General features: G+C 38.6%; 39 protein-coding genes (1 of these 39 running past the window's edge). 12 read left to right on the top strand and 27 right to left on the bottom strand.

Features of this window, described 5'->3' with window-relative positions:
* Positions 1-2547, bottom strand: the 5' portion of a protein-coding gene (locus OQX63_RS09840) for a SusC/RagA family TonB-linked outer membrane protein (protein WP_265850700.1). 684 nt of this gene lie to the left of the window's left edge; 2547 of the gene's 3231 nt are visible here — the first part of the coding sequence; its start codon is at positions 2545-2547; its stop codon lies beyond the left edge, outside the window.
* A gap of 576 nt (positions 2548-3123) precedes the next feature.
* Here OQX63_RS09840 and OQX63_RS09835 point away from each other — a divergent pair.
* Positions 3124-4425 (top strand): DEAD/DEAH box helicase, encoded by a 1302-nt coding sequence (locus tag OQX63_RS09835; RefSeq protein WP_265850699.1) that lies wholly within the window; start codon positions 3124-3126, stop codon positions 4423-4425.
* Positions 4426-4750: 325 nt separating this feature from the next.
* Here the strand turns inward: OQX63_RS09835 and leuS are convergent, their stop codons facing one another.
* Both leuS and OQX63_RS09825 read right to left on the bottom strand, forming a co-directional pair.
* A complete protein-coding gene (leuS, locus tag OQX63_RS09830) occupies positions 4751-7579 on the bottom strand; it encodes a leucine--tRNA ligase (protein WP_265850698.1) in 2829 nt (942 codons plus the stop codon).
* A gap of 292 nt (positions 7580-7871) precedes the next feature.
* A complete protein-coding gene (locus OQX63_RS09825; protein WP_265850697.1) occupies positions 7872-8300 on the bottom strand; it encodes a hypothetical protein in 429 nt (142 codons plus the stop codon).
* Positions 8301-8500: 200 nt separating this feature from the next.
* Here OQX63_RS09825 and OQX63_RS09820 point away from each other — a divergent pair, with 200 nt between their 5' ends.
* The 9 genes from OQX63_RS09820 to OQX63_RS09780 all read left to right on the top strand — a co-directional run bounded on the left by OQX63_RS09820 (position 8501) and on the right by OQX63_RS09780 (position 17931).
* Positions 8501-9379: a cell division protein FtsX gene (locus OQX63_RS09820; RefSeq protein ID WP_090499014.1), complete on the top strand. Its 879-nt coding sequence runs from the start codon at positions 8501-8503 to the stop codon at positions 9377-9379.
* Complete coding sequence (locus OQX63_RS09815; RefSeq protein ID WP_205056188.1) at positions 9379-9606, top strand: DUF3098 domain-containing protein; 228 nt, start codon at positions 9379-9381, stop codon at positions 9604-9606. Before OQX63_RS09820 ends, OQX63_RS09815 begins: the two co-directional genes overlap by 1 nt.
* 80 nt (positions 9607-9686) lie before the next feature.
* Positions 9687-10481: an undecaprenyl-diphosphate phosphatase gene (locus OQX63_RS09810; protein ID WP_265850696.1), complete on the top strand. Its 795-nt coding sequence runs from the start codon at positions 9687-9689 to the stop codon at positions 10479-10481.
* Between the two features lie 131 nt (positions 10482-10612).
* Positions 10613-11344: a tRNA pseudouridine(55) synthase TruB gene (gene truB / locus OQX63_RS09805; protein WP_265850695.1), complete on the top strand. Its 732-nt coding sequence runs from the start codon at positions 10613-10615 to the stop codon at positions 11342-11344.
* The gene (locus tag OQX63_RS09800) at positions 11341-12201 is read left to right on the top strand and encodes a YitT family protein (RefSeq protein WP_265850694.1); all 861 of its coding nucleotides are present in this window, start codon (positions 11341-11343) and stop codon (positions 12199-12201) included. The genes truB and OQX63_RS09800 overlap by 4 nt, the downstream gene beginning before the upstream one ends.
* Positions 12202-12298: 97 nt before the next feature.
* A complete protein-coding gene (locus OQX63_RS09795) occupies positions 12299-13309 on the top strand; it encodes a bifunctional riboflavin kinase/FAD synthetase (protein WP_265850693.1) in 1011 nt (336 codons plus the stop codon).
* Positions 13310-14019: 710 nt separating this feature from the next.
* Positions 14020-16233 carry a cation:proton antiporter gene (locus OQX63_RS09790; RefSeq protein WP_265850692.1) on the top strand — a complete coding sequence of 738 codons (2214 nt, stop codon included), beginning with the start codon at positions 14020-14022 and terminating at the stop codon, positions 16231-16233.
* Positions 16234-16328: 95 nt separating this feature from the next.
* Positions 16329-17363: a DUF2157 domain-containing protein gene (locus OQX63_RS09785; protein ID WP_265850691.1), complete on the top strand. Its 1035-nt coding sequence runs from the start codon at positions 16329-16331 to the stop codon at positions 17361-17363.
* 145 nt (positions 17364-17508) lie between these two features.
* Positions 17509-17931, top strand: a complete 423-nt coding sequence (locus OQX63_RS09780) for a secondary thiamine-phosphate synthase enzyme YjbQ (RefSeq protein ID WP_265850690.1) — start codon at positions 17509-17511, stop codon at positions 17929-17931.
* A 2-nt stretch (positions 17932-17933) separates the two neighbouring features.
* On the opposite strand, the gene OQX63_RS09775 is transcribed toward OQX63_RS09780, so the two are convergent.
* From OQX63_RS09775 to OQX63_RS09760, 4 genes are all read right to left on the bottom strand, one after another.
* Complete coding sequence (locus OQX63_RS09775; RefSeq protein ID WP_265850689.1) at positions 17934-18902, bottom strand: YihY/virulence factor BrkB family protein; 969 nt, start codon at positions 18900-18902, stop codon at positions 17934-17936.
* Between the two features lie 158 nt (positions 18903-19060).
* Entirely contained in the window at positions 19061-20380 is a 1320-nt protein-coding gene (locus OQX63_RS09770) for a DUF3887 domain-containing protein (protein WP_265850688.1), read from the bottom strand.
* Positions 20381-20532: 152 nt separating this feature from the next.
* Positions 20533-20910: a DoxX family protein gene (locus OQX63_RS09765; protein WP_265850687.1), complete on the bottom strand. Its 378-nt coding sequence runs from the start codon at positions 20908-20910 to the stop codon at positions 20533-20535.
* Positions 20911-20912: 2 nt separating this feature from the next.
* Positions 20913-21326, bottom strand: coding sequence for a VOC family protein (locus OQX63_RS09760; RefSeq protein WP_265850686.1), 414 nt, complete (start codon positions 21324-21326; stop codon positions 20913-20915).
* A 164-nt stretch (positions 21327-21490) separates the two neighbouring features.
* Here OQX63_RS09760 and OQX63_RS09755 point away from each other — a divergent pair, with 164 nt between their 5' ends.
* Entirely contained in the window at positions 21491-22477 is a 987-nt protein-coding gene (locus tag OQX63_RS09755) for a GlxA family transcriptional regulator (RefSeq protein WP_265850685.1), read from the top strand.
* Between the two features lie 269 nt (positions 22478-22746).
* On the opposite strand, the gene OQX63_RS09750 is transcribed toward OQX63_RS09755, so the two are convergent.
* The 20 genes from OQX63_RS09750 to surE form a co-directional block, all read right to left on the bottom strand.
* Positions 22747-23136 (bottom strand): LiaF transmembrane domain-containing protein, encoded by a 390-nt coding sequence (locus tag OQX63_RS09750; protein ID WP_265850684.1) that lies wholly within the window; start codon positions 23134-23136, stop codon positions 22747-22749.
* A 319-nt stretch (positions 23137-23455) separates the two neighbouring features.
* The gene (rpiA, locus tag OQX63_RS09745) at positions 23456-24145 is read right to left on the bottom strand and encodes a ribose-5-phosphate isomerase RpiA (RefSeq protein ID WP_265850683.1); all 690 of its coding nucleotides are present in this window, start codon (positions 24143-24145) and stop codon (positions 23456-23458) included.
* Between the two features lie 1093 nt (positions 24146-25238).
* The gene (locus OQX63_RS09740) at positions 25239-27200 is read right to left on the bottom strand and encodes a c-type cytochrome (RefSeq protein WP_265850682.1); all 1962 of its coding nucleotides are present in this window, start codon (positions 27198-27200) and stop codon (positions 25239-25241) included.
* A gap of 11 nt (positions 27201-27211) precedes the next feature.
* Entirely contained in the window at positions 27212-28615 is a 1404-nt protein-coding gene (locus OQX63_RS09735) for a 3-keto-disaccharide hydrolase (RefSeq protein WP_265850681.1), read from the bottom strand.
* Positions 28616-28698: 83 nt separating this feature from the next.
* Positions 28699-30987 (bottom strand): GH92 family glycosyl hydrolase, encoded by a 2289-nt coding sequence (locus tag OQX63_RS09730; protein WP_265850680.1) that lies wholly within the window; start codon positions 30985-30987, stop codon positions 28699-28701.
* Between the two features lie 38 nt (positions 30988-31025).
* Positions 31026-31697, bottom strand: coding sequence for a basic secretory protein-like protein (locus OQX63_RS09725; RefSeq protein WP_265850679.1), 672 nt, complete (start codon positions 31695-31697; stop codon positions 31026-31028).
* 177 nt (positions 31698-31874) lie between these two features.
* Positions 31875-32855 carry a basic secretory protein-like protein gene (locus OQX63_RS09720; RefSeq protein WP_265850678.1) on the bottom strand — a complete coding sequence of 327 codons (981 nt, stop codon included), beginning with the start codon at positions 32853-32855 and terminating at the stop codon, positions 31875-31877.
* Between the two features lie 74 nt (positions 32856-32929).
* On the bottom strand, positions 32930-33901 hold the full coding sequence (locus OQX63_RS09715) for a hypothetical protein (protein ID WP_265850677.1): 972 nt from the start codon (positions 33899-33901) through the stop codon (positions 32930-32932).
* Between the two features lie 60 nt (positions 33902-33961).
* The gene (locus tag OQX63_RS09710; RefSeq protein ID WP_265850676.1) at positions 33962-35794 is read right to left on the bottom strand and encodes a RagB/SusD family nutrient uptake outer membrane protein; all 1833 of its coding nucleotides are present in this window, start codon (positions 35792-35794) and stop codon (positions 33962-33964) included.
* A gap of 10 nt (positions 35795-35804) precedes the next feature.
* Positions 35805-39008, bottom strand: coding sequence for a SusC/RagA family TonB-linked outer membrane protein (locus OQX63_RS09705; RefSeq protein WP_265850675.1), 3204 nt, complete (start codon positions 39006-39008; stop codon positions 35805-35807).
* Positions 39009-39139: 131 nt separating this feature from the next.
* Positions 39140-39700, bottom strand: a complete 561-nt coding sequence (locus tag OQX63_RS09700; RefSeq protein ID WP_265850674.1) for a discoidin domain-containing protein — start codon at positions 39698-39700, stop codon at positions 39140-39142.
* Between the two features lie 777 nt (positions 39701-40477).
* A complete protein-coding gene (locus OQX63_RS09695; protein WP_265850673.1) occupies positions 40478-41353 on the bottom strand; it encodes an ROK family protein in 876 nt (291 codons plus the stop codon).
* 66 nt (positions 41354-41419) lie between these two features.
* Positions 41420-43687, bottom strand: a complete 2268-nt coding sequence (locus OQX63_RS09690) for a GH92 family glycosyl hydrolase (RefSeq protein WP_265850672.1) — start codon at positions 43685-43687, stop codon at positions 41420-41422.
* Between the two features lie 411 nt (positions 43688-44098).
* A complete protein-coding gene (locus OQX63_RS09685; RefSeq protein ID WP_265850671.1) occupies positions 44099-45103 on the bottom strand; it encodes a LacI family DNA-binding transcriptional regulator in 1005 nt (334 codons plus the stop codon).
* A gap of 195 nt (positions 45104-45298) precedes the next feature.
* Positions 45299-46951, bottom strand: coding sequence for a RagB/SusD family nutrient uptake outer membrane protein (locus OQX63_RS09680; RefSeq protein ID WP_265850670.1), 1653 nt, complete (start codon positions 46949-46951; stop codon positions 45299-45301).
* A gap of 11 nt (positions 46952-46962) precedes the next feature.
* Positions 46963-50166, bottom strand: coding sequence for a SusC/RagA family TonB-linked outer membrane protein (locus OQX63_RS09675; RefSeq protein WP_265850669.1), 3204 nt, complete (start codon positions 50164-50166; stop codon positions 46963-46965).
* Between the two features lie 383 nt (positions 50167-50549).
* The gene (locus OQX63_RS09670) at positions 50550-51725 is read right to left on the bottom strand and encodes a hypothetical protein (protein WP_265850668.1); all 1176 of its coding nucleotides are present in this window, start codon (positions 51723-51725) and stop codon (positions 50550-50552) included.
* A gap of 96 nt (positions 51726-51821) precedes the next feature.
* Positions 51822-52928, bottom strand: a complete 1107-nt coding sequence (gene lpxB / locus OQX63_RS09665) for a lipid-A-disaccharide synthase (RefSeq protein ID WP_265850667.1) — start codon at positions 52926-52928, stop codon at positions 51822-51824.
* A 273-nt stretch (positions 52929-53201) separates the two neighbouring features.
* Positions 53202-53471 carry a stationary phase survival protein SurE gene (locus tag OQX63_RS09660; RefSeq protein WP_265850666.1) on the bottom strand — a complete coding sequence of 90 codons (270 nt, stop codon included), beginning with the start codon at positions 53469-53471 and terminating at the stop codon, positions 53202-53204.
* A gap of 8 nt (positions 53472-53479) precedes the next feature.
* A complete protein-coding gene (surE, locus tag OQX63_RS09655; RefSeq protein WP_265850665.1) occupies positions 53480-54319 on the bottom strand; it encodes a 5'/3'-nucleotidase SurE in 840 nt (279 codons plus the stop codon).
* A gap of 221 nt (positions 54320-54540) precedes the next feature.
* Between surE and OQX63_RS09650 the strand changes: the two genes are divergently transcribed.
* The gene (locus OQX63_RS09650; protein ID WP_265850664.1) at positions 54541-57474 is read left to right on the top strand and encodes a M16 family metallopeptidase; all 2934 of its coding nucleotides are present in this window, start codon (positions 54541-54543) and stop codon (positions 57472-57474) included.
* Positions 57475-57671 lie beyond the last annotated feature (197 nt).

Here is a 57671-nt window from a genome sequence, read left to right as displayed (position 1 = left end):
TTCCTGCAGTACACTGGTTTGCAAACTCCTGTAATTTCCATAAATCTGGTTAAAAATACCAGGGGCTAAACGCACAATCTCATTTTTATTTTTAGAGAAATTTACACCAACATCAAACTTTAGCGGGCTGTTATCTTTGATTCCATAATGATAAGCTACATTAAACTCAAGCCCTTTGTTGCTCATATCACCGATATTCACAAATGGCGAGCTTCCTAAACCAACTACACTTGATGGTAAAGGAAGGTTATAAAGCATATCAGATGTTTTTTTGTTGTACCAATCTACCGACCCATCTATTGCACCTCCCCACAAACTAAAATCAAGTCCAATGTTCAGGGCTTTCAACGATTCCCATTTTACATCAGCATTTTGATAAGCATTCTGCCATACACCGGTAGTTAATCCGTTCGCACCACCAACAGCATATGCAGAATTGATGATAGAACTTTGGAAACGGTTAATGTACTGATAAGGTGGAATCCGCTGATTTCCGGTCTGGCCATAACCTAAGCGGAGTTTTAAATCACTCACCCATTTTATGCTTTTCATAAATTCTTCTTCCGATAATCTCCAGGCTACACTTCCTGCCGGATAATTACCGTATCTATTGTTCGGACCAAAGTTTGAAGAACCATCCCTTCTGAATGTCAGACTGGCCAGGTAGCGGTCTTTATAAGAATAATCTACTTTTCCGAATACAGAAAACAATGATCCAATGGAGCCAAAACTGGTATTGCTGATATTCGAAGAACCCGTACTCAGATAATAATAATCCTGGTTGCCCAGAATAAAGAAATCATTTCTGCCTGCATTTAGCTGGCGTGATCTGGATCTGATGGCTTCTGTACCCACCAGAACATTTAAGCGGTGCAGCTCGTTAAAAACCTTACTGTAATTCAAAGTGTTGGTCCAGGTCCATTCGGTATTGTATCCCTGGTATTCGTTCAGGTTATTAGAGTTATTGCCTTCAGAGAATTCCAGGTTTGGATAACGCATAGATAGGCCGTTAAAGTTTTCATAACGCAAGCCAAAATTGGTTCTTAATACCAGGCCTGGCAGGATATCGCCTTCAGCAAAAACATTTCCAAAGAAGAAGTTATTTTTGTTTTTATTGTCTTTTGCACGATAAAGAAAAGCGAGTGGATTTTCAGCATTTCCCAATTGGCTACCGCGGCTACCTGCAAAATTTCCGGCAATATCATACACGGGGATAATGGTAGGTATACGATAGGCCCAGCCCAAAGCACTACCCTGATCCTGATAACTTCCGGGCGTATTGGGATTAACACCAAAACCAAAGCCTTCAGAATAACTGTATTGTGCATTTTCGCCAAAACGAACGTGTTTGTTAAAAGCAGATATACTCGTATTTGATCTTAAATTATACCTTTTAAACCCGGTATATTTGATGGTTCCTTTCTGATCGAGATATCCACCTGAAAAAGCATAGGTCGCATTTTCCCCGCCACCTGTGGCGGCAATCTGGTAATTCTGTACCGGTGCCGATTCTGTAATCTCATCAAACCAGTTGGTACCTTCCTTATTTGCTCTTGTAATCTGATAGAATAAATTGGGATCGCGGCTGTAATTATATTTGGAAGGATCAGCATCAGCAGCAGTAATATCCTGACCTAATTTTGAACCTGCTACCAGGTAGTCCGGCAGTACAGGGATTGGTCCTGAACCATAATTTTTGCCAGCGGCAATTGCTTTACCAGCATTTTTATAGCCATCAAACACATACTGGGCATATTGCTGAGGATTCATCATTTCAGGAAAACTGCCTTTACGCGGAGCTTGCGTACCATAATAAGAATCGAGCGTAATCTTTGGTAATCCGGCTACTCCTTTCTTGGTCGTAATAATTACAACCCCATTATTGGCGCGTGATCCGTAAATTGAGGCTGAAGAAGCATCCTTTAACACCTGCATGCTTTCGATATCGTTTTGATTTAGCCAGGATAATTTGCCTTCAAACGGCACACCGTCAATTACATATAGCGGTTCATTGTTATTGATGGTACTGATACCCCTGATGCGGATCTGCGGCGTGGACCCGGGTGCACCATCGTTGATGATCTGCACCCCTGTAGCCTTACCCTGCAAAGCTTCTACTGCACTAGCTGCAGGTTGGGCTTTCAGCAGTCCCATACTTACAACAGCAACGGCTCCCGTCAAATCCTTTTTCCTTTGAGCTGAATAACCGGTTACCACCACTTCGGTTAAATTATTGTTTTCGGCCTGTAAAACAACAGTAATATTGATTTGTGAGCCTACTGTTACTTCTTTAGCCCCATATCCGATAAAAGAAATCACTAATACATCACCAGTTTTTGCATTTAAAGAAAATGTTCCATTTGCGTCGGTGGTGGTGCCACCAGTCCCATTCTTAATTTTGATTGTTGCACCAACAACAGGTAATTTGTCATCACTCGCAATAACTTTACCAGTGATTTTTGTTTGGGCCATTGCACCAAGTGCAAATAACATTCCCAAACACAAGAGAAGAAACCCCCTCCTGATACAGAATAAATTTTGTTTCATAGGTTTATATTGATTAGTTAATAATGCGTACTTATACTCCGATTCGATTTAGCTTGACAAACCGAACAGCACCGGTTTATTTCAATCAGTTTACGATGAAGTATTTATTAAGTTGATTTTGCCTGATTTGCCAATTTTAAGAAAAAGGCAGGCATGGAAGAAGAATGGATTTCTCCGGTAAGTAAGTAGTTTTTTCTCATAAGTAGTTGGTTAGATAAGCTTTTTAGTTGTTTTTATTTACGGTTTACATAATGGTATTTTCAAAAGTAAATAATGCATTAGTGTAAAATATACACTTAAATAAAAATAAATATACATATAAAAATAATTATACTACAAATTATAAATCCATAAAATACTAATTAAAAGTAATATGATGTAATAGTATAATCAGATCTATGTAGTATAATAATGATTGAGATCAGAAAATATATTCGTGTTACATTTTTTTTGTATCTTTGCCGCCGAAGCAGGAATAAGGGCTTGCCATTCTCAAATGGCATATTCTCTCCGCAAGTTAGTCCTTCAACAAATGATTGTTCTAGCTTCTTCAATAAATATTACATAGAAACATACATGTTATTCAAAGAATTAAACCTCATTGAGCCTATTTTAAAGGCCCTTGAGACCCAAGGTTATTCACAACCGACACCCATACAGGAGCAATCCATTCCAACCATATTAAAAGGCAAGGATTTATTAGGCTGCGCACAAACCGGTACCGGAAAAACTGCTGCCTTTGCCATCCCAATGCTGCAATTACTGCACGAAAAACACATCAATACCAAGGCCAACAAAAACATTAAAGCCTTGGTTTTAACGCCAACACGCGAACTTGCCATCCAAATTGAAGATAGTTTCAAAGCTTACGGAAGCAATTTAAATTTACGCCGTTTGGTAATTTTTGGTGGAGTAAACCAACACTCACAGGTAGAAGCCTTGAGAAAAGGTGTTGATATTTTAGTGGCAACACCAGGACGTTTATTAGATTTAATGAACCAGGGTTTCATCAGTTTAAATACCATCGAACTTTTCGTACTAGATGAAGCCGACCGCATGTTGGATATGGGCTTTATTCATGATGTGAAAAAAGTAGTAGCTAAATTACCGGCTAAACGCCAGACTTTATTTTTCTCGGCAACTATGCCAGATGAAATCCAGAAATTGGCCAATACCATTTTATCTAGTCCGACAAAAGTAGAGGTTACCCCTATTTCTTCTACAGCAGAAACCATTGTGCAGTCTGTTTATTTTGTAGATAAACCAGATAAAAAGAAATTATTGATCCATCTACTTGAAGATAAAAATATCCAGACAGCCCTTGTTTTTACACGTACTAAACATGGTGCAGACCGTATTGTTAAGGATTTGGCCCACTCCGGGATCAAAGCTGCTGCTATTCATGGAAACAAATCGCAAAATGCCAGACAAAGGGCATTAACTGATTTTAAAGATAGAAAAATACGCGTTTTGGTTGCTACGGATATTGCTGCACGTGGTATCGATATTGATCAGTTATCACATGTGTTCAATTTCGAATTGCCAAACATTCCTGAATCTTATGTACACCGGATTGGCCGTACTGGCCGTGCTGGGGCAAATGGTATCGCCATTTCGTTTTGTGATGCAGAAGAAAACGAATACTTATTGGATATCCAGAAACTGATTAAAATTACACTTCCGGTTGTAGACGATCATCCTTATCCATTAACCTGGGAAAGTATGCTGGCTAAAAACCAGGTTAAACGTAAACCACAAGCCCAATCGAAAGGCGGCGGAGGTGCTAAAAAAAGCGGCGATGGTAATATGAGCGGCAAACCACGTAATGCCAGCAACAACAGGAGATTTGGTGGAAACAGGAAAAGAGGAGATAGATAGGGTTAAAGTAGAAGGTTGGAAGGCGGAAGGTCTGAAAACCCAATATTAAAATAACTTAATAAACCCAAGTTGTAAAGTACAGTTTGGGTTTGTTTTTTTTAACCCTTGACTGAAGTTGAAGGCGGTGATTAAGAAATTAAAAAGCGTCACGTCATTCCCAACTTGATTGGGAATCTTAATGTAATAAGCTTTAAGATTCCCGCCTGCGCAGGAATGACGATACTTAATTATAAAACCCGGGTTACGAAACGTAACCCGGGTTTTATATTTCTGACTTAAGGCAAGTGCAAGGAAAACCCTCTACCCTAACCTTCCGTCCTCTACCTTAAACCACTACATTAATAATCTTCCCTTTAACGAAAATGATTTTTTTAGTAGGCTTTCCATCTAAGAATTTCAGGAATTGCTCATTAGCCATTAAAATACTTTCTACTTCCGGTTGCGCTAAAGTTAAGCTCAAATTCAGGTTCATTTTCATTTTACCATTAATGGAAACCGGATAGGCAAACTCATCTTCTACCAGATACTCAGGCTTAAATGTTGGGAAAGCCGTATATGATAATGTTCCTGCTTCGTTACCCAATAATACCCAAAGTTCTTCACAGATATGTGGTGCATAAGGCGAAAGGATAATCACCATATCTTTCAAAATCTGACGGTTTTTACATTTCAAATCCGTTAATTCATTTACCGCAATCATAAAACTGGATACAGAAGTATTGAATGAGAAGCGCTCGATATCATCCTGTACCTTTTTAATGATTTTGTGTAATGATTTTAATTCTGCCTTAGTAGGTTCAGCATCAGAGATGGTGAACTCCCACGCATCGTTGTGGAATAACCTCCAGAATTTACGCAAGAACTTAAATACACCTTCAATACCATTGGTATTCCAGGGTTTGCTTTGCTCCAACGGACCCAGGAACATTTCATACATACGCAAAGTATCAGCACCATAACGCTCAATCAAATCATCGGGATTAACCACGTTGAACTTTGATTTCGACATTTTTTCTACTTCAACGCCGCAAATGTATTTCCCGCTTTCAAGAACAAATTCGGCATTGGCATACTCTTCTCTCCACGCTTTGAATTTCGTCAGGTCTAAAGTATCGTTTTCAACAATGTTCACATCAACGTGCAATGCAGAGGTTTTATATTCTTTTCTTAAACCGGCAGATACATAAGTATTGGTAGGTTTTCCGTTTTCGTCATTAACGCGGTAAACAAAATTACTTCTACCCTGAATCATCCCCTGGTTGATCAGTTTTTTAAAAGGCTCCTCTTCTTTGGTGTAGCCCAAATCTTTCAAAAATTTATTCCAGAAACGGCTGTACAATAAATGGCCGGTTGCATGTTCAGAACCACCAATGTACAAATCAACAGCCTTCCAATATCCAACAGCTTCTTTTGAAGCAAAATCGTTGTCGTTATTGGCATCCATATAACGGTACCAGTACCAGCTGCTTCCTGCCCAACCCGGCATGGTGCTTAATTCATAGTGTCCGCCATCTTTTGGCAACCAGTTTTCGGCCCTTGCCAAAGGTGGTTCACCTGTTTCTGTCGGTAAATATTTATCAATTTCAGGAAGTAACAAAGGCAATTCTTCTTCATTTACCAAATAAGGTAATCCTTCTTTGAAATAAACCGGGATTGGCTCACCCCAGTAACGCTGGCGACCGAAAATCGCATCACGTTGACGGAAGTTTACCTTTGCCTTGCCTGCACCCCGTTCTTCTAACCAATTATTTAAAAAGGCAACCGCCTCCTTGTACTCCATTCCGTTAATAAAACCAGAGTTGATGTATTTTCCTTCTTTTGTTGGGTCTGCCTGCACATCAATATCTTTTTGTCCATCTAAAATCTGTACAATCGGCAAATTAAAGTGTTTAGCAAATAACCAGTCGCGCTGATCGCCACTTGGCACACCCATTACTGCACCTGTTCCGTAACCTGCCAATACGTAATCAGCGATCCACAACTGCACGCGCTCACCACTTACCGGATTAATTACATACGTTCCAGTAAAAGCGCCAGATACCGTTTTAGTATCCGCCATGCGGTCTAATTCTGATTTCTTTTTTGTTAAAGCGATATAATTTGCAATGTCCTCTTTTTGCTCAGGAGTGGTCAATTCTGCAACCCATTCATGTTCCGGAGCCAATACCAGGTAAGAAACACCAAAAATCGTATCTACACGGGTGGTGAAAACTTCTATATATTTTTCAGTTTTCAGTTTTGAGTTTTCAGTTTCTTCCACTGCCAACTGCGAATTGTCAACTGCAAACTTTACCGATGCCCCAACACTTTTGCCTATCCAGTTGCGTTGCATTTCTTTAATCGGTTCAGGCCAATCGATGGTATCCAAACCTTGCAAAAGGCGATCAGCATAGGCGGTAATGCGCATGCTCCACTGCATCATTTTCTTTTGCTCAACCGGGAAACCGCCACGCTCAGAAAAACCGTCTTTCACTTCATCATTCGCCAAAACCGTTCCCAATGCCGGACACCAGTTTACAGTACTCTCGCGAAGATAGGTTAAGCGGTATTTTAGTAATTCGATCTGTCTTTCTTGTTCGGTAAAGGTTGCCCAATCACTTGGCAAAAATACCCTGGTATCTTCATCGCACACCGCTTTTACATCAGCTGTACCAGATGCGTTGAATTTTTCAATCAAGGTGGTAATATCTTCGGCCCTATCGTTTTCGATGTTGTACCAGGAATTGAACAACTGCATAAAAATCCATTGTGTCCACTTATAATACGATGGCTCGCTGGTACGTACTTCCCTGCTCCAATCGAAAGAAAAACCAATCTGGTCTAACTGCCTGCGGTACGTTGCAATATTAGCCTCGGTGGTAATGGCCGGATGTTGCCCCGTTTGTATGGCGTATTGCTCTGCTGGTAACCCGAACGAATCGTATCCCATGGGGTGCAACACATTAAAACCTTTAAGGCGTTTATATCTTGAAAAAATATCTGATGCAATGTAACCTAGTGGGTGACCAACGTGTAAGCCTGCTCCTGATGGATAAGGGAACATATCTAATACATAGTATTTTGGTTTCTCAGAATTGCTTTCGGCTTTAAACGTTTGATGATCTGCCCAGAATTTCTGCCACTTTTGTTCTATTTCTTTGAATTGATAATCCATTGCAAGTTTTATATTTTTTAAAGGGGCGAAAATACGGAAATTAAGGGGCTTTAAAAAGTAGATTCAGGATAATATTTTGCCTACAGAAATGCAGAACTAGAGGAGCTTAAGGGAAAAACCTTGGCACCTTTGTGCAGTCGGATGTTACCATCTGACTTGCTATAAAATGAATCTATTATATGCGATTCAGTTTCAGTTGAGAACAACCGACACCACAGCCAACTATCAACCACAAAAAAATGCGCCATTGATCTAAAACCAATGGCGCAGCAAATAATCGGGAATTAAGATCTTATCTTGATAAAGAATATACTTTAGTTACGTTTGTTTTATCAATTTTAGCTGTAAACTCTAATTTGTTTGCAGTAATACTGTTTATTTTACAATAATTCAACCCATCGTTAATATCCATGCTAAACTGATCAGAATATATGATCACATAAGTTCCGATGGTTCTGTTTCCTGATAAACTCAACTCTACCTGATCATCATCATTTGGCTTAAAGTCAATATAATCACTTGTGGTACCATAGTTTACTGTGCCGTTTATCTTTTTTGGATCTTTTAATGTTTCTTCAGCGGTGTAGCCAGAAGTTACAATTTTATTTAATGTCCATTTACCTAACATTTGTGCTTTTAAAGAAGTACTATCTTTTTTGCATGATATAAAAGTTGAAGCGATAAGTAAGAATAGGCTCAGAATGGTAAGTTGTCTTTTCATATTTAAATTTAGTTTTAGGATATCCATAATTAACGCGGTTTTATCAAATTTCGTACCGCCTTTAGAAAAAGAATCAGATTTTCGGGAAAATTTAACCTTCAAACTAAAAGCCAATCGCATACGTTAGTATTCATTTAGCAATCATTAATTGGTGTTTATCAGGTATAATTTATATTTTCGCAGAAACAAAAATGAAATACATGGAAGAATTCGAAGTAAGTGATGCATCTAAGAAAACCAAAACCGTTTATATCTCTACTATCATCAGTATTGCATTGGTTTTATTAATGCTGGGGTTACTTGGTTTAGTACTTGTACATGCCAAAAACCTATCTAACTACGTTAAAGAAAACATTGTTTTAAACATTATTGTTGATGAAGGTGCAAAAGAAGCCGATGTTTTAGCTTTCCAAAAAGAGCTAAATGCCAACCCGGCAGTAAAGCAGACCCAATATGTAAATAAGGAACTTGCAGCCAGAAATTTAACCCAGGATTTAGGTGAGGATTTTGTTAATTTCTTAGGTTACAACCCACTAACTTCTACCTTCGATGTATATTTAAAAGCAGAATATGCAAACAATAAAAGCATAGATGCCTTAAAAACAAGTATTTCTAAAAATCCTGTAGTTAAAGAAGTGGTTTACCAAAGTTCTTTAATTGATATGGTAAACAAAAACATCAACACCATTGGTTTAATTATCTTAGCCTTTGCAGCACTATTGTTAATTATTTCTATTGCACTGATTAACAACACCATAAGGTTAGCAATTTACTCACAGCGCTTTTTAATTAAGAGTATGCAGCTGGTTGGTGCAACGAAAAATTTTATCCGACGTCCTTTCTTACTGTACGCTGCTTTGCATGGCTTAATTGCTGCATTTATAGCCATAATTATTTTATTGGCCACATTAATTTATGCCCGCAAAGAGGTGCCTGAAATTATTATTTTAAATAACTATCAGGAATTTGGTTTTGTATTTATAGGCCTTTTAATTGTTGGTATTTTTATAACAGGCATTAGTACATGGTTCGCAGTAAGCAGATATTTACGTTTAAAATCTTATCATCTTTATAGATAATGGCAGAAAAAAAAACAGGTCCGGTTGTAAAGGACGTTAAAAGCGAATTGGTTTTCACCAAAAAAAACTATCAGTTATTGTTAATCAGCATTGCAATTGTAGCAGTTGGTTTTATCCTGATGATGGGCACCACTGGTAATATTTATGATTTCAGAAGAACTTTATTGGCGCCATTGGTGGTATTGGCAGGTTTTGCTTTTGGTATTTATGCCATTTTAAAAAAATAAATTTATCCTATCGGGGCTAATATCAAAACGCTTAATTAATTGATTGAGCGTTTTCTTTATTTCCTTTCTTTCCTAAAAATATGAACGCTTTTGAAGCCATTGTCCTTGCAATTGTTGAAGGATTAACTGAATTTTTACCTGTATCGAGCACTGGCCACATGATCATTGCATCATCGCTTATGGGCATTGCATCAGAACCATTTGTAAAACTTTTCACTATTGTAATTCAACTGGGCGCAATACTTTCAGTCGTTGTACTGTATTTTAAAAGATTCTTTAAATCCATCAACTTCTATATTAAATTGCTCGTGGCCTTTATTCCCGCAGCGGTATTTGGCTTGTTATTGAGTAAAAAAATCGACGAGTTATTAGAAAGCCCTATGGCCGTTGGAATTTCGTTATTGGTTGGCGGTATTATCTTATTATTTGTAGACAAATGGTTTAATAAACCAACCATTGATGAAGAAGTGAAAATAACCTATTTAACAGCGCTGAAAATAGGTTTCTTCCAGTGTATTGCCATGTTGCCAGGTGTATCGCGTTCAGGAGCAACCATTGTGGGTGGTATGAGTCAGAAATTAAGCAGAAAAGCAGCGGCAGAATTTTCATTTTTCCTGGCAGTGCCAACTATGTTTGCTGCAACGGCAAAAAAACTCTACGATTTTTACAAAGAAGGGCACACCATTACCCACGATCAAACCAATATGTTAATTATTGGAAATGTTGTTGCATTTATTGTTGCGCTTTTGGCGATAAAAAGTTTTATCGGGTACCTGAATAAACATGGTTTCAAAGTTTTTGGATGGTACAGGATTGCCGCAGGCTTAATCATCATCATCCTCTTGCTAAGTGGACACAATTTACAGATCATATAACCTGGAAAAAAGTTTAACCACAGCTCTACAGCCAAAATCGGAAGACGACGATCTGTGAACATCCCTTTTATCTTTGGTTAAAAAAATGAAGTAAACCACATCGAATCCGTATCTTTGCGCAAAAAAGATTTGTGAGTACCGAAAATTCAAAATTCAAAGATTTCAACTTTGCTGAAGGCGAATTGCTTTTAATCAACAAACCATACAAATGGACTTCATTTGACGTGGTTGGCAAAATTCGTAATTCTTTAAAACCGCTAAAACTAAAGGTAGGCCATGCGGGCACTTTAGACCCTCTTGCTACTGGTCTGTTGATTATTTGTACAGGCAAACTGACTAAACAGATCGACACTTTCCAGGCTGAGGAGAAAGAATATACCGGCACCATGATTTTAGGAGCTACTACCCCATCATTCGATATGGAGACCGAGGTTGATGAAACATTCGATATCAATAACATTACCGAAGAAGAAATTTATGCGGCCTGCAAACCATTTATTGGCGATATAGAACAATATCCGCCTGCACATTCAGCAGTGAAGGTAAATGGCGAACGTTTATATGTAAAAGCAAGATTAGGTGAAGAAGTTGAATTACGTAAACGTTTTGTAAGCGTTCCGGAATTTGAAATTACACGGATCGAACTGCCAGAAATCGATTTCCGGATTGTTTGTAGCAAAGGCACTTACATCCGTTCATTAATATCCGATTTTGGTAAAACGCTAAACAACGGTGCTCATCTTTCTAAACTTACCCGCACCCGAAGCGGAAGCTTTTTGCTTAAAGATGCATTTGAGGTATTAGAACTTGTTAATTATATTCGTAGCAAGAAAGAAGAAGCTAAAACTGAAGCACAAGTATGAACCATATTAAAAACAGGCACACCAGGTTTATAAAAGAAATCCTTTTAATTATTGCAGGTGTAACCTCGGCATGTTTTGGCTTAAAAAGCTTTTTAATGCCAAGCCATTTCATTGATGGTGGCGTTACCGGTATTTCCCTCTTGGTAAGCACTTTAACAGGATGGAATTTATCGTACCTTATTGCCATCATCAATATTCCGTTTGTGATTTTAGGTTACAGGCAAATTGGTAAGGGTTTTGCCTTTAAAACTGCTATTGCCATTGCTGCACTCTCACTGGCGTTAATCATCCTTCCGTTTCAGCCCATTACACACGATAAGTTGCTGATTGCATTTTTTGGCGGTTTGTTTTTAGGTGGCGGAATAGGGTTGGCCATGCGCGGTGGCTGTGTAATTGATGGCACAGAGGTGTTAGCGCTTTACATCAGTAAAAACAGCATTTTAACCGTCGGCAATATCATCCTGATTTTAAATATCATTATTTTTGCTTTCGCAGCTTATTTCTTAAACATCGAAACTGCGCTTTATGCCATTCTAACCTATTTATCAGCATCGAGCACTATCGATTTCATTGTAAATGGGCTGGAACAGTATACGGGCGTAACGGTAATTTCAGACCATCAGGAAGACATCAAAGCGTTCATCATTAACGAAATGAAACGTGGTGTAACCATTTATAAAGGCGAAGGAGGCTACGGAGAAAAAAATGATATCGATATTATTTTTACCGTTGTGACCAAACTAGAGATGAGCAAATTACAAACAGCCATCAGGCAGATTGATCCGGATGCCTTTGTAATCCAACAACAAATTGCCGATTTAAAAGGCGGGGTGGTTAAACGCCATGCTTTACATTAATAACAGAAATTTGGGTATGCCCCTAAGCTATGCAAAGGGTCGGGATGGAAGCCATATCCCTCATGCAAAACCCAGATCAATAAAATAGATTTTACCATTGAAGATATACAATAACCTTTCGGATTTTAAAAAATTAGATAATGCCATTGTTACCATTGGCACTTTTGATGGTGTGCATTTCGGACATCAAAAAATCATCAAACAACTGGTGCAAAAGGCAAAGACAGATAACGGAGAAAGTGTTATACTAACATTTTTCCCGCATCCGAGAATGATTATCGATCCTGAAAACCAGGATCTGAAAATGATTAACACGATTAATGAAAAAGCAGAAATTTTAAAGGGTTTAGGCGTAGATCATCTGATTATTACCCCTTTTACCCGCGATTTCTCCAATCAGCTACCGGAAGATTATATTAAAAATACCTTGGTCGATAATATAGGCACCAGGCACATCATTATCGGATACGATCACCGTTTTGGCAAAGACCGCTCCGGCAATTTAAGCATCTTAAAGGCTGCCGGCACACATTTCGGTTTTACCGTTGAAGAAATTATGGAACAGGATATTCATGATGTGGCGGTAAGTTCAACCAAGATCCGACAGGCACTTTTAGCCGGTGATGTTGGGCTGGCTAACGATTACCTCGGCTACCCTTTCTCTATTTTTGGAAAGGTAATTAAAGGCGATAAAATAGGCAGAACGATTGGTTTCCCAACGGCCAATATCTTTGTAGAAGAAATTTACAAACTGATTCCAGGCGATGGCATTTATGCGGTAACAGTTGAAATGAGTTCGGAGTTTAGAGTGGAGAGTGGTTCAGCGCTAGGCGTTGAGGGCTTAGCGGTGGATCAACGCCAAACGCTAAACGCCAAACACCAAACTTATCAAGGTATGGCTTATATCGGGCAGCGACCAACCATTAATGGGATGACACGAAATATTGAAGTTAATATTTTTGATTTTAACCAGGAAATTTATGGACAGGACATCAAGATGAATTTCTTGAAATTCTTACGTCACGATGTAAAATTTACCGGATTAGAAGCGCTGACCGTTCAATTGCAAAAAGATAAAGAAGCGACGCTCGATTATTTTAACAGGTAAATATTTTAGCTTATCCAACACGATCGTCATCTCGACTGAAATGCAGTGGAATGGAGAGATCTATCTAAACAGATTTAGCTTCGCTGAGCACTTCGTGGTTCTCGATTTCGTTGCACTCCGCTCGAAATGACGGTAAATAGAGACTAGAGTGATTTTATAAACTCAATTTTAATATCTAAGTCAAAAGGGTATTTAAGTCTGTTTAAATCAGATTTCTCTTTCAAAAAAGCCTTATTTTCGTTATATTAGCGGCAATGAGGCTTTTTTACATCATTTTCTTTCTCTCTATCTCCATTAATTTTGCGGTCTTCGCATCGCAAAAACAAAGAAATGATGCCGCATTAAAAAACACTAAAATCAGTTTCTTTTCGTGTAAAAAAAACATCAACCATAATCTTGGGTTCAATCAGGATAATGAAAGCCTGCAAAAAGATTTTATTAACAGTTCTGTTGTAAAAATATCTTCCAGTGCTTTTGTTCTGATCACTTTTTGGCTATTCCTTTTTTTCAAGAACAAAACCATCAATACAAAAGTTGTAATCAAAAGATTAAAGTATAATTATTGGTGCCTGTTTAAGATGCTCTATCCAAAACATGTTTTTTGGTAAGTAATTTCATTTTTAACCACTTCAATGTGGGTTTTCAATAAAATGCCAGGCACCAATTATGCCTGGAAATAAATTATTTAAACACCATTACCTTTTATATAGATGCATTTACCCGATTTAATAGCCGACTTAGGATTAATTCTTGCCGCAGCAGGAATAACCACACTTATCTTTAAAAAAATAAAACAGCCCTTGGTTTTGGGCTACATATTGGCTGGCCTTTTGGTTGGCTCACATTTAGATTTTTTCCCCTCAGTTACCGACACCAAGAGTATTAATATTTGGGGCGAAATTGGTGTAATTTTCCTGCTATTCAGCCTTGGTTTAGAATTCAGTTTCAAAAAACTGGTGAAAGTTGGCGGATCCGCTTCCATCACCGCAATTGTAAAAGTCCTTTTTATCATTCTGGCAGGTTACTTAGTTGGTAAAGGCATGGGCTGGAAAGATATGGACAGTTTGTTTTTAGGTGGGATCTTATCCATATCCTCAACCATGATTACCATAAAAGCCTTCGAAGAACTCGGGTTAAAGCATAAAAAGTTTGCTGGTCTGGTTTTCGGAGTTTTAATTGTTGAAGATCTGGTGGCGATCTTATTATTGGTGCTATTTTCTACATTAGCGGTAAGTCAGCAATCGGCAGGTACAGAAATGCTGTATTCTATCTTAAAACTAGCATTCTTTTTAGTGCTTTGGTTTTTGGGCGGAATATTTTTGATCCCTTCATTTCTTAAAGCAACCAAAAAATTAATGAATGATGAAACCATGCTGGTGGTATCGTTAGGTTTGTGTTTGGTGATGGTATTATTAGCAGATAAAGTTGGTTTCTCTCCTGCGCTGGGTGCATTTATTATGGGCTCTATTTTAGCCGAAACTACACAGGCCGAAAGAATAGAACACTTAACAAAATCTGTTAAAGACTTATTTGCCGCGGTCTTCTTTGTTTCGGTTGGTATGCTGATTGATCCTGCTATGCTTGTTAAATACGCCGTTCCTATTTTAGTCGCTTCGGTGGTTATCATCTTCGGAAAAATCATTTTTACCATTTTAGGTGCATTATTGTCTGGGCAGCCACTAAAAACTTCGGTACAATCGGGCATGAGTTTGGCACAAATTGGTGAGTTTTCATTTATCATTGCCTCATTAGGCCTAACCCTTAAAGTAACCAGCGATTTTCTCTATCCTATTGCCGTGGCAGCAGCAGCTATCACAACTTTTACCACACCTTATCTCATTAAACTATCAGAACCTTTTTATCAATACTTAAACCGTGCTTTACCCAAAAAATGGTTAGACGGAATCGAAAGGTACAGTTCGAGTACTGAAGGGATTACCACTTTAAGCGATTGGAAAGTGTTATTAAGGTCTTATATTTTTAATACAATAATCCACTCGGTCATCATTATAGCAATCATATTTCTTGCTTACCGATACCTTCAGCCTTTTATTGTAAGCAATCTTTCAAATAATTTAACTTCTATTATCATCAGTGTAGTGGTTTCGTTCATTTTAATGTCGCCATTTTTATGGGCATTATCTATCCGAAGGATTCAACGAACAGCCTATTCTCACCTTTGGCTGAATAAAAAATATACCCGTGGCCCGTTAATTGCCATTGAATTTTTCAGAATAGCCTTAGGGATCTTCTTTGTAGGGTTTCTAATGTATGAATTTTTTGATACCTGGATTGCTGCCGTAATTGCCTTAGGGTTAATCATTTTAGGCATGGTTATCTTCTCCAGGAAATTGCAGTCTTTTTACGATAAACTGGAAAGACGTTTCATGTTGAATCTGAATGCCCGTGAGCATCAAAAACCTGATATTCTACCTTGGGATACCCATTTAACAGAACTTACTGTTTCACCAGAATCAGAGGTGGTCGGAAAAACGCTTACCGAATTAATGATCAGGGAAAAATATGGGGTAAATATTGCCTTAATTGAGAGGGGAAGAAACAATATCCCAACACCAGGCAGAGATGAGCGGCTTTATCCTAATGATAAACTGTTGTTGATTGGTGCTGATGATCAATTGGCCGCTGTTAAGGCACTTTTAGAAGTTGATGCTCCGGAAACAGCCGAAGAAAATAATTTTCCGAATAAAGAAATGACCTTGCAAAAAGTTGTGGTTCATACCGAATCGCCCGTTTATGGCCAGAGCATCAGAAATGCCGGTATCCGCGAAAAAGCACAGGCTTTAATTGTTGGTATTGAACGTGGTGCTGATAGAATATTGAATCCTTCATCCGACTTTGTGTTCGACAATGGCGATGTAATTTGGATTGTTGGGAACAATAAGAAGATCAAGGAGGTTATATAGATTAGTCAGGAGTCATTAGTCCGAAGCCGGGAGTCTATTGACTGAGGACTTTTGACTAAGGACTAAAAAGCATATCTTCGTGTATAACCTAACCTATGAAAGTTGACAGAGAAAAGAGTGAGTTTCTAGATGACATGATTGAGCAATGGCAAAGCGATGGCTTAATTAATGATGAAACAGGCGATAAACTCCGTAAAAGTTATGAAGCCAAAAATTTTGATTGGCTCCGTTTAGCACAATATGCTTTTTGGGTAGCCTTAGCTTGTGGTTTTATTGCTCTTGGATCACTCCTTATTGATAATTCGATTTTAAACTATTTAAAAAGGGTTTACAATACACCAAATATCGTTATCGCTATTGTTTCTGGTGGATTGGCGGGATGGCTTTATATCCTGGGGTTTAGGCGGAAGAAGAAGCTGGCGCATTTAAAGTTTAGCAATGAGGCCATTGTGTTTTCTGCCATTTTACTCACGGCAAATGCCATTGCTTATTTCGGAAAGGTACTGGATAATGGATCTGGTAATTTCTCTATCCTGATTTTAATATCTGTTTTCATTTATGGTGCTTTAGGTTATATCTTCAATTCACGTTTAATCTGGATTTTTGCCTTGCTATCTTTAGGTGCCTGGTTTGGCACAGAAACAGGTTATTTAAGCCGATGGAATTATTATTTCCTTGGCATGAATTACCCTTTACGTTTCGTGGTTTTCGGAGCAGCATTAACCGCAGCATCTTTTATTATGAAAGCTTTTCCTAAAACGCAAAATTTCTTTCAGGTCACCTATATCGCAGGGATGGTTTACTTGTTTGTATCACTTTGGGCTTTATCGGTGTTCGGCAATTTCGCCAGCTTAGAAGAATGGTATACCGTGAGGCAGTTAAGTTTATTTTATTGGGCATTAATTTCCGCAGTAATCTGTGTTGCAAGTACTTTACTCGGCTTAAAATACCACGATGATATTGCAAGGGAATTCGGTATTACCTTTCTCTTCATCAACCTTTACACACGCTATTTCGAGTATTTCTGGGACAGTTGGCATAAAGCCTTATTCTTCTCTGTGCTAGCAGCTTCTTTTTGGTTGATAGGCAGAAAAGCAGAGAAAATATGGAATGTGGAGTTTTTGAAGTAATATCCTGAGATTAATTAAAATACACTAATCGTCATCTCGACCGTAGTGGAGAGATCTACGAATTGAAAAAGTCAGACACTGTCTGACGAATTTGAAAATCTTAAAATTCAGATCAGTTTCAAAAATTTAAAATGAATTAATTCAGATGAAAATATACCAGCAAGCATTAGCCCTCAGAGAAAGAAGAAGAGGTTTCCATATCATTACCGACGAGGTTGAGGATGCCTTGCCCCAAATTGACGAGATTAACATTGGAATTTGCCAGGTTTTTATACAGCATACCTCGGCTTCACTAACGATTAACGAGAATGCAGATCCTACAGTAAGGGTAGATTTTGAAATGTTCTTTAATAAAACGGTAAAGGAAAACGATCCCGATTATGAGCACGACTATGAGGGATCGGACGATATGCCTGCACATTTAAAATCTGCACTTTTAGGGAGTGCTGTAACTATCCCAATCAGAAATGGCAGATTAGCGCTGGGTACCTGGCAGGGCATTTACCTTTGCGAACATCGCAATCATGGTGGACAACGAAGGTTAATTATTACTGCCTGGGGAACATAAATTTATGCTTTTTTCACTTCTTCTTTAATTTCAGGGTGATTATCCTGTATAGATTTACCTTCGGTTTCTATTTCAATTTCTTTGGTTGTTACCGCATAATGTGAAGGATAAATCTCCGATCCAAAGGCAACAGCATAAGCTTTAGTAAATTCGGCACCAAAATATAAAATGATAGAAGAATAGTAAGTCCATAAAAGCACAACCACTAACGAACCTGTTGCACCATAAGTGCCACCCACATTGCTTTGCCCAATATAAATGGAGATGGCAAATTTACCGATCATAAATAATATAGCAGTAACTATTGCACCTGCCATTACATCACGCCATTTGATAATTGCATCAGGCAATACCTTAAATATTACACCAAATATCAATGATATAACAGCCAGGGTTATAATTTGGTTGAAGATGTAAAATACAACAACAGATACTTCGGCAAACCTAGCCTGCAGGCGGCCGCTAAAAGCATCTAATACCGAAGTAACGGCCAATGAAACCAATAGCACGAAACCCAGGCTAATAATTACCGAAAAAGACAAAAAACGATTCTGCAACATTTTCACCCACCCTCTTTTAGGTTTGGGCTTTACTCCCCAAATGGTGTTGATAGAATCCTGAATATCGCCAAAAACGGTAGTTGCACCAATTAACAGGGTGATGATACCAATGATTAAAGCAATAGTGCTTTTTCCATCCAAATAGGCATTTTTGATCAACTGTTGTAAGGAAACGGCCGATTCCCTGCCTAAAAATCCTTCAAGTTGGGCATAAACCTGTCCTTCGGCTATTTCTCTTCCTAAAAATATGCCGCACAAAGAGATAATTACCACAAGTAATGGCGCCATAGAAAACACAGTATAATAGGCTAATGAGCCACTAAGTTTCGTTACCTTATGATTGTTAAACCCAGTAAACGATGCTTTCAAAATGCCCCATATTCCTTTTAAAGTGATTTTCCGCTTTTCCATAAACAAACTATTTTAGTTGAGATACTCTAAACTTAAACCACTTCTTTTTTGAATTGTTTGTGAATTATAAACAAAGTAGGAATGAAAAGAAATTAAATGCACAAAAAAAGCTCCTGACTTTAATCGGAGCTTTATTCTTTTTTATTAGCTGATTTAGACTATTTGGCCTTAATCCATAATGCGAGATCGTTAACCAAAGTTTCTGATACGCTTACAGCAGCCTGATATTGAGCCATAGTACCCTTTTCGGTTTGGGAACTCAACAGGTGGTTTAAATCCGGATAAAATTTAAGCACCACATTTTTCTTTTTGCCCAAAGCATCATTCCATAAATCAAAATCTACTTTACCTACCTGAAAGTCATTACCACCTTGCAATACGTAGATTTTAGGCTTAGAAAGGCTTTTAGCTACAGCAACCTGGTTGTAGCTATTTAAATCTGCCCAATATTTTGCTGGCAATCCTAAAATTACAGAATCAGGCTTTATGGTTGTTCCCAACTGTGAAATTCTGCTTTTATCAATTTCCACAGCAGCATCTGCCAATTGTTTCTTAAAAGCAGCGGTTGTATCATTAGCCTGATCGAACATATACTTATTCTGATCAACAATAATATCCGTTAATTTTCTTGCAGGTGTTGCCGCCAAAATAATCCCCGCCAAATCAGGTGTTATGGCTGCTATTTTAGGGGCCAACATTCCACCTAAACTATGACCGAATACATAAACAGCTTTTGGATTGGCTCCAACAACTGTTTTTGCAAGAGTTATAGCTGCAGCTGCATCATCCAGCACCTCTTCTTTTACAGTGAAAGCTTTATTAAATTCGTTAGGATAGATTAAAGTTCGTTTTACGTATCGAACTGAAGCAATTCCCTTAGAAGCTAAACCGCCAGCAAGATCTTTAAAAGGCTTATTCGCACCAATAGTTTCATCCATATCAGCAGGTCCGGAACCATGCACAAAAACCACGATAGGGAAATTTTTGACATTTTTTGGCGTGGTAATAATGGCCGCCAATTGTTTTCCTGCCGGACCAATATATACTGACTTTTCCTGGTATAAACCTGTATCTACATAACTTGGTTTTAAATAAGAGGAAGTTTTTCTGGAGGGTGCCAGAAAGATTCCGACAATTTTTTGTTGTTTATTAAAACCTAAAATAAAGTTCTGATCTCCGTTAGCAAATTTACCTTCAACCGTTACAGCAAAAAACTCGCCCTGGGCTTTACTTTGAACGGCATCCAATGATTCTGCCTTTCCATATTTGGTTCCAATGTCACCCCAAAGTTTCTGTAAGTTGTCTTCCGTCAGTTTCGTTTTTAAAGTATCGTCAAAGAAAGCGTGGGCATCTTTAAATTTCTCTTCCTGTAAAAGTTTAAAAAAGTCGTTTGCGCCATTGAAAAGCTGGATCACATTTTGAGAAAATGCTGAAGTGGCAAATAATAAAGCGATTATGAATAAAAGGCTCTTTTTCATTCGTATAATATTGTTTTTAGAGTAATTAAACCATTATGATTCCACATTAAATCTGGAATCATGATCGTTTTTGTTTTGTTTGGTTGTTTGCAATACCCAAAGTTAACAATATTTGGTTCTGAAAAGCCTTTAATTAAACTAATCATTTAGTTTTAACTATTTTTAACATTTGCTCTAAGTTTTTTCCATAGAATATACGGAATAAACATCATTATCAAAGCAACAAGTGGTGGGATCAGCAACGATATTCCATCGCCAACAAATGCTCTTGAAGCAAAAGCGCCAATAAAATTGATGGCAAAACCTGCATAAGCCCATTCTTTAATGGCTGTATATTTATTCTGTAAAATTGATACTGCCCCAAGCAATTTTGAAATGCCTACAATAATGAGCATATACATCGGATATCCGAGGTGTTTAAGTACTTCTTTACCTGCTTCCTGCTGTGTTACTCCACCAAAGCCGTCCATAATCATCATTAAAGCGAAAATAATGGTTACAATCCAATACCAGGTCGTTAGCTTTTTCATATTTACTTATTTTTGTCGTAATTAATTAACCAATTATTCCCAAAACGGTCTGTTAAATCGCCGAAAAGTGCGCCCCAAAAGGTTTCCTGTAAAGGGTGTGAGGCTCTGCCACCGACTGAAAGTTTATGGTAAAAAGCTTTTGCCTCTTCTTCGGAATTGCAGTTGAGCATCATTGACACGGAGTTTCCTTTTACAAGTCCCCTTTCTTCAACCATATCAGTACCCATAATTACCATTTCATCTTTAGCTAAAACGGCATGCACCACACGCTTTCGTATGATATTAGGCATTTTTTCTGCAAAAGCCGATTCTCCAATAGTTTCGAGTGTTAGTTCTCCACCCAGGCAATCCTGGTAAAAAGTCATTGCTTCCTGGCAATTACCATTAAAGGTGATATATGAATTTATGCTAGCCATTTGTTCCTATTTATTTGATGCCATTAAGCAATCAGTTCTCCTTCATACATTTCGGCATCAGCCCTTAACCATACAAACATAAAGGGTGGTCACAGTAAGCGGAACACGTAGAAACGACAATTGCGGGGGTTGTTTACGACAATCAGCCTTATTATATTTGAGATATGAAACATGTATCTATCTTAATTCCAGAGACTGCGGTAATCGAAGCCATTGCAGATCCACGTTATTTATTTACCGCTGTTAACGAATTTTTACAGGCATCGGGTAAATTGCCGCTTTTTAAAGTGGAGCTGGTAGCCATGACAAAAGAGGTAAAGCTGAATAATAGTCTTTTTTCGGTACATGCCGATAAATTATTGCATGAAGTGGAACATACCGATCTGATTTTTGTTCCGGCAATAAGTGGTAATGTAGGATATGCCATGGAGGCAAATCAGGATCTGTTGCCCTGGATTATAAAACAGCATGCAAAAGGTGCAGAAGTGGCCTCCCTCTGTATGGGTGCATTTTTACTCGCTGCAACGGGTTTATTAGATGGAAGAAAATGTTCTACGCATTGGCTGTTTGCCAACCAATTTAGAGAAATGTTCCCCAAAGTAGAACTGGTAGATGGCAGTATTATTACCGATGCCCAGGGTTTATATTCGAGCGGTGGTGCAAATTCGTACTGGAACCTACTTTTATACCTGGTAGAGAAACATACGGATCGGGATACCGCCATTTTAGCCGCTAAATATTTCGCTATTGATATCGATCGTGAAAGTCAGCTGGCTTTTATGATGTTCCAGGGACAAAAAGGACATGAGGATGCAAAAATTAAAAAGGCCCAGGAATTTATTGATGGAAATTACCAGGAACGGATTACAGTAGACCAACTGGCTGATATGCTGGCGTTGGGCAGAAGGAGTTTCGAGCGGAGATTTAAAAGTGCGACTAAAAATACGGTGATTGAGTACATTCAAAGGGTTAAAATTGAGGCTGCAAAGCGAAGTTTCGAATCGAGCAGAAAAAATATAACCGAGGTAATGTTTGATGTAGGTTATACCGATACCAAATCATTCAGGGATGTTTTTAAAAAAATAACGGGTTTAACGCCTATTGAATACCGCAATAAATATCATAAAGCGGTGCCTGTTTTACAGGTTTGACCTCATTTCTTAAAAAAAATCAAAAAAAAATAAAGCTACACACAATATATTCTATTTACAGCGTTTATGTATGTGAGAGCGTTAATTTAGATGACGGGGATACTGCCTAAGGGTGGAATCCCCGTTTCTTTTTAGCTAAGCGCAGAGCGAATGGGGCAGCAATTAAACGCATTCAGAGCTCCATGCCCAATACCCTCTGCTATTAAGCATAAAAAAGGGACATTGTTAAAAAATGTCCCTTTTTAAGATATATGATAGAGTTAAGAATTTTAGCTTTCTTGATCAGTAAAATCAACTGGTTTTTTCTCAAAATACTGATCGAAGTTTTGAACTTTTTTAGGTTTTAAGATTACATATAAACCTAAACCGATCAATACCATTGGTATACTAATCCTAAACAGATCAAAATCAAATATGTTTATCGCTTTAAAAGTAAATAAGCCTCCAATAATAGTTAATGCTAACCAACCGCTTCCTTTAAAGTCTTTACGGTAACCCATCCACAAACCAATACCCAACATAATGGTGTGCCATCTCAAGATCCAATGTGGAACATCTATGCCCGAGTTTCTTAATAAGAATACCGAACCGATGGCAATGATTAAAATGCCTAGACCAACTTGTTTATCTGCGTGATTTTTTTTGATTAAATTTTCCATGACCGTTTTGTTTTATGAATCAAATGTATCACGAATAGCAATGCTGGAGAATGGTTTTTCCCTTAGTTATGATGTTTTATCGGTGAGTGAAATAAAACTGTCGGTAAAAATTTTTGGAGAATTTGAGAGAAGGGAAAAATAATCGGTGAAATTATCAGTTTTGCCACGGAAACACTGAGAACGCGGAATTAAAACTTAATTTCCTTAACTCCTTTACTAAAAATTAGATCGCCATTGAGAAATTAAGATCATTAAAAAAATTTCTTTTGGCGCAATAAGGGGAAATGAACCAATGATTAATTAACCAGTGAACTAATAGCTATTCAAAAATGATAATATCCGCCCCATCACTCATGATTACTTTTGAAGTGATATTAATGAATAAGCCATGCGCCAGTAAGCCGTTAATCTGATTTAGATCAGAAGCTAATTTTGCAGGATCGTCAATAAGGCCAAAATCAGCGTCTATAATCACGTTCCCATTGTCGGTAATAAATGTTTGGTTATCTACAGTTCTTAATATACCCTTTCCACCAAGTTTGTTAATTTGATCGAATACATATTGATAAGCTAATGGAACTACTTCAACAGGAACAGTAAAAGCGCCTAATTTTTTAACTTTTTTTGAAGCGTCGGTAATAATGATTGCATTTTTACTCAATGAAGCAATTATTTTCTCTCTAAACAATGCTCCGCCCCCGCCTTTAATCAGATCAAGCGATTCTGTAAATTCATCAGCCCCATCAATACTGATATCAATTTGGCTTAAGCGACCAAGCTCAAGAATTTTAATGCCTAGCGATTTCGCGAGTTCTTCCGTTCGAATGGAACTTGCAGCTGCTTTTATTTGAAGTCCGTTTTTTACAAGTTTCCCCAATTCAATAATAGCAAATGTTGTGGTAGAACCCGTGCCTAAGCCAACTACATCGCCATCTTTAACAAATTTTACAGCAGCCTGGGCAGCTGCCAATTTCTCTGCATCTTGTTGGGTTTTATCTGTAGTAGCCATAAAGTAAAAATAGGTTTAATTGATAAACATCCAAAAATGAAAAAAATTTTGCACCTGATGCAATAAATCGTTTTAATAGCGTTTATGTATATGAGAGCGTTAATTTAGATGACGGGGATACTGCCTAAGGGTGGAATCCCCGTTTCTTTTTTACGCACCTATGGTAACGTCATCCTGAAGAATAATTTATGGTATAAAAATTAATGTGCGTGACAGATGTACCAAGAAATTTGAATACCTAGAAGTATCGTCTCTCGACCGCAGTGGAGAAATCTTTAACCAGATTTCAGTAACTCAGTTTAAAAGATCTCTCCACTCCGCGTTGCTCCGGTCGAGATGACGACCGCTTTAGTAAAATTCTACCTATGATAGCGGACGTAAGGATTTTTTTTAGTTAATATTCCCTGTGATAAATCCGATGGCTATGGTTCGACTGATTTTTTTAATAACCCAATGCCCACTTACAATCAAATCAAAAAAAATTGCACCAAATACAATAAATCGGTTTTACAGCGTTAATGTATATGAGAGCGTTAATTTAGATGATGGGGATTCTGCAATAGTGGAATCCCCATTTCTTTTTTACACATCTATGCGTCATGTCATCCTGAAGAATAATTTATGGTATAAAAATCAATGTGAGTGAAAGATGTACCAAGAAATTTGAATACCTGGAAGTATCGTGCTTTCGACCGCAGTGGAGAAATCTTTAACCAGATTTCAGTGACTCGGTTTAAAAGATCTCTCCACTCCGCGTTGCTCCGGTGGAGATGACGACCGCTCTAGTAAAATTCTACCTATGATAGCGGACGTAAGGATTCCCTAAGAATTCGTCATTGCGAGAAGGCTTTTTCAGCCGACGAAGCAATCTTTCTAGCAAGAATTGTTCGCGTGAAAGATTGCTTCGTCGTTCCTCCTCGCAATGACGCCCTTTCTCGGACCCCTGTCAAATGATAGCCGAGTCGAAGGATCGTTCCATTTTAAAGACCCTGAAATAAATCCAGGGTGACGACTGGCAGTATAGATTTCTACTCAATTTTTGCCATAAAAAAACGGCTGGCATTTCTACCAACCGTTTTTCCTAACAACCAACTTATTTATTTAAAGAGTTTATCCAGGCTGCAATTTTTAAAGCTTCTGCTTTGGTTACTTGTGGCATTGGCGGCATTTCTGTTGAATAACCCGGCCAGTTTTGTGGTTGCGGATTGTGGATCAACTGAAATATTTTCTCTGGTGAATATTTACGTTTTGCAATTTCTGCGAATGGCGGGCCAATCTGTCTTTTGGTTTGGTTATGGCAGGCCAGACAAGTATTTTTAGTTAACAAACCCTCAACCTCTTTAAAAGTAGGTGCTTTAGCAGTAGCCACAGGCTTAGCTGGGGTAGACGCTCCTTTGGCTTCTGGTGCTTTTCCTGTTGTTGCCTTTGGTACAGCAGTTTTCCTGGCAGGAGTATTTACTGGTGTTGCTGAGTTTTTAGTACTCACTTCGCTGGCAGAAAGTTTATTTCCATCAGGAATTTGATTCAAGGTATAATAAGCCACCGGATGAACCAAAGAATAAAAACCATCTTGCGATCTTAAACCATCTAATGTTAACGTATGGATATAATATTGGCGAAGGTTTTTAACCACAATCCTGGCTTTTAAACCATCAGGTGAAACTTTAACCCCAGAAATTTTTAACTTCTCTGTGTTTACAGGAGGTGAACCATACACCGGGTGATATTTGTAAATAAAACTTTCTGCATCATAAGAAGCTAAGTCTTCAGCCGATTTACGATCAACAGGCATCGTAAATTCCACTTCAAAACCATCTGGCATTGCCCTAACGGCTTTCATTTCGAAAGGGGTTTTATTGTTATAAACCAGTCTTTCTAAACCTTCATTAGCATCACCAGCCGATCCCCAACCACGGTTTGTTTCTCCAACAAATAGTGAACCATCCGTTCCCCATTCTAATCTTAACACTCCTGAACGGAAACCTTTACGGAAAAGGAAAGCGGCACCTTGTTCTTCACCTTTTACCGTCTCCATAAAAATTCTCGAGATAATACTCATTCCCTGATCGCCAACCAAAATCTGTCCAGCAAATGGCCCAAATGTATTGGCAGGAATTTTAACAGGTTCTGCAGAAGAAATACCCAATATACCATAAGGCAACCAAACCGATGGCAAACGCAGTTCAGGAAATACTTTTTTCATGTCGAATAAAGTCTTAAACGTTTCGTTTACCCTATTTTCTGGTTTAATGTATCTTCCCTGTTCATTCTTCGTTCTACGCTCGTCTATTTGAGAATAAAAGAAATCTGACTGCAGCTTAACCGGAGAGTTAGGCAGGTTAGTCCACCTTAAACTAGCCGGGTGCCCCATAAAGTCGCCTTTGTTTACTTTCCACAAACCACCAGATCCTACCCAGTCGCCCTGGTTTTCAGTATAATAAAACTGACCATCAATACTGCCAATACCGGCTGGCGAACGGAAACCCGCAGCATACGGGCTCATTTTACCATCTTCGGTTATATTCATGGCCCAACCGCGCATAGGTACACGGCTTTCGGCGCGCCACCATTCTTCGTCGCCAAAGGCCACATTTGCGGTAACCATAAAGGTACCATCTGGCATTATTTTCGGACCGAAACTATATTCGTGGTAGTGCCCGCTTAAAGGCCAGGCATAAACGGTTTCGTACACATCGGCTTTACCATCCTGGTCTTTATCTACCAATTTGGTTAATTCGCCACGCTGCGCTACATAGATTGCACCATTTTTATAGGCAATACCCAAAATTTCGTGCAGCCCATAGGCAAATCTGCGCCAGTAAGGTTTTGCACTTGTTGGATTTTCTACGATGTAAACCTCTCCCCTACGGGTTGAAACGCCTAAATCGCCATTTGGCAGGGTAACCAGACCACCCACTTCTAAAATCGGGCCTTCGGGTACGCGTACTTTATTTATTTTGAAAAAATCTTCTTCTTTCGGTGTTTCCTGAGCAAAAACTGTAGTAAAGCTAAAACTTAGTGCCAGTATTGCTAATTTTTTAAATGTATTTCTCATTATGATTACGACTAAAACAAAATGGTATAATTCAACTTACTTCCAATGGCTGCAATGATTTCCCATTTGCCATCCACATTTCTAATAACCGGCTTTGCAGTACCTTCGCCAAGCTGTATGTAATATGCTTTATCGTCAATTAAATACAAACCTTTTCCGGCTTCTTCAATGTTTGAAGCAGCAGCTAACAAGAAATAAAGATCTTTTGAGGGTTTATCAACAGTAATCTCTCTGCTTAAACCCTGTCCATTATCCATCACTTTAACCGCATCGGTAACATTTGTTCCGTTAATGATGTATTTAAATTCCGGACGGTCTTGTTTATCCATTACATAACCCTTCGTTCTGAAACCGGTACCAGCTGTATCGGCAACCCAATTGGCCTGGTCGTTTGCCAACTTTGAAATCGCCAAAACAGGTTGTTTGGTAAAACGCGTAACACTGCCCAAAGCGCGTGAGGTTCCGTTTCCGCGGCCATCCCACATGGGTGTAGCATCAATAAAATCACCATGCCAGCCCTGTAATAAGGTACCTTTATCCAAATCGTAGCTGTAGGCAACTTTTTCTGGACCGCCTACCGAAATAGCGTGTACGGAACGTACTCGTGGTGCTACATCTACAAAACTTCTGATCATATTGTTACTTGCAGCTTCAATATATATTGGATCTGCACCACCGTTCTGGTTTGGTTTTGGAATTTCAGATAACTCAGTGATCTGGATATTTCTGAACGCTACCGAACCATGATCGCCTTGCAAACGTAAAGGTCCTTTTGCTTTCTCAGCACCTGCAGCGCCCCTGGTTGCACCAAATAATTCAACATTTTCATGAATCAGCACCCCATTTAGTTCTGCACTGATGATTTTGGCATTTTGTGTTTTTTTGCCAGCTGCATCAAACTTTGGTGCCTGGAAGATAATTTTGATGTGTTGCCATAAACCTGGCGCCTTGCTTGCGTTCTGACGCGGCGCTACACCACCAAATCCTTTCTCGGCTTCGGGTTTGCTATCATCCCAGCGTTGATAAATACCGCCATTATTAGATGAAGTCGCATTTTTCAACCCCCATGCATCGTCAATCTGGATTTCATAATTACCTTGAAGATAAATTCCTGAATTTGTTCCTTTTGCCGTTAGATAATCTAATTCTAAGGCTATATCACCATACTCGTTGATGGTGTATAGATCGGACCCGGCTTTTTTTGCCGTAGAGTGGTTAACCAAAATCCCTTCACCTTTAACTGTTTTTAAAACATTTTCGGCGTTAAGGTCGGCCATAACATTTTGTGCCAGCGACCATGAATTTGAAGGATTTTTAAAAGCTGAAAGATCTTTGAGATCAATACGCTGGCCAAATGCCAACAGGGTTCCGCAAAGCCAGCAAATGGCTGTAAAACCCGTCTTTGAGATGTTCATATATTTGATTATTAGTTTTAGCCTAAAGCTAAATTTGGTTTAAAATCCACCGGATAATTGCTCTACCCGATGGATAATTTTATCTATTTTTCTGTTGATAACGAATAAGGGAAATCGGCTGGATTTGAACCTCTGGTTTTATTCGGCGTTGCTGTCATATTAAAGTTTAACACTGCACCTTTTTGTAAACCACTGTGGCTGATCCAGTTTTTAGAATATGGCTTACCATCCATCTGTAACGACTGAACATAACGGTTGTTATCGCTATTGGCTGCTGCATTAATCACCACAGTTTTACCATTTTCTAAAGTAATGGTCACCTTTTTAAACAAAGGAGCACCTAAAACATACTGATCAACCGCTGGTGTTACCGGGTAGAAACCCATTGCCGAGAAAACATACCAGGCAGAAGTTTGCCCGTTATCTTCGTCACCACAATATCCATCCGGAGTAGCTTTGTACATCCTGTTCATGGTTTCTCTTACCCAATACTGTGTCTTATAGGGAGCACCTCCATAGTTATACAGGTAAATCATGTGTTGAATCGGTTGGTTACCATGTGCGTACTGGCCCATGTTTGCAATCTGCATTTCGCGGATTTCGTGGATTACCCCACCGTAAGCGCTCTCATCAAATACCGGAGGCATAGAGAACACAGAATCTAATTTGGTTACAAATTGATTATGACCGCCCATTAGTTTGGCTAAACCATCAATATCCTGAAAAACCGACCAGGTATAGTGCCAGCTATTGCCTTCGGTAAATGCACCTCCCCATTTAAACGGACTGAATGGGCTTTGGAAAGTTCCATCCTGGTTTTTACCACGCATTAAACCTGAAGCCGGATCGAAAAGATTCTTGTAGTTCATGGCTCTTTTCTTATAGATATCAATCTCCGATGCTGATTTACCTAAAGCTTTTCCCAATTGGTAAATGGTAAAATCATCATAGGCATACTCTAATGTTTTAGCTGCATTTTCATTCTTTTTCACATCAAAAGGTACATAACCCAATTCATTGTAATATTTAACTCCGTCGCGGCCAACAGCTTCCATCGGACCTTCGTTGTTTGCGCCATGTTTTACCGCCTGCCATAAGGTTTCAATGTCGTAACCACGCATACCTTTAATATAAGCATCAGAAACTACCGAAGCAGAGTTGTTACCCACCATAATATTGGCATATCCCGGGCTGCTCCACTCTGGTAACCAACCACCTTCTTTATAATCGTTAATTAAGCCTTGTTGCATCTCTTTATTAATAGAAGGATAAACCAGGTTTAGGAAAGGGTATAATGCCCTGAACGTATCCCAGAAACCTGTACCAGCGAACATATAACCTGGTAAAACCTGTCCGTTGTATGGACTCCAGTGTACGATCTGGTTTTGTGCATCGATTTCATACAATTTATTCGGGAAGAACAAGGTGCGGTACATGGCAGAATAAAATGTACGGGTTTGATCAATCGTACCACCTTCAACTGCAATCTTGCTTAAGGTTTTGTTCCAGATTGCCCTGCCTTTTGCTTTTGTTGCATCGAAACCATCGTTAGCCAATTCTTTTTTTAAGTTTAAATCGGCCTGTTCAAAGCTGATGAATGAAGAAGCCACTTTTGCAATTACCTGCTCGCCTTTTTGTGTAGCGAAGCCGATTACTGCACCGGCATGGTCTACCGTTAGTTCTAAATCCTTTTCATTAAGTTTTTTATCATCCCAGGTTTTAGCTAACTTAAAATCTTTATTGAAATAGATTACAAAGTAATTTTTGAAATTTTTAGGCAGTGGACCGCGGGCATATTTAGTGGTATAGCCAATAATCTTTCTTTCAGCCGGAATGATTTTAATATAAGAGCCTTTGTTCTGTGCATCTACCACCACATAGGCACTATCTGTTTTAGGAAAAGTGAACCTAAACTGGGCAGCACGTTCTGTGGGCGTGATTTCGGTAGTTACATCAGCATCGGCCAAATAAACACTGTAATAATATGGCTTGGCAACTTCAGCTTTGTGGCTGAACCAACTGGCGCGGTCATCATCTGTGAATCGTAATTTACCAGTAACTGGCATTATAGAAAAAGCACCGTAATCATTCATCCAGGGCGAAGGCTGGTGCGTTTGTTTAAAGCCACGGATTTTGTCGGCATCATAAACATATGCCCATCCATCACCGTTTTTACCGGTTTGTGGTGTCCACATATTCATGCCCCAAGGCAATCCAATCGCCGGGTAAGTATTTCCATTAGATAGATCTGGTTTGGATGCGGTTCCCATTAAAGGGTTTATCCAATCTACCGGATCAGTAATTTTGCCTATTGTTTGCGCGAAACTGGTTGAAGCCGCGAAACTCAATAAGGCGATAAATAATCTTTTCATTTGTTGTGTTTGTGTTTTTATATGCTTGTATTTATTATTTAAACTTCAGAATTTTTAACATAATCTGCCCAAAGTGCATCCAAATCTTTACCGGTTAATTTTTCCCAGATATCTTTGGTATAGGTATGGTCTCTTAAAGCAGCATCAACGGCTTTAATGGTACCTGGCTTTACACTTTTTTCGATCCACGCAAAAAATGCAGCAGTAATGCGGTAGCTGTTTTTATAACTGTGTTCTGGCTTTAAAGCAGGCAGCGACCATTTGGCGCCGGCATTGTCTACACCGAATTTGTAACGCGCATAATCTGCAATACCTTCTGTTAACCATCCTGGCCCCACGCTCCGCCCATAATCCTGTACAATATGCATCACCTCGTGGGTTACCACATCAATATCTTCGGGATGTTGTACCATCCACATCGAACTAAAGGTTACTTTTCCATCGGCAGTTGCCGCAACACCTTTGTAAGCGGTATCCACAAAAAATTTTACTTCTTTTATGGTGGCTGGATTATATTCTTTGGCCAGTTTTGGATAAACTTCGAAAAAAGTTTTAATTAACCGTTTCTTCAATTGAGGATCTAATTCCTTAAAATTGCTCTCGAAGGATAAGGTATAACCACTCTTCTTAGTTACTTCCTGTGCTTTTAAATGGATTGAAAACGCAGAAACAAGCATTAAGAAAATTGAAAGAATAGATATTTTTTTCATTGATATGGGAAATTATTTATTTTGGTTAGCCTATTTGATTCTGCAAATTAAATATTTTATGTAAAACGTTTTAGTAAATGATCAAAAATTTTACGTTAGTGATGGTTATTTTTACAAAATCGATGGAGAAGTCAAGTTTGTCTGAGCATATGCCTATAAGACTTGACCTCTCTTCCATTATTTTTTGCTGCTATAAGTAAGGCTTACTTTTTGCGGGTCTTTACTGTAATCTTTCCAAAGCTGATCAAGCGTTTTCCCCGTTAATGCATCCCACGACTGTGCAGTATACTGATGCGCCCTTAACTGCTGATCCAATGTAGTAATCAATCCAGGTTTCACATTTTGCTCCAACCAGGCAAAAAACCGGGCAGTAATCCGGTAACTGTTGGTATAATTCTGTTTTTCATTGTAAGCAGGCAAACTCCATTTCGAACCAACATTATCAACTCCATATTTGTAACGTACATAATCGGCAATGCCTTCTGTTAACCAAACCGGGCCGGCGCTATAGCCATAACCTTGTACAATGTGCATGGTTTCGTGTGTTACCACATCAATATCCGTTGGGTGCGCTTTTATGTAACCTGCACTGAATAAAATCCTGTTACCACTGGCTTCGGCTACGGCTTTGTAGGCAGTATCTACCACGAAAAGTACATCATGTGTAGCTTTATTATTGAATGTTTTAACCAGGGTTGGATAAATTTCGAAATAGGTAGAGATTAAATTTTCCCTAACCTGAGGATCTAAATCAGGGGCTTTACTAATAAAGGTTAGTGTATAACCCTTATGCTTTTCTTTATTATAATACACCCAGTTTTTTGAAAGCGCAGTAAAGAGTTCTTTCTCGATTTTCCTTTGAGATTTATGCTTAACCCATTCCTTGTTTACTTTAATTTCTCCTGCTTTGGCTTGTATGGCAGGTGTTTCGCTGGTTACAAAATCCAATACAACATTTCTTTGGGTATGGTAACCATCTGCCTGGGCAAAGCCTGGATAAACCTGAAAAAAAGCGGCTTTTAGCTTAGCATCTACAATGGTATTTGTTGCACTGTCTTTATCATTGATGGTAATTTTATATGCACTCTTTTTGTTTTGCCCAAAAGCTGTACCTCCGAATAATGGTACCAGCGCCAGTATTAAAAACTGCTTAATCATTGTTTTCTTTGTGTGATTGTGATAAAAAAAAGAAAGATCCAGGCTATTATACTGAATCTTTCTGGTGATATATTTTAGTAAGTAATGTTAGGGAAATCGGTTTTGGCCTTGGCAAGCATTGGTCCCCAATCTGCGCCCTTCTCGTCTTTTGTACCGAAGGCGCTTAAGGCAAGTTGTGCCAGATCTGCTTTGGCTGCACCGCTCCAAAAGTGAATAAATTCGCCAAAATTCATTTTCCTGGAATATTGCTGGTAGCTTTTGCCTTGTATGGTAATGCCCTGTTTAGGGAAATGTTGCGATAGCAAGGTAAAAAACCCATTTAAAACCCTTGTTTTGCCATAATTTTCGTAGATCGGTAAAAACCAGTTTTTAAACCATTGAGTTCCCGCTCTGGGGTAACTATCAGTTGTGGACATCATTTTGTTCGACCAGCGTTGTGCATCAGCAGGCCTATTTAAACCCAAATACACATCGTATTGATAAATTTCCATCCACTTACTATCGTGCCAGATATCGAAGGCAGGAGATTCTTTTACCCCTTTTGAAGCACCTTCTACAATGTGGCCAATTTCGTGAGTTGATAAATCAATATCATTGTCTACCCCGGTAGTCCATGCGTTTAAATCATTAGATCCGCAATCGGTTACATTGCGGTAATCATGACCTGAATCAAGATAAGTACCTGGATGGCCACCCCCATATTTCCCGGCATGGTAAATCACAAACAAGCGGCTATCGTCGCCAAATTTACCATAAGCTTTTTTGGTATAGTTCCAGGCTTCGGCCATATAGGTTTTTGGCCATACCACGGTTGGTTTAACATCGCCATCATAATATACCACTATGCTCGTATCGTAATAAACCCGGTTTAGCAACTGGACATGTTCAAACCAGTGTTCTTTCCAGGTTTTGGATGGAGCATCAGGCTGATCTACGGTTTCAATAATTGGAGGTGCGGGTTTTACCGTTTCGATCGGTGCCTTTTTGGTATTGCAGGCAAGCAGCACAAACACCGCAATGGCAGATAGTGGAAAAATGTTTTTCATAGTATTAAATTAATGAGTTTAAAAAAAGCACCGAGCGAAACACCCGGTGCCGTTTACATTTTACCAGCCTGTATTTTGTACAATTACCGGAACCTTTTGGATTTCACCAGCTGGTATAGGCCATAAATAGTGTTTCTTTTGGAAAACCCTATTTTCGGTTACCACTGGTGTAAAAAAGCCTGGTGCATTTTGGGTAATATTTAAACCTTTGATCTGCCTATCGGTTGTTTCTGCAATTTTCCATTCCCTGGTATAGAAATAGCGATCTAGTTCAAAAGCCAATTCAACACGTCTTTCTCTGCGGATAGCGTCTCTCATATCGGTTGGTACAGGTAATGCGCCAGCACCACTTCCGTAAGGTGCTATGCCTGCTCTAACACGAATCTTGTTTAAATAAATCAAGATATCAGGATCTGAAGGATTCGACTCCTGCAATGCCTCGATGTAATCTAAATAGATTTCTGCTAATCTGATCATGGTAAAAATTGATCTTCCCTCTGTCCAACCTGCAACAGTTAAGTGTTTTCTTGAAGTATAGCCAGTTTTAGTATAATCATTGTTGGCAATAGCATTTTTGCCTGCATTTCCGTTAAATTCAAAACTGGTGATAATGTTTGAAGATGGATTGATCCACTTACGACCACTATAAGTAATATTTGCATAAAAACGAGGCTCGCGGTTAACATACATATTACTAATGGTCCTTGGCCCGTCCTGATCATTTGGGTCAGGTGCCTGATAGGCTGAAGTACCATTCGCAGTATAAGTCGGATCATTTTCTATTGGTAACCCATTTGCTGTAAAATAAGCATCTACCAATTGTTGTGAAGGAGATAGAAAAGAACCACCTTTATCGCCACCAGAAGCACCGTTATGATTTGGTGCCAATGAATATTGATAAAGCGTAACATCACCACCTCTGCCAAAAATAATTTCTGAGTTCCAACCGTTCAAAAACACATCTCTTGTTGCAATGAAAGCCCTGTTAAAAGCATTATCCGGCAAACCAGCAGGGGTAGCAGTAACATTATAAAGTGCATAATTCGCATAACGCGAGTTGGTTAAAAATGCTTTTGCAGCTGCTGCTACTTTTGTCCATTTGGCAACATCAGCTGTTTGGCTGATTAATTGTTTACCATCCTGGTTTTTAAGGCTCGCGTAGTCGGTATTTCCATTAAATAAGGGGCGGGCTGCTGTTAATAATGCTTTTATTTTGTAGGCATCAGCAACTGAAGCGGTTATATGTCCATAATCCTGGCTGGCTTGTGGTGTTGCAGGTAAACGCGAGCTTGCGGCCTCTAATTCGCTTACAATATAATTGATACATTCATCCATTGAATTACGTGGCTTACTGATTTCCGGTAGCGGAGCATCAGATGCGATTGGATCATTGCCCAATAGAATTACAGGGCCATATTGCCTAACTAAATAATAATAATAAATGGCTCTTAAAGCCCTGGCTTCGTTGTAATATCGGTTAACAATATCAATTCCACCAAGGTTACAATCAGTACACCTGTTAATATTCGCCATAAACGAACTGGCAGCTTGTATTCCTTGATAAAAGCTTTGCCAGTGGTAGTTTACCGCTCCACTGGTCGCATCCCATGCACCCGAATTTACGTTTTCACTAAAGTTTGGCAAGGTATAATCCGCCTCATCAGAAGCAGCTGTCCATGGCCCAATGTTTCCGCCTGCTGACGGCGAGCGGTCCTGATCCTGATCCGGAAGTGTAGAGTAAACATTTGCCAATGCCTGATCGACGGTAGACTTTTTTTCGTACATCTGATCGAAAGTTAACCTATCATCAGGTACCTGGTTTAAAAATTTCTTACAGCCATAATTACCAACGATCAGTAATGCGCCAACTGTATATATCAATATTTTTTTCATTCTTTTTATTTTAAAAATTAGCGGTAAGACCTAAAGAATAATTAGAGGTTAGTGGGTACCGTGTACCGTTATTAGTGCCGAGTTCAGGATCCCAAAGTTTAAACTTGCTAATGGTGAACACATTATAACCCGTTGCATAGATCCTTAAGCGTTTAACACCAATAGATTTTATACCTTCTTTAAGTGTGTAACCCAAATCTGCGTTTTTTAACCTCAGGAAGCTGATGTCGCGTTTCCACCAGGTACTTGATTGATAGTTGTTGTTATTCGTGCCACCATAAGATAAACGAGGATAAACTGCATCCTGACGGGGATTTGTTGGTGTCCAACGGTCTGCAGCTACGGCGAGCATATTACCCAAACCACCCGAATTGGCGAATGAAGGAATATTTAAAATGACATCAGCATTGTCCTGCCCCTGGAAGAACAAACCAAAATCGAAGTTTTTGTAAGTTAACGAGAAACCGAAACCATAGGTTGTGCTTGGAATATCTCCCCTACCGATTATCGTCTGGTCAAATGAATCAATTTTACCGTCACCATTTAAATCTTTATACTTGATATCTCCAGGCATTAGCGTACCAAATTGTGTTGGACTTGCATTGATCTCAGCCTGGCTGTCGAATAACTTTTCGGCAATATAACCAACACGTGTGGCTGCTAAAACATTATAACCGCGTTGCTCCATCCAGGGATAAGGTTTCGGTGCCTGATCGTTCTCGATTACCTTATCTTTATTGTAAGTAAAGTTAGCTCTTAAATTAAGCGACCAATCTTTACCGAATTGTGTATCATATTGGATGGTACCATCAATACCTTTGTTATCAACAATACCTAAGTTACCAATTGGTGTATTGGCCAAACCGATATAATTGGGTACCGTACCTCTACTGATAAATTGGTTCTTTCTTCTTTCTTTATAAAAATCAACGATTAATGATAAGTTGTTATTCAACGTTTTTAATTCGAAACCCAAATCCTGTTTACGGGTTTCAGCCCAGGTTACATCTACGCCATAAGCCGTTACACCTAAACCATTCGTTCCAAGATTTCCATTTTGGCCAAAAAAATAATCACCCGCATCACCAACTTTGGTTAAGTAGTAGAAGCGTTGTCCTTCGCTATCTGCATAACTATTGCCACTACCTCCACTACCCACAATACCATCCGAATAACGGAATTTAACCATTTGAACGGCATTTTTAAGCGGCTCGAAAAATTTCTCACTCGAAAGCAACCATCCTAAACCAACAGCTGGAAAAAACCCATAACGTTTATTTGGAGCAAAGTTTTCTGAACCATTATACCCCATGTTAAATTCAAAGAAATACTTATTATCATAAGCATATGTAGCGCGACTTACTAAACCTTGTAAACGGTAAGGAAGTGAAAGGGTTAGGTTAGGTGCAGAAGCTTTGGTATTATCATTTTGATTATACAACAATAAGCCACTTACAGCGTGTTTACCAAAGGTACGGTTGTAATTAACAGCTCCTTCAAAGTACATCTTCTTATCGCCACCATTATCATAATTGTAGTTTAAAAAGTCTTGTCCCTGTAAAACTAAACCATATTTATAACCTGAATTTGGATCTCCCGGAGTGATGTAAGGATCGCTGGGGTTAATCCTGTATAAGCTCTCTCTTTTAGTTCTGTTAATTCCATTGGTGTTATTCACATCAAAAGAAAACATCGTGGTAACCGATAAACCAGGCGTTATTTCTTTTAAATCCTGTGTTAAACGGATATTTGAATACAACTGGTTCGTGTAGCTGCTTCTATATCCATTCCTCGTAACATCACCATAAGGGTTACGCTGATCGGCTTGTGGACTGATACCAGGTAAACTGCCATTTGGATAAAGCACTGGAAAAGAGGTAGGGTTAATTAAAAAGGCCTGATTGAAAATATCCTGTGCAAACAAATTGCTTGGATAATTATTTTGCCCCAAAATTCCCTTGATTCCTAAATCCAACTTAGTGGTACCGGTAATATCCCAGTTTAAGTTTGCACTAACATTATAGCGGTTATAGTTTTGTTTAACAGCAGAATTTACGGCTTCATCGGTTTTAAACAAACCGTCTTCGCCATAATAACCTAATGATACATAATATTTTGCATTGCTTACCCCACCCGATAGATTGGCTGTTGCTGACCTGTTTCTACCAAAATCATTGTAAATGGCATCAAACCAGTTTACGTTTGGATAAAGGATCGGATCGGTACCTGCGGCTGTTTTCTGGATTGCATCTATAGAGTATGCCGGGTTAAATGCACCTGCTGCGCCTCCTCTTAAATAATCAGAGTATTTGGCCTCATTAGCCAGGTTCATATAATCTACACCATCAATTAATTGCGGTCTTTTAGTAAAACGGCTTATCCCTTCGTAGTATTCTACGTTAATTCTAGGCGAACCGGTTTTACCTTGTTTCGTGTTGATTAAGATTACCCCGTTTGCACCGCGGATACCATATACCGCTGTTGCAGCTGCATCTTTCAGTACCGTAAAGTTTTCTACATCGTAAACACTGATATCGTTTAAGTTACGGTTAGGAACACCATCAATAATTACCAGTGGACTTCTGTCACCAGATGATAATGAAGATATACCGCGGATGAAAATATCTGATCCGGTTGCACCTGGCTCACCATTTCTTGATACATTAATTACACCTGGGATTCGACCTGCCAATAATTGACTCATACTGGAAACAGGTTGTTTTAAATCAGCCACATTTATTGATGATTGCGCACCAACCAGACTCTCCTTTTTCTGTGTACCGAAACCTACAATGGCCACCTCCTGTAAGTTGGCACCAACGGTTTCTTTTAAGCGGATATCTAAAACAGTTTGCGTACCAACAGGGATTTCTTTTGTATCGTAACCTACGTAAGTTACAATCAAAATGGCTTCTTGATTTGGAACATTAATGGTAAAGGCTCCATTTACATCTGCGGCAGCACTGGTAGAACTCCCTTTTACCTTAACTCCTGCACCCGGCAAAGGCGCACCGGTTTCATCTTTAATGATACCACGAATTACAATATCGGCTTTTGTTTGGTTAGTCATAACCGAACTGCTGACATTAATGGCCGTTGCATGAGCCGTTGCATAAAAACTACTGCTTAAAGCTAGCGTAAAAGCGATAGCCTTAAAAGCACAATCTTTAAACCTGAGCCTGCCCCCAGTTAAATTTGTATTTTTTTTCATCATAAAATTAGTTTGTTATTAACAGAGTTACTGTTATTAGGTCTATTGATCAGTTTGATATGAATTTATTGCCTACCGGTTAAGCCCGGCAGAATAAATTTTGGTATGTTTATTTACAGTATTGTAACCACAAATTACTGTTGTTCTTCAGGTACTTCAATTACACGCCACTCAGACAACTGGAACAAAGAACTGCCGTTGTTCGCTGTAATACTAAGCCTGTAGAATTTATACAGCACTTTATTTTTAAAATTGTATGTTTTGGTGATATTACGGTCAGAAAATGTTTCGCCTGTCCTGGTATCCAGATCTACCCACGAATTTCCATCTATAGAACCACTTAATTTCCAGTTTTTGGGATCCCTGCTTGGCGCGTCGTTACCCGAAGTTAACGTGTAAGATGCTACCTGCTGAACGGAAGGGAAAGCTAACTGTAAGTAAAGGGATGATTGGTAAGGATTGATCAGGAACTTTGAGTTGATATCATTATCAACCACTTTTAAAGATCCTTCACCACCAGTGGCACCGGCAGAATTTTCGACATTAACAGAAAGTACGGCCTTGGCGGTTACATCTACCTTTGCTTTCCAGGTAAAAAGATCCACTGCCGGGTACTCTTCTTTACCGCATCCAAGAAGTAAAGCCAGCACGAAACAGAGTCCGCCAGCTTTCCTGGTCATTTTTAAAAGATTCATAATAAATTGATTTAATAGTTGTTGGTTAAAAAAATGTGCAATATTTACTCGATCTGATCAGTGGGTAGATCAGGGATTTAATCGGTTTTAAGAAATGTAAATGCTTAGCTGTTCAGAAAATCTTTTTAAATGCAGCACAATAACCGCTATAAACTAAAGGGATGTTAGTATATAAACAGCAGGTTTTGGCAATACGATTTTAGATTGCTTTAAGCGTTAGCCTCTTATTACGAATAAAATACTAGTTGCGCCTATAGCGATGATGAACTGGTTTGGTAAGTGTTGTGGTCATGTTGAGTTATTTGTTAGTTTGGTTGGTTGTTCTGTGAAGCGGTAGAATGGTAGTTATCAGCATGTAAAATTTATTGCATTTAGGATCTCCTTTATTTTAATGAATGATTGGTTAATTTTGGCTAAACTAAAACGTTTTAGCTTTCAGACATAAAAAAAAGCCCCAATCTATGCGATCAACACTTTATTTTTTTAATCCTATGCTAAACATAAAAAATGTTTAAATGACTTAAGACTAAAACGTTTTATTAAACAATAATAAGCATATTATTAATAAATTAAAAATTATTTATTTTTTTAGTAAAAAAAACGCTCAATAAAGTTATTTTGACAAGACAAGTGTAGAATACCCTGAAAAAGTATAACTAACGTACATGTTTCTTTAAAACAGGATCATGAAGAAATCTGATAGACTGCAGAATTAAGATTTTAATTCTGCAGTTTATTTAAATGGCTGTAGATACCGTAAACAATCCGATAAACACCTTAGGTTAAGCTCAAGTCGCAGCAACTTGCAGCGCCGATTAATGCCGCATGCTCTTTCAGTTCTGAAATTTTGATCTCAGCATCTATTCCGTTTCCTTTTAATGTTGCCGTTAATTCTGGGGCAAATGCGCTAAAAGACTGTGCAATATTCCCTCCTACAATTACGGTATTTATTTTGTATTTTTTGATCACAGGGATCAGGAACTGTGCCAGGTTGTAGCCAAATTCCATAAAAACCATGGTTGCAAAATGATTGCTTTCCACAATCCCCACCAATTCTTTTACGCCTTCTACATCTTCACCGCTCAATTGCTTAAAACGTTTTACGAACCAGCGCGTAGATAAGTAATCTTCGGCAATTCCATCTAAAAACGAAGAATTCCATAAGTCTGCATCATAAGCTTTATCATTTAAACAAAGTGAAGATCCAAGTCCGGTTCCCAATGTTAAACCCAATACGTTTACATTACCTTTGGCTGCCCCTGCAAAAACTTCCCCTTGTAAAAAGCCAGCTGCATCGTTTATAAAGTGGATGTTTTCTGCTGCAATGTCCAATCGTTTGGCAAGCTCTTCTTTCACATTAACCTGGTAAAGTGATTTAAACTTTTCCTGATCTTTAATTAATGAAATTCCTTCTTTATAATTAAAAGGCCCGGGCATGGCTATGCCCACATTTCTATTGCCATTTTTTATGTCCTGGAAAGCATTATTGATAATATCGCACCAAGCCGATAAAATCACTTCCTTATTCTCCTGTGAGTTCACAGGGCTACGTTTGATAGAATTCTTCAATAAAGTTCTTGTTTCCAAATCTACCAATGCGGCCGTAATATGCGAGCCGCCAATATCTACACCTAATGCAACAGGCTTTTCCATTCTATATATATTTCTGTTCTATTCTTTAATAATTTGAATAATTCGCCAAAAGTAGTCATTCACTAGCTATTTACTGATTGAAAATGGCTTATCTCCTTCTAATATTCCTCTATTTAACGAAGATTTAACACTCATTTCCAGTTTTAAAACGCCACCTTTTAATAAATCGCTATGATTCAAATAGTTTTTAGTATAATTTTTACCATTTAAGCTTGCTGATTTTATGTAAACATGCCGAATGTCATTTGCAGGTGCTTCGATGATGAATTTTTTACCATTTTCTAAGTTGATGGTCGTTTTTTTGAACATCGGGCTACCTAAAACATACTCTCCAGATCCTGGGGTTACACTATAAAACCCTAAAGCGCTTAACACATACCATGACGAGGTTTGCCCCTGGTCTTCATCTCCCGGGTAACCGTTTTCTGTTGCATCATACAGTTTATGCATCACCTCACGCGCATGAAATTGTGCTTTCCAAGGCTGGTTGGCATAGTTGTATAGGTAAACCATATGCTGTATGGGTTGATTACCATGTGCATACTGGCCCATATTGGCCATTACCATTTCGGTCATTTCATGAATCATGCCGCCGTAAGAGCCCACATTAACTTTATTGGGTTCGCTAAAAACAGAATCCAGCTTCGAAACAAAATTTTTGTTTCCCCCCATCAGGTTAATCAAACCTTTGGTATCGTGAAAAACCGACCATTGCCAATGCCAGGCATTTCCTTCGGTAAACGGGCCTCCCCATTCAGTTGGATCAAAATTTGGCGACCATTCGCCAGCTGCATTTTTTCCACGCATAAAACGTGTAGCCGGATCGTAAACATTTTTGTAATTGAACATCGGTTTCTCAAAAACTTCCATGTAATGTTTATCGCCAATCATTTTGGCTAAGGCGTAAGCGCAATAATCATCGTAGGCATACTCTAATGTTTTTGCGGTAGCTTCTCTATATTTTGGATAAGGAACATAACCCAATTGGTTATACTCGGTTACACCATCCCTACCGTTTGCAGGCCCCCAGGGCCCCTTGTTCATTGCTTCATGGTAATAGGCAGCTAAAGCCTTCTTCGGATCAAATGTTCTGATCCCTTTTGCCCAGGCATCTGCGAACAAAGATATGGCATGGTTACCGATCATACTTCCGGCTTCACTGGGAAAAGACCACGAGGGTAGCCAACCGCATTGCGCATAGGCATCGAGCATGGCTTGCATATAATGCCCATGCATTTCTGGCTGCACTAGTGTATTTAACGGAAACTGTGCACGGAAGGTATCCCAAAAACCAGTATCCGTAAACATATAGCCCTCATGTACCTTACCATCATACGGACTAAAATAGTAGGGGTTTCCCGCTTCATTAATTTCGTAAAACTTTCTGGAGAATAAACTTGCCCTAAAAAAGCAAGAATAAAAAGTCTGCATATCTGCTCTGGATCCACCTTCCACTTCTATCTTACCAAGCGATTTATTCCATACCGCAGCAGCATTGGCCTTGGTATCTTCCAAAGTTTTATCGTTGCCGAGTTCTCTTTTTAAATTAAGTTCGGCCTGCTGTAAACTGATATAAGATGATGCTGTTTTTACCTGAACTTTTGCGCCCGGTTCGAACTGTACAAATGCTCCTTTACCTAAACCTTCTGCAGAAATAGAATCTTTCGAAATGGTATTCCCTTTATTTCCCCAGGTACCATAAGCTTTAATCGGCTGATCAAATTGAACGACAAAATAACTTTTCCAGCCCTTTTTAAAGCCTTCGCCGTTATTTACCCAACCCGTTATCTTGTTTTCTTTAGGATAGATCTGAACCCCGCTTATCCTGGTGTATCCGTCTAAAATTAAAAAGCTTCTTTTGCCCTTTGGATAGCTGAACCTGAGGTGTGCACCACGTTCTGAGGGTGAAATTTCGGTGGTGATATCGTTTTCGAATTTAACTTTGTAATAGTTTGGTTTGGCAATCTCATCCTGGTGACTAAATTTAGTTTCGCGCTTATCTTCATTTACAATTAGTTCATCAACCATGGGCATTAAAGAAAATACAGCATAGTCTCTCGTCCACGAACTGCATTGGTGCGCTTGCTGAAAGCCTCTTATTTTATCTTTAAAGTATTGATATTTCCAACCATCGCCATTTCTGCCGGTTTGAGGGGTCCAGGTATGCATGCCAAATGGCAATGCGGTTGTTGGATAAGTGTTGCCACGGGTGAGTTCGTGTTTAGAATTGGTGCCCTGCAACGTGTTCACGTATTGAACCCAATCTTTCTGCTGCGCCAATAAGCCTTTGGCAACAAGGCAGCATAAAATGGATACGATTAATTTAAGTTTCATTTGTGTGTTTGCTTTTTTCGCATAACCAGTAATATTTACCGGGTACTTTTAAAAAGATTTTCTTCCATCCCTAACGTTTAGTTGACAATGGCCAGGTAATAATCAAGAGAGGCATTACATAATTGATAGATAAGCAGGTACCTTATGATTTTGTAATTAAACTAAAAAGCCAGGGTTTATTAAAAGGAATTTTTCTCATAACTCATATTCGGTTTTCTTATAAATCGTTTTACCTCATCCTACCGATTAATTCCTTATTTCTTAAAAAAGAAAAAATGTCAAAATCATCTTAGTTTAAAGGATTATTGATGTTTGGTTGTTGGTTTAAAGTAAAACGTTTTACTAATCCAATATTAGAGAAATAAAAAGTCATATTAAAATGGCGGTATGTAATATTTAAGTTACAAAAAATTAATCTCTTAAAATTAATTTGGCCGGAATAATGATTTCCTGGTTATCCAGTTTGGTTTTAGATGAAAGCTGTTGGAGGATCAGTTTGATCACATTTTCGGCTATTTCTTCCAAAGGCTGTTGCAGGGCCGAAATACCAGGGGTATGTAATTCGAAAGCTTCATGGTCATCGTAAGCAATAACGGAAAAGTCATCTCCTATTTTTTTATTAATCTGCTTCAAAGCCTTTAATCCACTAATAGCAAGATAGTTAGTCGCAAACAATACGGCATCAATATTACGCTGTTCGAAAAGCTTTTTCATCTGGTCTATTGTTTCGCCTTCTTCCTGGTTAAAATGGATTTTTAAAACCAGGTTATCATCATATTTGATCCCGTTATCTTCCAATGCTTTTTTATAACCATCGCATCGCTCAACAATTTGTTTTACATTGATATCAGTAGTAACCAGGGCTATATTCTTTTTACCCTGATGAATAAAATTCTGTATAGATTGGTATGAGGCATCAAAATGATCTGCTCCAACATAGCTGGTGTTTATGTCAGGCAAATTCCTATCGAAAAAGATCACCGGATTGCCATCATCAAGAAGCATCTGAATGTCTTCCTCTATTCCCTTTATCGGAGAGATGATATAGGCATCTACTTTTCGCGATTTGAACATATTGATCAGTTCCTTTGCTTTGTCGATGTTATTTTCCGTACTGGAATAAATAATTTTATACCCTCTTTTATAAGCTTTATCTTCGATCAACCTTGCAATCCTCGAGAAAAATGAATTGGAAATATCCTCTACAATTAAGCCAATGATATTAGAGTGACCGGTTCTCAAACTTCTCGCGATCTGGTTAGGCTTATAACCACTTTCTTCTATAATTTTCTTTACTTTCTCTATTACCGCTTCGCTGATCGATTTCTCTTTTGCTTTGCCATTAATAATGAATGAAACTGTGGTAATGGATACATTTGCTTTTACGGCTATATCTTTAATAGAAAGCGATTTCATTTGGTTAGGATTTCTGTAAATTAATCAATTCAAAGCTAATAAAAATTATAGCTTATAATTTTTTGGACTTTAATAAAAACGCAATTTAACATTTTTTACATTAATCGTCTTAGAAACGTTTATTAAAGCTTAATAAAATATATGTAAAGCTTAAAACAACAAAAGGCGCTTAAATGCGCCTTTTGTTGTTTTTTATCAGTAACCTGGGTTTTGTGTCAGCTTAACATTTAAATCTCTTTGCCTTTGCGGAATAGGATATAATGTTTTAAATGATGAGGATGGATTATGATCCCACCAGCTTCCGGTTGTAAGTTTTCCGAATCTAATCAAATCGTCTCTTCTAAAACCTTCAAATATAAATTCCCTGCCACGTTCTGCCAAAAGCTCATCAAGTGTTAAGGTAGCTACGGTATAAGCTTTGCTAGCCCAAACTGCCGGCGTATAAGCTCTGGATTTACAATCATTAATGAGCTTAACTGCATCTGCATTGGCAACACCTCCGTTTTTACGCATAATGGCTTCAGCTTTTGCAAAATAGATCCATGTTAAGCGGTAAACATTCCAGTCTGTATTGTTGTAATTTGGATCAGGTTCTACTCTCACCCCATTTACAATTCCAGGAATAGAATTGCCCAGTTTATATTTATTAAAACGAACTCCACTATTTTCTTCTCCCTCACTCATGTTGCTAACGGTAGAATTTTTCGAATTTCTTTGAATGTTATCAACAAATTCAAGTGGTTTGCCTGCATACTCTACGGTACCTTGAACATCAGATCCATCAGCGAACTTTTTCTGAGGACCGAACAGTAACCAGCCAGTTTTACGCAAATCATCAGCTTCAAATTTTTCATAAACTCCCGGAATTAAAACGATGCCATCGTTACCATTCCTGCCGCCGCCATAAATATCACGTTGTGCAAAATGATAAAACTCACCCGTCCACGATGGTTCAAATTTAGCTCTGGTAAAATCATAAGCAATGGAGAAAATAACTTCTTTTGATTGATTATTTGTGTTTTTAAATTGATCTGTAATGTTTGGATCAAGCGCCATGTTACCATTTTGACCACCTGCCTCATTATTAATTAATTTATCAGCTGCCCCGATGCAATCATCCCACCGTGGTGTACCAGTCCATACTTCTGCATTTAAATACAACTCCACCAGCATGGCATAACCACTCGCCTGGCTCATTCTTCCAAGTTGCGATTTTGCCAGCTTAGGCACGTTATTGATATTATCTTTAATTTCCTTTTCAATAAAGGTAAAAACATCTTTCCTTGCAGTAGTATTTGGCAATACAGGATTTGATGGATCAACCAGATCTGTAGCAATTGGAATATTACCAAACAAATCCATCAACTTTAAATAGTGAAATGCCCTAAGTAATTTCAGTTCTGCAACATAGCCATTTTTTTCCTCTTGGGTAATGCCCATCTGCGCAATATCTCTCTTCTCGATATTTCCAATGGCATCATTACAAAAACCAACCCCTCCGTACATCAGCGACCATGCATTATTGATACCTCCTTCATCAACCGTCCAGGTATGGTAATGTAATCTCTTCCATTTACCACCATCTTCACCATGTGGGCCCTTTGTTGGCCATGCCAACTGATCAGCTGAAAGTTCGGCCAATCGCCACCATCCATCTTGTCCAGATGGCGTAACCCAGGCATTTGCATGAGTATACGGCCTTAAAACAGCAGAAATAACTTCGTTTTTATTAGAGTAAAATTTTTCAGCCGGGATAACATCGTATGCATTTTCATCTAGTTTAGTGCAGGCTGTGCCCATACTTACCACTAATGCAAGGGCTGTATATATGATTGATTTATTTTTCATTTTATTATATTTTAGAAGCCTACGTTAACACCAAAAAGGAATGATCTTGTACTTGGATAAGCACCACGGCTATCAATACCCGGACCTAAGCCAGTATCTTGTACAAAATCAGGATCATTACCTGAGTAACCTGTTATTGTAGCTAAATTTTGGCCTGTAGCGTATACACGCAGATTACGGATGAACTTCGTTTTTAACTTAAAATTATAACCTAAAGTCACCTCATCAATTTTAACATTGGTTCCGTTTTCCAGGTAATAGTCTGAATACATAAAGGTATCGTTGATTTCACTATACTTCCCAAAAGCATCCCGTAAATAATTAGAACCCGTAACAAAAGGGTTTCCGTATGTTAATGCGGTAGTATTTAAAATTTTATAATCAAACTTACCTCTCAGAAAAACCCTGAAATCAAAGTTTTTATAAGTAAAATTCGCTGTATATGAAGCGTAATATTTAGGTATGGCATTTCCCAGAGGAGCAAGATCTGTTAAGTTTTTATCTTTAGAATTGTTGATCTGATCATTGCGAACGGCTTGTCCGTTTCTATTATAGAAAAGCCATTTTCCATTAGCATCAAAACCGGCGAAACGCTTCCCATAAAATATACCTACCTCTTCTCCTTCGTAAGTGGTAATGGCATCGCCCAAATCTCCTGCACCACCAATACCACCAAACGTTTTAAACTTCACTGCAAAAACATCATTCGAGTAAGAATTCAAGGTGTTTTTAATGGTACTTCCTGTAAAATCCATGCTGAAAGTAAAATCCTTGGTTTTGATTGCCTGATAACTTAAAGCAAGTTCGATACCCCTTGAAGAAATATTACCTACGTTGGCATAAATCTGGTTTTGAATATATGGCGGTTGAGGTGTAGTGTAAAGATCTAACAAATCCTTAGTTGTTCTATCAAACAAATCTAATGAACCTGTTAACTTGCTATTGAACAATGTAAAATCGGCACCGATGTTGGTTTCACGTTTCGATTCCCATTTCAAAAATGGATTTGGGTTACGTGTTGGCCCATAAGTTTCGCGGTAGCTGCCATCAGGATATAAATATTTTCCACCCGGACCAAGTGTTACCCTTGATGCATTATTTGCAAAACCAGAGTTACCCGTTACACCATAACCGGCTCTTAATTTCAAATAATTAACCCATTTTACGTTTTCCATGAATTTTTCTTCGGTAACATTCCAGCCTAATGATACTGCCGGAAAATTTCCCCATTTGTTATTATCACCGAAACGGGAAGAACCTTCACGCCTTAAAATCAATTGTACCAAATACTTATTATCAAACGCGTAGTTAACTCTTCCGAAAAATGCAATTAGCGTATTGTCGTTTTTATAACTGCCCATTGATGCTTTTCCATCTGCTAATGCCTGTCCAACTTCCATATTATCTTCATTGAACTGATCGTTCAGAAAACCACGGGTACTCATTCTGGCGCCTTCTTCAATATTATAACGATAACTGTATCCTGCCAATGCAGTAAAAGAATGTTTATCTGCAACAACCGTATTATATTGTAAAGTAGGTTCAAAGGCATAGGCCTGAGAAAGGAAATTATTTTTGAAAGCATAACCACCGCTAGGGTAATCACTATTCTCGAAAGAATCTTCACTTGCCAAGGTTGCATATCCACCATCTAAATAACTGTTACGCTGCATAGATCCGAAAACACTTGCTTTTAATCCTTTAGTGATGTCAAAATCAGCTTTTAAATCTGCTGATGTGGTTTGCTGCTTGCGGTAACTGGTGTTATTAAATAATCTGGCATATTGGTTTGTACTTTGATTATCGTAGTAATATGAACCATCTGAATTATAAATCGGCTTAGTCGGGTTTTTCCCCAGCTCTTCTTCCCAACCACTTCTGTTTAGCTCATTGTTAAAAAAATCTGACGTTGAACCATTGGATAGCAAATTTGCATTATTAATATTTGTAGCTAAATTTAGTTGGATGTTCAATTTATCATCAAATCCTTTTTGATTGATATTCAATCGACCTGTATATTCTTTCCTTCCGTTTTCTAACGCAATACCTTGTAAATCGCGGTAGTTTAAACTTGCGCGATAACTCGTTTTATCGGTTCCACCTGATAACGCAAGATTATGATTTTGCGATAAATTACCTTTGTTAATCAGTGAACCATATAAATCTTCACTTGCGCCGTAATCACGTGCATTAATCTCTCCCGAGTTGATTTTTGCCCTAAATTCTTCTGCTGATAAGAAATCCAGTCTGTTCTGAACAAATTCTTTACGGATGTAGCTCGAGTAATTAAAGGTTGGCGGTCCGGGTTTGCCTTTTTTTGTGGTGATCAAAATTACCCCTGCGTTTGCGCTTGTACCATAAATGGCTGCTCCAGATCCATCTTTTAATACATCAACCGATAAAATATCATCCTGTTGAAGTAAATCCGGATTACCGCCCGGAATACCATCAATTACATAAAGCGGACTGGCACTACCTGCAACTGAAACCACACCACGGAGTTGCACACTTGGGCTTGAGTTTGGGTTAGAACTCCCCGCCCTGGTGATGTTCAAACCTGCCACTTTACCTTGTATCAAATCAAGCGGGCTCCGGGCACCACTTTGCCGAAACTGGGCAGTATCTACGTGGGCTACTGCTGAAGTAACTTCTTTAGATTTCATCGTACCATAGCCAACCACAACAACATCACTTAAATTCTGAGCACCTGATGGTGCAAGATTGATGGTTAAAAGGGCGGCGCCATTCCCTGCCGGAACAGATTTAGATTGATAGCCGATATAACTGAAAACAAGTACATCAGTTGGTGCTGTAACTGTTATACTGAATTTACCGTTTTCCTGGGTAACAGCACCTCCGGTTTTACCTTGAATTTTAATTCCAACTCCAGGTAATCCGATTTTTTTCTCGTCTAAAACTATACCCGTAATTGTTTTCTGTGCAGCTGATGTTGCAGCAGCAGTACCAGCAGGCGCTTTTGTGGGCACAGGAGCCGCACTGGTAGTTGGAGGGGCACCTCCAAGGGGATTTGCCGGTACCTTTACGCTATCAGCAGGCTTAGCAACCGGAACTTTTTTGGTTGTGTCTTGTTTTTTAGTTGTATCCTGCTGAAAGTAATAGCGATTAATGCTGCTATTGGTTTTCGCAAACAACTGGGGGCTTACAAGTAGGATCAGGCATAGAAATCCTGACGTCCTGAGTAAAATGTTTCTCATTGGCACTCACTAGTTTAGTTTATAATTAGTTACGCAATGCGGCTAAATTCCTCCAAATTAATAAGAGCAATAAGATTAATTAGTTCTCAATAGGTTTTCCGCAAAACGATTTAGTAACGCCTTAAATGGCATTTTGTTTTAAAAAAAACGAAATAAACCTAAAATGTTACGTTGGCAGATAAAACTAAATTTCAACAATAAAACTATTCGAATGACGATCAATTATGAACAGAATTTAACTCTGGTAAGACATTTTAAAAACAAAGGCCAAATAAAAAAGCGACAATTTTAAACCTAAAATTGTCGCTTTTACTTTTACAAGTTATTGCTAAAATAACTTCTTTTAAATCCAAAAGCCGGCCAAAGCCAGGGTATTATTGGTTTTAGTTTTTCAGATCATCAGCCTGCTTTGGGTAAGTAAATAAACCAAAACTCAATCCAGCTTTTGCAAACCAAGCTGACCGCTGAAAATAGGCATTGTAGGTATCCTGCCCGTAATACCCACCCTCAACAAACAATCCGGCGGCACTAAAGCCAGGCAGCCTGTAGTGCAAAGTGGAATGAAAATTTATCCGATCCTGGAAAGTTGCTCTGGATAAATTATAAATTGGGCCAACATTCATCTGGTTGGTAATAAAACTTGCAAAAAACTCTATTCTTAATTTCTCAACAGGATAATTTTCTTCAGTTATCTTATAAACCTTTCTATTTTTATGATCAACTATATTACGACTATATTTAGGAGACCATTTATAGGTATAAAATAAATTAAGCTTATTGGTACCATAAATTTTATATTTTTTCATTCCTGGTGCCAAGCCGGAAGATTGTCCGTAACCAAATTTTAAATACTGATTAATGGTATTGGCCGTGTTTTTATTAAACATAATACCGCTAAACTCAACCACAAAATCATCGCTAAAATTTCCGTTATAGGTATTAAAATACCCTCTTTTTCCCCAGGCTTTATCCATACTGTTAAATTCTTCGCCATCCTGACCGTTAGAATGGTGATAGCCTTTAACAGAGAAACCAAAATTCCGGTTTTTATCTTTATTATAGAGTGCACTATGACTGATAAACAACTCACCGCCTGGCCTTGATGATGCCGTACGCACCGGCAATGAACTATCTCCAACCGATTTGTCGTTATTAAAAATACGCACTTCAAATTCCGGATTAAAATAAAGCGCTAACAGGAGGTAATTTCTCTTTTCCTTATTCAGATTTATTGTCCAGTTAAAAGGCGAAATATTGATGTAAGGGCTAATTTTGGCATCCAAAATCAAACTTTTGCGATCAGAAAAATCACTTTTGGTCATCCACCGCTTATTTGCTGCAAAGGAAGCTTTTGATAAAAAAACAGCCGATGCAATATCTTCATTGAAACTAAAATTATTTCGGTTTCTATCTACCAAATATTTAATATCACCGGGAAGTTTAGCATACGGAACCGAATTTACTTTCACAGTATCGTAATCAGATCTTGTTTGCGCCATTAATTTATTGGAAATAAAAAAAATGGCAATCAAAAGGGTAATTGTTGAGGCTTTAATCATGATGTTATTTTTTTATTTAAAAATAACCCGGTTTTAAAACACCATCAATACCCAATACTGGGTATACTGTAGCTGATCCTGATAGGCTTAAAACCTTTATTTCTCCAGGTTTTCTACAATCAATCTGGCCGTTTTTGCCGATGCACCTGGTTGTCCCATCAGTAAAAGGAGCTCATCGTAATGTTTTAACATCGTATCCCGGCCTGCTCCTTCCGTAATCATTTTGAGTTCTTCGTTTACCTTTTTCGTATTACAATCTTCCTGAATCAGTTCCGTAACGATTTTTTTGTTAACGATCAGGTTAACCAATGAGATGAATTTAATTTTAACCAACAGCCGGGCAATAGCAATAGAAATGGTCCCTCCTTTGTAAACCACCACCTGCGGCACTTTAAATAAAGCGGTTTCTAACGTGGCCGTGCCAGATGCTACCACTGCAGCATGGGCATGGTGCAACAAATTATAGGTATTGTTAAAAAGTAGTTTTACTTTTTTAGCTCCAATAAACTGATGGTAATAGGTTTCGGTAAAGTTTGGGGCAGCGGCAATGGCAAATGTATAACCAGGAAAATGTTCGGTAATGCTCAACATCACCGGCAACAAACGTTCTATTTCCTGTTTGCGGCTACCAGGCAAAAGGGCAATAATTTTTTCATCGCCCAGCTGCTGGTTTCTACGGAAATTCAGATCTGGTGTAAACTGGGCAATCTCATCCAATAGCGGGTTGCCCACATAGTCTACCGCCATACCCCATTCCCTGTAAAAATCTACTTCAAAAGGCAGGATGCAGAACATATGATCAACAACCTTTTTAATTTTCAGTACCCGTTTCTGGTTCCAGGCCCAAACCTTGGGCGAAATGTAATAACATACTTTTATACCGTTGGCCTTTGCAAATTCCGCTATTTTCAAGTTAAAACCCGGAAAATCGATCAAAATCAATACATCAGGTTTCCATTGTATCAGATCTTCCTTACAGGCCTTGAGGTTTTTAAAAATGGTGCGTAAATTTAAAACTACTTCGGTAAACCCCATAAAGGCCATATCGGCATAGTGTTTAACCAACGCTCCACCTTCGGCTTCCATTTTATCGCCGCCAAAATACCTGAACACCGCTTCGCCATCCTCAGCTTTTAAGGCTTTCATTAAATTGGCGCCATGTAAATCGCCTGAGGCTTCGCCGGCTACGAGGTAGTACTTCATGTTATAATCTTTAAAAGAAAAATTTGTATAAAAAACAATCGTCATTCCCGCGCAGGCGGGAATCTTTTTAATGAGATAAAGGCCTTTAACCAAAGATTAAAGCGGAATTTACATCTGCGCCTATTCCTGTTACCTACGATTAACAATACCGACCTGCACCAAAGGCTTACCTGATAACATTAGGGGTTTATCTTACGCAATAGCCTTAAGATTCCCAATCAAGTTGGGAATGACGCCCCTAATCAGGTAATTCTTACTCTTATACCTGCCTTTCTAAAAGACTTTATAGGCAAAAAACACAAAAGCGCATAAAAATGTTGCAGCCAATATGCCCCTGCCAATATTTTCTTTATTGTATTTAAAAAATGTTTGCATGGTGTAAGCGTTCAGCGCAATACCCCCAATATATAACAGATCGGCTTTTGCCAAAGATGCCACATGGTGAATGATATACCAGGCAATAGAACAGCAGATTGCCGGTACAAGCAAACCAATACCCAAGCCCAACCATACTGAATTATTTAATTTCCTTAAGCGCTCCATTATTACGGTTAACCTAAATTAATGCCATCAGCTGCTGATACTTTAGTGCCTGCAGCCTTAGAGTTGCTGCTGCCTATAAAGTCCCAACTATTTAAGGCCTGTATGGCATGGTGTGCCGTTAAATCAAACTGTACCGGCACAATCGAAACATAACCGTGTTCCAATGCCCAAACATCGGTATCTTCCCCTTTATCAAAATTTTCGAAAACACCGGTTAACCAATAATAGGGGCGTTTATAAGGGTCTGTACGCTCATCAAACTCTTCCATCCATTTGGCATTGGCCTGGCGGCAAATCTTAACCCCCTTTAAGTTTTCACCCTTCGGAAAATTCACATTTAAAAGCGTACCTGCGGGCAAACCATTGGCCAAAACCTGCTCACAAATATTTTTAATGTATTTTTTGGTATGGCTAAAATCGGCATCAGCCGCAAAATCATCGAGCGAAAAACCGATAGATGGAATTTTTTCTATCGCCCCCTCTACCGCGGCAGACATGGTACCCGAATACAGTACATTAATGGAATTATTTAAGCCATGGTTAATTCCCGAAACACATAAATCGGGTTTTTTTCCCTTAAAAATCTTATTTACGGCAATTTTAACGCAATCAACCGGGGTTCCGCTGCATTTGTACATCTCTATTCCATCATAAAGCTCCACCTTATCAAAACGGATCGGTTTGCCTATGGTAATGGCATGCCCCATTCCACTCTGCGGGCTATCTGGTGCCACTACCACCACATTGCCCAGCTCCTGCATTACTTCCATTAGGTTTTTTATCCCTGTAGCGGTAATCCCGTCGTCATTTACAACCAAAATAGTTGGTTTTGTGCCCTGCTTTGTCATGCCGGTAAAAATACAGATTATAATTTCAAGGTACAATAAACCACCATTTATATACTAAAACCTTTTATTCCTGGCTTTTTAGTTTCCAAATCAAAATTATTTCTTTCCCTGCAATAAAGCATTTATATTTGAGCAAATAACTTATTAAAAATGAATACGGTATTTAAGCTTAGCTTAAACCAGCAGGTACCTGTTCATGCTCATAAACCAAAAACAATTCAATGAAATTTAAATTATTTACTTTGGCTTGTTTTCTCATTACAGGTGCTGCCGCTATGGCGCAAACCACCTACCAATGGAAAACAGGAACCTCTGGTGGTTACACGTACAAATACGTAACCAACGATCCAACCAAAACACGTTTTTACACCTTAAAAAACGGTTTAACGGTTATCTTATCACAAAACAACAAAGAGCCTAACATTACCTACAAAATGGCGGTAAGAGCAGGCAGTAATACCGATCCACGTACGAACACCGGCCTGGCGCACTACCTGGAACATCTTTTGTTTAAAGGAACCGATAAGTTCGGTACGCTAAATTACGCGAAAGAAAAACCACTTCTAGATAAGATCCAGGCGCTTTACGAAACTTACATTAAAACTACCGATCCGGCCAAACGTAAAGAGATTTATAAGGAAATCGATAAAACTTCGGGCGAAGCATCTAATTATTCTATCGCGAATGAATACGATAAAATGATGAAATCCATCGGCAGTAACTCTACCAACGCACATACCGCGGTAGAAGAAACCGTTTATGAAGAAGACCTACCATCAAACGCCATTGATAAATTTTTGGCCGTGCAGGCAGAACGTTTCCGCGCCCCTGTTTTCCGTATCTTCCATACCGAGCTAGAAGCGGTTTACGAAGAAAAAAACATCGGTATGGATAACGATGGCCGTAAAATGTACGAGAAAATGCTTTATACCCTTTTTCCAACACATAACTATGGTCAGCAAACCACCATTGGTACCATCGAGCATTTAAAAAACCCTTCGTTGGTCGAAATCAGAAAATATTACAACAAATATTATGTGCCTAATAACATGGCACTAATTATGAGCGGTGATATCAATTACGATCAACTGATCAAAAAAATCGACAAAGATTTTGCCTACATGGTTCCTAAACCACTTGCCCTTTACAACCCGGCACCAGAAAAACCGTTAACCCAAGTGCAAAAGGTTGATATTTATGGTCCAAGTGCCGAAAACCTATATATTGCGTACAGGGGGTTTGCACAAACCACCCGCCAAAGTTTATTGTTAGATCTCATCGGAAGCATCCTATCAAACGGCAAAGCAGGTTTAATGGATATCAACCTCAACCAACAACAAAAAATGTTGCGTGCAGGTGCGGGTTATAACTCCATGAAAGATTATGGTATCTTCATTCTATCAGGATCGCCAAAAGCCGGGCAAAGCCTAGAAGACGCGCAAAAGTTATTGTTGGCACAGGTAGAACTGCTTAAAAAAGGCGAGTTTGACGAAAGCTTAATCAAAGCTACTGTAGCCAACATTAAATTTGCAGAATTAGAGGGCTTTGATAATAACGACGTACGTGCCAACGCTACCATGAATGCCTTTATCTTAAACCGTGGTACCGAGTGGGATAAAATGCTGGCCTCAACTGATGATATGGGCAAAGTAACCAAAAAAGAGATTGTAGATTTTGCCAATAAATTTTTCATCAATAACTATGCGGTTATCTTAAAACACAAAGGTGAAGATAAAAGCATTATTAAAGTAGAAAAACCAACCATTACAGCGGTAAAAACCAATTCAAACGAAGTTTCGCCGTTTACCAAAAATATTATCGATGCGCCGGTAACACCTATTGCACCTAAATTTTTAGATTATAGCAAAGATCTTAATTTTGGCAAAGCAGGCATTGCTGATGTAATTGCCATACAAAATACCGAAAATGGCATTTTCCGCATGAGTTACCGTTTCGATATGGGCTCTTACAATTATAAATTATTGCCTTATGCTGCGCAATACCTATCTTTCCTCAGTACCGATAAATATTCTGCAGAAGATATCAGTAAAGCATTTTATAACATTGCCTGCAGCTATAGCGTTAACGTAGGTACCGATATAACCACGGTTTCCATTACCGGTTTACAAGAAAATTTCGATAAAGCGGTGGCTTTGGTTGAAGATGTTCTGGCACATTGCAAACCAAACGAAAAAGCCTTAGAAGATTTAAAAGGCCGTTTGTTAAAATCAAGAGAAAATGCAAAACTGAATAAATCTTCCATTTTGAGTGGTTTAATGAGTTATGCTCAATATGGCGCCAACAATCCTTTCAACTATGGCTTAACAAATGATGAGATCAAGAATATGAAATCAGCAGATCTGATTTACATTTTACATAACCTTACCAATTACAAACACACCATTACTTATTATGGTCCTAAAACGTTAGCGGCATTTTCTGCTGATATTGTAAAGGCCCACCCATTGGCAAAAGAATTTACCGATACCGCCCCAATTAAAACATTTGTGTACACCAAAACCGATTCGAACAAAGTTTACTTTGCCGATTACGATATGGTACAGGCAGAAATCCGTTGGGTACGCAACAGTGGCTTGTACGATCCTGCCAATACTGCTAAAATAGCTTTGTTCAACAATTATTTTGGTGGTGGTATGGGTTCTATTGTATTCCAAACCATCCGCGAATCTAAAGCCCTGGCTTATTCTACCTTTGCGGTATATTCTACGCCAAAAAGTAAAGATAAAGAAAACACCACCGTGGCCTATGTAGGTACACAGGCCGATAAAATGAACGAGGCCGTAGCCGGCATGAACGAGTTGTTAACCACCTTGCCAGAGTCTGATAAATCGTTCGCACTTTCTAAAGCCAACTCCTTAAATGGTATAGAAACCAGCCGTATAACTAAAGATGATATCATTGCTACCTATCTGGCCGATAAAAAATTAGGCTTCGATCACGATTCACGCATTGATGAATACGCCAACCTTAAACCGCTTACTTTTGCCGATATTAAATCGTTCCACCAGAGCAATCTTTCGGGCAAACCTTACAACTATTGTATCGTAGCCTCAGAAAAGAAAATCAACATGGCCGATGTAGCAAAATTTGGCCCGGTAACTAAATTAACTTTAGAGCAGATTTTTGGATACTAAGAAGGTTAAAGGTTAGAAGATTGAGGGTTGAAGGTAAAACCCAAAGCTTAAAAATAAAAAAAGCGATTTCCGGAAACGGGGATCGCTTTTTTGTTTGAGATTTTTGTTAACTGAAGATTTGTTATAATCATTATACGCCCCCCGATTGTACTGTTCTAATTATCATAACCGGGAGATCAATTCTTTGCTAATTTAAT

Source organism: Pedobacter sp. PF22-3, from assembly GCF_026239555.1.
In the GTDB taxonomy this organism is placed as follows: Bacteria; Bacteroidota; Bacteroidia; order Sphingobacteriales; family Sphingobacteriaceae; genus Pedobacter.
The sequence above is the reverse complement of the archived record's forward strand: the minus strand, read 5'-3'. Positions and strand labels throughout refer to the sequence as shown.

Bases quoted from the DNA above. Each gene is read 5' to 3' on its own strand.
- surE (WP_265850665.1), bottom strand. From the start codon at position 54,319: ATGACAAAGCAGGGCACAAAACCAACTATTTTGGTTGTAAATGACGAC.
- OQX63_RS09760 (WP_265850686.1), bottom strand. From the start codon at position 21,326: ATGGCTAGCATAAATTCATATATCACCTTTAATGGTAATTGCCAGGAA.
- OQX63_RS09750 (WP_265850684.1), bottom strand. From the start codon at position 23,136: ATGGAAAATTTAATCAAAAAAAATCACGCAGATAAACAAGTTGGTCTA.
- OQX63_RS09735 (WP_265850681.1), bottom strand. From the start codon at position 28,615: ATGAACATCTCAAAGACGGGTTTTACAGCCATTTGCTGGCTTTGCGGA.
- OQX63_RS09705 (WP_265850675.1), bottom strand. From the start codon at position 39,008: ATGATGAAAAAAAATACAAATTTAACTGGGGGCAGGCTCAGGTTTAAA.
- OQX63_RS09680 (WP_265850670.1), bottom strand. From the start codon at position 46,951: ATGAAAAATAAATCAATCATATATACAGCCCTTGCATTAGTGGTAAGT.
- OQX63_RS09660 (WP_265850666.1), bottom strand. From the start codon at position 53,471: ATGGAGCGCTTAAGGAAATTAAATAATTCAGTATGGTTGGGCTTGGGT.
- OQX63_RS09730 (WP_265850680.1), bottom strand. From the start codon at position 30,987: ATGAAAAGATTATTTATCGCCTTATTGAGTTTCGCGGCTTCAACCAGT.
- OQX63_RS09815 (WP_205056188.1), top strand. From the start codon at position 9,379: ATGGCAGAAAAAAAAACAGGTCCGGTTGTAAAGGACGTTAAAAGCGAA.
- OQX63_RS09650 (WP_265850664.1), top strand. From the start codon at position 54,541: ATGAAATTTAAATTATTTACTTTGGCTTGTTTTCTCATTACAGGTGCT.
- OQX63_RS09820 (WP_090499014.1), top strand. From the start codon at position 8,501: ATGGAAGAATTCGAAGTAAGTGATGCATCTAAGAAAACCAAAACCGTT.
- rpiA (WP_265850683.1), bottom strand. From the start codon at position 24,145: ATGGCTACTACAGATAAAACCCAACAAGATGCAGAGAAATTGGCAGCT.
- OQX63_RS09755 (WP_265850685.1), top strand. From the start codon at position 21,491: ATGAAACATGTATCTATCTTAATTCCAGAGACTGCGGTAATCGAAGCC.
- OQX63_RS09790 (WP_265850692.1), top strand. From the start codon at position 14,020: ATGCATTTACCCGATTTAATAGCCGACTTAGGATTAATTCTTGCCGCA.
- OQX63_RS09685 (WP_265850671.1), bottom strand. From the start codon at position 45,103: ATGAAATCGCTTTCTATTAAAGATATAGCCGTAAAAGCAAATGTATCC.
- OQX63_RS09835 (WP_265850699.1), top strand. From the start codon at position 3,124: ATGTTATTCAAAGAATTAAACCTCATTGAGCCTATTTTAAAGGCCCTT.
- OQX63_RS09775 (WP_265850689.1), bottom strand. From the start codon at position 18,902: ATGGAAAAGCGGAAAATCACTTTAAAAGGAATATGGGGCATTTTGAAA.
- OQX63_RS09770 (WP_265850688.1), bottom strand. From the start codon at position 20,380: ATGAAAAAGAGCCTTTTATTCATAATCGCTTTATTATTTGCCACTTCA.
- OQX63_RS09710 (WP_265850676.1), bottom strand. From the start codon at position 35,794: ATGAAAAAAATATTGATATATACAGTTGGCGCATTACTGATCGTTGGT.
- leuS (WP_265850698.1), bottom strand. From the start codon at position 7,579: ATGGATTATCAATTCAAAGAAATAGAACAAAAGTGGCAGAAATTCTGG.
- lpxB (WP_265850667.1), bottom strand. From the start codon at position 52,928: ATGAAGTACTACCTCGTAGCCGGCGAAGCCTCAGGCGATTTACATGGC.
- OQX63_RS09700 (WP_265850674.1), bottom strand. From the start codon at position 39,700: ATGAATCTTTTAAAAATGACCAGGAAAGCTGGCGGACTCTGTTTCGTG.
- OQX63_RS09690 (WP_265850672.1), bottom strand. From the start codon at position 43,687: ATGAAACTTAAATTAATCGTATCCATTTTATGCTGCCTTGTTGCCAAA.
- OQX63_RS09785 (WP_265850691.1), top strand. From the start codon at position 16,329: ATGAAAGTTGACAGAGAAAAGAGTGAGTTTCTAGATGACATGATTGAG.
- OQX63_RS09720 (WP_265850678.1), bottom strand. From the start codon at position 32,855: ATGATTAAGCAGTTTTTAATACTGGCGCTGGTACCATTATTCGGAGGT.
- OQX63_RS09695 (WP_265850673.1), bottom strand. From the start codon at position 41,353: ATGGAAAAGCCTGTTGCATTAGGTGTAGATATTGGCGGCTCGCATATT.
- OQX63_RS09725 (WP_265850679.1), bottom strand. From the start codon at position 31,697: ATGAAAAAAATATCTATTCTTTCAATTTTCTTAATGCTTGTTTCTGCG.
- OQX63_RS09780 (WP_265850690.1), top strand. From the start codon at position 17,509: ATGAAAATATACCAGCAAGCATTAGCCCTCAGAGAAAGAAGAAGAGGT.
- OQX63_RS09765 (WP_265850687.1), bottom strand. From the start codon at position 20,910: ATGAAAAAGCTAACGACCTGGTATTGGATTGTAACCATTATTTTCGCT.
- OQX63_RS09670 (WP_265850668.1), bottom strand. From the start codon at position 51,725: ATGATTAAAGCCTCAACAATTACCCTTTTGATTGCCATTTTTTTTATT.
- OQX63_RS09740 (WP_265850682.1), bottom strand. From the start codon at position 27,200: ATGAGAAATACATTTAAAAAATTAGCAATACTGGCACTAAGTTTTAGC.
- OQX63_RS09675 (WP_265850669.1), bottom strand. From the start codon at position 50,166: ATGAGAAACATTTTACTCAGGACGTCAGGATTTCTATGCCTGATCCTA.
- OQX63_RS09810 (WP_265850696.1), top strand. From the start codon at position 9,687: ATGAACGCTTTTGAAGCCATTGTCCTTGCAATTGTTGAAGGATTAACT.
- OQX63_RS09715 (WP_265850677.1), bottom strand. From the start codon at position 33,901: ATGAAAAACATTTTTCCACTATCTGCCATTGCGGTGTTTGTGCTGCTT.
- OQX63_RS09800 (WP_265850694.1), top strand. From the start codon at position 11,341: ATGAACCATATTAAAAACAGGCACACCAGGTTTATAAAAGAAATCCTT.
- OQX63_RS09825 (WP_265850697.1), bottom strand. From the start codon at position 8,300: ATGAAAAGACAACTTACCATTCTGAGCCTATTCTTACTTATCGCTTCA.